Here is a 57,671-nt window from a genome sequence, read left to right as displayed (position 1 = left end):
AGGCTTATAAAAAGAAACAAGGAATATTATTTAGCTATAAATATAGTAAGAAATGTTGAGGAAGCCCCTCCTCCAATAAATTATATGGGTATCAGCAGAGGAATGGATAAAACAATAAATTATGCAGTAGTTGATAACAGAGGAAATATACTCTTAGAAGGTTATGAATCAGCATCAGCTTTTAGTAAGGATAAACTAAATATTATTGCTAACAGTCTGGTAAACATAGCAGGCAGGAATAGATGCCAGGTTATTGTAGAGAAGCTTACTGATAAAGGAGATAATTTATCATATAAAGATAAGCAGGGAAGGCAATATATACCAATAATGAATTGCAGTAATTATAATAGCTTGCATGATATAATTTCTAATAAATTAAAAGCTAATGGTATGAAGTCCCCTATAAGAGTTAGTGCAGTAAGGATTTTTAGTACTTGTCCGTATTGTAATCACAATTCTAAATCAAACAGATTTTCAAATAAAATATTATTATGCACTTCTTGCGGTAAAACTACAGAAGTAGAAAAAGCAGGGAGTATAAATTTGGCAAGAAAGCTGATTCACTATAGCAGTGAAAAGATATTAATAATAGTTAAAAAAACAAATAAGGGAATAGTTTTTGTAAATGAAGATATAGGGTTAAATTATTATCCGACTAATCCTTTTGACTGCCAGAAAGAATTTATGGGCGAAATTGATAGAATAATTACTAATTTTTATGAAAATGTAAATTTAGAAAAAGAAAATGAGAATTATAAAAAGAAATTAAGTTTAATTAAAAGATTAGAAGCTGACAAAAGTACTTTAAAGTTAGTAGAAGATAATTAAATAAATTGGGTGTTTTAGCTGCCGCACCCTGCCTAGCATCTAGTATAGGCTAAAACCTGCAGAGCAGGAATGCATTGCATTAAAGGCAGCTATCTATAATACTGTAAAATCCTTGTCTATGGTTATCATAGAGTTATAACTTGGGTGTATACTTTTCAATTCTTTGTCTATTTCTTTCTTTAACCTTTCCTCATCCTCAGACTTAAAACCTTTTGTATGTTCAACAACTAAATCAAATACGAGATTTTTATATAAACCATCACCAACAACTCTAAAGTCATGAATGGATTTTACCAAGGGAAAACTTTTTAAGACTTTCTCTAGTTCATGTCTGGCCTTATTAACCTCAATACTGTTAGTATTTATTGGATCCATATGAATAACTAAAAAAATTTTTAATTTATTCGAAAGCTCTTTCTCTGCTTTATCAATTACTTCATGTATTTTAACTATAGAAATATCACAGGGAACTTCGGCATGAATAGAAGCCATACATCTGCCAGGGCCATAGTTGTGTATAACTAGATCATGAACACCGCTGATATACTCATAGCTTAGAATACCTGATTTAATATTTTCTACAAGAGTCTGATCAGGAGCTTCTCCAAGCAGTGGATTTAGAGTTTCTTTTGTAAGAGAGAAGCCTGAATATAATATGAACAAAGCTACTAAAATACCTAAATAGCTGTCTAAAGGAAAGGATATCCACTTGGACAGCAAAAGAGATAAAGCAGTTACACTAGAAATAATTACATCAGCTAATGCATCAAAAGAAGAAGCTTTTAAAGCTCCTGAGTCTATAGAATTAGCTATAAATTTATTAAAACGGCTTAGCCAAAACTTAATCATTACAGATATAACGATTAGTACAAAGGGTACAAATGAAAAATTAATTTCAGCTGGATTAAAAATCCTATCAAAGGATTCTTTTACAAATTGAAAACCTACAAGCATAATGATGAATGAAACTGCCAGAGCTGATAAATACTCAATTCTTCCATGTCCAAAGGGATGCTCTTCGTCAGCAGGCTTATTTGCAAGCTTAAACCCAACTATAGTAATGATTGATGAAGCAGTGTCCGATAAATTATTAAAGGCGTCTGCAGTTATAGCTATGCTATGTGTTACAAGGCCAACTGAGAGTTTTACTGCAAAGAGCAGGAAGTTAGCGATTATGCCAATTGTTCCTGCCAGAAAACCATATTTAATTCTTACATTTTCTTCTTTTGTATCTTTGTAATTTCTAATAAATCGTGAAACTAAAAATTTAGACAGCATTGATATTTACCTCACTTATCATTAGTATATAATTTAAAGAATAGTGCTATAGATATATCATATAGCAGCAAAGTGTTAACTATTTTTATAAAAAAGTGGAAAATATATGTAGGTATTTGATATACTTTAATTAATGTCTTTAATTAATGTCTTTAATTATAATTAGCTTTAAATAAATACATTATGTATATAGAAAGGGGACTATAAATACATGTCAGAAGAATTAATACTAGCGCAGGAACTTATAGACTTTATATATGAAAGCCCATCTGCTTTTCATGCGGCATTAAATGTAAAGAACATACTTATTAAAGAGGGATTTACTGAGCTTAAGCAAGAGGATAAATGGAAGCTTGAGAAAGGTGGAAAGTACTTTGTTACCAAGAATGATTCAGCGGTATTCGCTTTTGTTTTAGGAAATGGAAACCTATCAGAAAAAGGTTTTAAACTTATCGGAGCACACACCGATTCACCAAGCTTCAGAATTAAGCCAAATCCAGAAATGACTTCTGAAAACACTTATGTAAAATTAAATACAGAAGTGTATGGAGGACCAATCTTAAATACTTGGCTTGACAGGCCTTTAGGAGTGGCTGGAAGAGTAACATTAGAGGGAGAAAGTCCTTTATATCCAGAAACTAAATTTGTAAATATAAATAAGCCAATTCTTATAATACCTAATTTAGCTATACATATGAATAGAGAAGTTAACAAAGGTGTAGAGCTGAATAGACAAAAAGATATGCTTCCAGTGATTTCGCTTGTAAATGAAGAAATGGAGAAGGGAAATTATCTTTTAAATGCAGTAGCTGCTGAAATTAAAGTAGAACCAAAAGATATACTTGATTTTGATTTGTTCTTATATGAATTTGAAAAAGGAAAAATAATTGGATTAAATGATGAGTTTATATCAAGTTCAAGACTTGATGACTTATCTATGGTTCATGCAGGAATAAAAGCTTTAATTAATGGCGGTGTTTCAGAAGCTACTAATGTGATGGCTTGCTTCGATAATGAAGAGGTAGGAAGCTCAACAAAACAAGGTGCAGATTCTGAGCTCCTTTCAAATTTATTAGAAAGAATAGTATTAGCATCAGGCGGAGACAGAGAAGATTTCTTTAGAGCAATTTCAAGAAGCTTTATGATATCAGCTGACTTAGCTCATGCAGTACATCCAAACAGTGGAGACAAGGCAGATCCAGTTAATAGGCCGGTAATAAATAAAGGACCGGTTATAAAGCTTGCGGCAAATCAAAGCTATACTACAGACAGTAATTCGGCTGCTGTTTACGAACAAATTTGTGAAAAAGCAGGAGTGCCGGTACAAAGATTTGTTAATCGTTCAGATGCTCCAGGAGGCTCAACTATAGGACCTATTTCTTCAACCCATCTTGCAATTCGTTCAGTAGATATGGGTACTCCAATACTTGCAATGCATTCAGTTAGAGAGCTTGGAGGAGTTAAGGATCATAATTATGTACTGAAGTCCTTTGAGGAGTTTTATAGAATCTAATGAAGAATGCGGGGCTGTCTAAAAACAGCTTAAACCTACTGCGTGCTCAAATGTTTCTACGCATTCAAATACCACGCTAGGTTTAGTTATTTTGAGATAGACTCATAAAAAAAGATTTTACTATTGTAAATTATAACGTGTTGTGATAGATTATAAGACAAGAGTGAATAATTCTTCATTCTTTATTGTTAATTTTAAATTTAATAGGCGCCTAGGGTAGAGGTGCTGTAACTAAGAGTAGTCATAAGAAGCGGGCACGCTGTGATTTATGATGAAAGGAGTTGCAGCCGAAGGAAAAAATATTTTGCAAGTATTTTTCCTGGCTTTGCATAGAATATATGTAAGGTTGTCATCAAAGATTTGGTGGAGAGCTACAAGGTTCACAAGTTGCAGTAAGATTGTATATTAATGCAGCAAAGGTGTTCCTTTGCTGCATTTGCTTTTTGCTGTTTTTTTATTTATGAAAATATATTACTACTGAAAAGGGGGCATAATTATGGCAATTGTTGTTCAAAAATATGGAGGAAGCTCCGTCGGAACAGTTGAAAAAATAAAGATGGTAGCACAAAGTATAATAAAAAGAAAAATGAATGGAGACAGCTTAGTGGTTGTAGTTTCTGCTATGGGAGACACTACAGATGATTTGATAGATTTAGCAAAGCAAGTAACAGGAAATCCTGACAAAAGGGAGCTGGACGCACTTCTTTCTACAGGGGAAATGATCTCATCTTCACTACTGGCTATGGCGCTGAAGGATTTAGGACATGATGCAGTAAGCTATACTGCATATCAAATTGGCATTAGAACAAGTGGACAGTATGGAAAGTCTCTTATTGATGATATTGATGAAAGTAAGATTAAAGAAAGTATTGATGAAGGTAAAATTGTAATTGCCGCCGGCTTTCAAGGTATAAATGAAGAGGGTGATATAACTACGCTTGGAAGAGGAGGCTCAGACACAACAGCCGTAGCAATTGCAGTTAAGCTAAAGGGGATATGTGAGATATATACTGATGTAGATGGAATATACAGCGTAGATCCAAGAAAATATGTAAAGGCTAAAAAGCTTAGTGAAATTGATTATGAGGAAATGCTGGAACTTGCAAGTTTAGGTGCTCAGGTTATGCACTCCAGATCTGTAGAGCTTGGTCAGAAATACGGAATACCAATATATGTTGGGTTAAGCAATAGTGATATAAAAGGGACAGTTATAAGGGAGGTAACAAATGTGAATATGGAAAGCAAGCCAGTAACAGGTCTGGCTACCAGTGATGAGGACATAGCAGTAACAATTCAAAATATATCAAACGATATTAATGTGCTTTCAAATCTTTTTGAAGCACTGGCAAGCAGAAGAATAAACATAGATATGATAAGTCAGACTTCTCCAGTAGATGAAAAAGTAAATATATCTTTTACAATACCTAAGGAAGATTTAAAGGAATGTCTTGGTATTGTAAAGAATTATGCTGACAAAAACAGCATAAACATAGATGAAGATATAACCAAATTTTCAATAGTAGGAATAGGAATGAAGACAACTTCTGGAGTTGCAGCAAAGATGTTTAAGCTTTTCAGCGGCAATAACATCTTAGTTAAAATGATAACTACTTCAGAGATAAGAATCACCTGTGCAATAAGACAGGCAGATAAGCTTAAGGCTATTAATTTGATAGCTGAAGAATTTAAACTATAAGTAAATTGCGAAATAAAATTTCCGTAGGCTGTGGTGTAAAGATCTTAGAGCCTAGTGCAGAAAATAATATTTTACTTTATGATAACTTTGAGTATGTTCTAAGGCTTGCAATGCCGAAAAGTTAAGAGCCTCTATAAATTTGCTTTGACTTCTTATTACTTTAATAACCACAGGCTTTAAAAAAACTTCACTAAACTTAAGATACTTTTAGCTTGCTCAGAGGAGAGGCTCTAAACTTTTCAGCATTGCTTCACCAAGAACATGGCAAAGTTATCAATCAAATTAAAATTATTATTTTCTACACCTGCTCTCGGTCTTTACATCCATCCTATGCATCTTATACGCAATTATAATTATATATTTATACGACTTACTCGACGATTGCTTCTATAATTAAAACTATTAATATTTGACACTGTTTAATAGCAGTGTTTATATGAGCATGTTCTTTGATATTATAGAAAGCAAATTTACTGCAAACCAGCATGATTGCAGTAAATATTTAAATATTTTTATAGGCGTATATATAAATATACGAATCATAAAATGATCATTACTTGCTTTTAACAAAGCCGAATATTTAAACTGATTAACTAGCGAACAACAAAATTGTTATAGGCTTGCATAAAAGTATGTAGGGCAGTGTAGAAAATAATATATAAGATTAATTGAGTACTTTGCTGATGTTCTTGGTTTTATGACTTCACGAACCTTAGAACAGTCGCAAAGTACTCACTAAGATTATATATTATTTTCAACGCAAAGCCATGCGGACTTTAAAGAAAAGCCTGCGGCTATTTTAGGTTGCAATTTTATTAGGAGGTGTATTATGGAGTTTTTTGGAACAACCGAGGTAAGAGACAATAATCTTTACATAGGTGGTGTTAACACTGTAGATCTAGCGAATGAATATTCTACTCCGCTTTATGTAATAGATGAAGCTTTTGTAAGGGAAAAGTGCAGAAGATATTTTAAGGCCTTTAAGCTTCAGGAGAGAAATAACAGAGTTGCTTATGCAGGAAAGGCATTTTTGACACTAGCTATGTGCCAGCTTATAAAAGCTGAGGGGTTATGCCTGGATGTTGTGTCAGGTGGTGAATTGTATACAGCTATTAAGAGCGGATTCCCGCTAGATAAAGTTTATTTCCACGGAAACAATAAAACTATCGAAGAAATAGATATGGGAATAAGAAGTGGAGTAGGAAAATTTGTAGTAGATAATTTTTATGAAATAGAAAAGATTAATGAAATAGCAGCTCTATATAATAAAACTCAGCAAATACTATTAAGAATAACTCCAGGAATTGAAGCACATACTCATGATTACATTAGAACAGGGCAGATAGATTCAAAATTTGGCTTTACAATTTTGAACAATAACACATTGGATGCTGTAAAAAAAGCTATTGAGCTGCCTAATATAGAATTAATCGGACTTCACTGTCATATTGGTTCTCAAATTTTTGATATAACTCCTTATGAAGATGCCATAGAAGTTATGATGAGCTTAATTGCAAGTATTAATGAAGAATTAGACTATGAAATAAAAGAATTAGATTTAGGCGGCGGTTTTGGAATACACTATAGAAAAGGTGATAACCCAAGAAGTATAGAAGAATTTTGCAGAGCGATAATAAATAAAGCTGATAAGACTTCTGAAGAATTAGGCATCAAATTGCCAAGTTTAACAATTGAGCCTGGAAGATCTATTATAGGGAAAGCGGGAACTACACTTTATACTGTAGGATCCATAAAAGAAATTCCTGAGGTAAGAAAATATGTGTCGGTGGATGGCGGTATGACTGATAATATAAGACCTGCACTCTATAAGGCCGAGTATGAATGCGTTATTGCTAATAGAGTAGAAGATATTAGTAAGGAAACTGTTACAATATCAGGAAAATGCTGCGAATCTGGAGATATACTTTTAAGTGATGTTCAGATTCCCAGAGTAGAGAGCGGTGATATTTTGGCAGTGCTGTCCACTGGTGCATATGGATACTCAATGTCCAGCAACTATAATAAGATTCCAAAAGCAGCAGTGGTGTTTGTAAGTGAAGGAAAATCTAAACTAATCTGCAAAAGACAAAGCTATGAGGAAGTTATAGCTAATGAGATATCCATGTAAGAATATAAAAATAATAAAGAATAATTTAATATTATACTATTTTTAGTCTGCTACTGAAAAATCCCGTGAGGGATTTTTTTGTTTGATTATACATTCAATATTAATAATATTTATTCCTCTCGGGCATACTAAATTATGCTATAAAAGATAAGGAGAGGATGGAATGTTCTATATATACACAGCAGCCTTAATTATTTTAGCCTTAATTATTTATAGGCTTTTAAATAACAGGAATGACGATGAACATAATTTAATGGAGGATGTTCCAACGATAAGCGTGAATAAAGAAGAACTTGAAAAACATGCTTACGAAATTTCTCAATATTACTCAAAGATTACAAGAAAGTCAGACTGCAGAAGAAAATTAATGAAAAGTTTAGATAGAAGTTATGATGAAATATTAAAGACTTATGAGTACATAGATAAAGAAGCAAAAAGTAAAAGAGAAGTGGCTCCAGCAGCAGAATGGATGCTTGATAACCTATATTTGATTGAAAAGGAATATAAGGATATAAAGCATAACATGCCAGTCTCCTACTATAAAGGTCTTCCTGTTATAAAAAAAGGAATATTAAAAGGTTATCCAAGGATTTATCATTTAGCTGTAGAGCTTGTATCACATACAGATGGTAGAGTTGAGGAAGATAGTGTTGAAACTTTTTTAAATGCTTATCAAAGCAATACAATGCTTACTATGGGAGAGCTATGGGCACTGCCTATTATGATTAGAATTGCATTAATTCAAAATATAAGCAAGATAGCCTGCAGTATTATGTTTGCACAAGAGGAAAAGAAACGGGCAGATGCAATAGCAGAAAAAATTCTTAATGAGGAAAATGATGATTTACTTGATGAAAAAGTAAAAGAATTACTTCAAATAAGCGAAAGACTTAATGTACATTTTGTGGAAAGGCTTTTAAAAGTTTTAAGAGATAATGGCGTTGATAATCAGAAAGCTTACAGTTGGATTGAAGAAAAATTAGAATTTCAGCAGACAACTGCTGAGAAAATGATAGCTGATGAACATCAAAAACAAACAGCTTTTCAGATTTCAATAGGAAATTCTATAACAAGCATAAGACAGATGGGAGCTCTTAACTGGAGAGAAGCTTTTGAAAAATTAAGCTATGTAGAAAGAATTTTAAGACAAGATCCAGAAAAGATATATGAGGCTATGGATTTTGAATCAAGAGATTATTACAGGCATAAGATAGAAAAGCTTGCAAAGCGCATTAATATAGAAGAGGCTATTGTTGCAAAAAAGGCATTAGAGTGTGCTGAAAATTGTTCTTCAGATATAGATTATGAAAAACACATAGGCTTTTACTTAATAGATGAAGGCGTAAAAAACTTAAAGTCTGCCCTCAACTACAGAGAAATAGGACATGGAAGTACAAAAAAAATTACAAAGAATAAAAATGATATTTTTTACATAGGTACAATAATATTAATCACAGTATTATTATGCATACTAGTTCTAAGTATTGTGAGGTTAGAAAACAATAATATATCAGGAACTATATATTTTATTTGTTTTTTAGCTGTATTAATACCTTGCAGCGAAATTGTTATATCTATATTTAACTGGAGTATTAATCATTTATCTGCTCCAAGGTTTATACCTAAGATGGAATATAGAGAAGGTATACCAGAAGAATACAGTACTGTTGTAGTTATTCCTACGATAATTAATAATGAAGAACGGGCACATGATTTAATTAGCGATATTGAGGTATATTACTTAGCTAACCAAGAAAAGAATCTTTACTATGCTCTTTTAGGAGACTTTAAAGACAGCAAGTCAGAGCATGAAGAAAATGACAATAAAATAGTAGAGGCAGCACTCTCGGATATAAAAGCCCTAAATGAAAAGTATTCAAAAGATAATAAAGATATTTTCTTTTTTTTAAACAGATACAGGCAATACAATGAGAAGGAAGGTCTATGGCTTGGCTGGGAGAGAAAACGCGGAAAGCTTATGGAGTTTAATTTCCTTTTAAGAGGAGATAAAAGTACCAGCTACAATATAATCAGCGGAGATATAAAAACACTTAAAAATGTAAAGTTTGTAATAACTTTAGATGCGGATACTGAATTGCCAAGAGATATCGCTAAAAAGCTTGTAGGAGCAATGGGGCATGTACTTAATAGACCTAGGATAGACTATAAAAATAAGCGAGTGCTTAGAGGATATGGATTAATGCAGCCAAGAGTAAGTGTAGGAAGTATAGCTGCAAATAAAACTATGTTTTCTAAGATTTTTTCAGGTGAGACTGGTATTGATATGTATACTACTGCAGTATCTGATGTTTATCAGGATTTGTTCTGTGAAGGTATCTTCACAGGCAAGGGCATCTATGATGTAGATACATTTAATTATATGCTTAAGGATGAAATACCAGAAAATACAGTTCTAAGTCATGACTTACTGGAGGGCTCATATGTAAGAACCGCTTTAGTAACAGATGTTGAACTTATAGATGGCTACCCTGCTTACTATAATTCAAGTTCTATGAGGCTCCACAGATGGGTAAGAGGAGATTGGCAGATAATTAAATGGATTACTAAAAAGTCCATTTTAAATTTAATCTCAAGGTGGAAGATTTTTGATAATTTAAGAAGAAGCTTACTAGCACCGTCACTTATAATATTGATAAGTTTGTCCTTTTGGATACTCCCGCGCAGTGATGAATGGATAATTATTGCTTTACTTGCTATAGTTTGCCCGATACTTTTTGATGTGTCTGAAGCTGTAGTATCTCCTATTAAGGGAATAAGCTTGTCAGGTAGAATAGGAAATGCAAAGCTTGCAATTGAACAGTTGTTTTTGATATTTTGTTTTCTCCCTTATCAAGCTTACTTGATGGTTGATGCAGTTTTTAGAACAATTTACAGATTAAGTATAAGTAAAAAGCATCTTTTGGAATGGCAGACAGCAGCAGATGTAGAGGCTGGGCTTGGAAAGAAGCTGAAGAACTTTATATTAACCATGTGGCCAGCAAGTATTATTGCTCTATTGATATTAATGTTAGCTTTTAATAATTCTCTAAACAGTGGGCTTTTAATGCTGCCTTCCTGCTTTATTTGGGGAGTTAGTCCGATATTAGCCTACTATATAAGCAAAGATATAAAACATAGAGCTTCTGAATTAAATTCTGAGCAGCAAAATATACTTAGAAGGTTAAGCAGAAAAACCTGGGCGTATTTTGACGATTTTGTTAACGAAGAAAATAACTATCTGGCACCAGATAACTATCAGGAGGATCCGCCCAATGGTGCAGCTCACAGGACCTCCCCTACTAATATGGGAATGAGCTTTACATCTGCTTTATCAGCCTTTGATCTTGGATATATTGGTATACTTGAAGCCGCAGAAAGAGTAGATAAGATACTAACAAGTATGGAGAATCTGACAAGATATAAAGGCCATTTTTATAATTGGTATGACACTATTACAAAAGAGCCGCTGTACCCAAGATATATTTCAACAGTTGACAGCGGTAATTTAGTGGGATACTTAATGCTTACTTCAGAAGGGTTGAATGAGTATATTAATAATCCTCTTATAAATAGAGAAAAATTTATTGGACTTTGTGATATTCTTGAGCTATGTAATGAAGAAATAGAAGATTCTGCTGACATTAAAGAGTTTTTTTCAAATACTATAAAGGATATTAAGGCATCTGACGTAAATGCAGCAGCCTTTAAAAGAATTCTTATGGATGTTTGGGGCAAGTTAATTGAAGTGGAAAAGATTAAAGGAATGCAGGGGTTGTATTGGATTTCTAAAGCCAAACATTCTGTTACAAAGTATTTAGGAGAACTTCAGAAGCTTTTGCCATGGTCTGATATTATTATTGAAAGTCCGGATAATATGAAAAGCTTGGCAGAAAAGCTTAATATGATAACAAACAGCATAAATATTAAGGAATTTAATAAAGAGTTAGATAAGATTTTCCGGGAAATAGAACTTAATCTTAATAGAAGCAGCAAGGAAAAAACTGAAACTGAATGGCTTGAACAGATTTCTATGCTTATTAATAATAGTAAGACTGAGATAGATAAAATTCTAAATAAGATAGATAATTTAAGAAACAGACTTGATGCTATGGCTCATTCTACAGATTTTTCAATGCTTTATGATAAAAAACGCCAGCTTTTTGCTATTGGTTATGATATAGAAAAAGACAGTCTTGGAAATTCTCATTATGACCTGCTGGCTTCGGAATCACGACAAGCAAGCTTTATTGCTATAGCAAAAGGTGATGTTGAGCAAAAACACTGGTTTAGGTTAAGCAGAGCAATGACCTTAATGGGTAAAAGCAAGGGATTAGTTTCTTGGAGCGGAACTATGTTTGAGTACTTTATGCCGCTGTTAATTATGAAAAATTATCCCGATACTTTGCTCGATGAAACTTACAGAGCTGTAATTGACGGTCAAAAGAGATATGCAAGAGACAGAAATGTACCATGGGGAATTTCTGAATCAGCATATAATACTTTTGACCCAGCTTTAAATTACCAGTATAAAGCCTTTGGTGTTCCTGGTATAGGACTCAAAAGAGGTCTTTCAAATGAACTTGTTATATCTCCTTATTCTACTGTCATGACGCTGCAGATTGACAGAGAGGGTGCTTTAAATAACATCAATAGATTAATAGATGAAGGTATGGAAGGAAAATATGGTTTTTATGAAGCTGTAGATTATACAAAGGAAAGACTTTCCAAAGGGAAAAAGAAGGCTGTTATAAAATGTTTCATGGTTCACCATGAAGGAATGAGTTTTATGGCTTTAAACAATGCACTAAATAAAAATATTTTACAGGAAAGATTTCATAGAATACCTATTGTTAAGGCTACGGAACTACTGCTTCAGGAAAGAGTACCCAAAAGAGTTGTATACGATAGAGAGCAAAAGTTTGAAGTTATTGATCTATCAAGTGAAAAACAAAACATGGCATCCAGGAGCTTCGATACAGCTAAAACAGAAATTCCAGAAGCACATTTGCTATCCAACGGAAGTTATTCAGTTATGATAACAAACAGCGGCAGCGGCTATGGGAAGCTTGAAGATATGACTGTATACAGGTGGAAAGAGGACGTTACCTTAGACAATACAGGCATGTTTTTTTATATTAAAAATTTAAATTCAAATGAGTACTGGAGTGCTGCTTATGAGCCGTGTAAATCAGAAGGAGAGGATTATAAGACTGTTTTTTCTCTTGATAAAGCTGAATTTAGAAGAAAAGATGGAAACTTAACAACAAATACAGAAGTAGCTGTATCGCATGAGGATAATGCAGAAGTAAGAAGGATATCTATTACAAATCGCAGTGAGCATGAACGAATCGTTGAAATAACAAGCTACTGCGAAGTCACTCTGGCACCTTATAATGCTGATATTGTTCATCCAGCTTTCAGTAATTTGTTTATTAAAACAGAATTTATAGATAATCCTGGCTGCATTATTGCAAATAGAAGACCAAGAGCAAAAGGACAGAAGAAGCCTCATTTAGTTCAAACTACTGCAGTATTGGGTGGGGAGACAATTGGAAGCTTGCAGTATGAAACAAGCAGAGCGAATTTTCTTGGAAGAGGGAGAGACACATCAAATCCTCTTGTAATGGAAAACGATGCACCTCTTAAAAATACTGTGGGAGCAGTTCTAGATCCAATTATAAGTATAAGACGAAGGATAAAAATAAAATCAGGAGAAACGATTAAAATAGCTTTCATAACAGCAGTAACTGATTCAAAAGAAGAGGCTATAGAAACAGCTAGAAAATATAGTGAGATGAGCAATGTAAACAGAGTATTTGAGATTGCTTGGACCCAAACTCAAGTTGAAATGAAGTATCTGAATATAAAATCTGCACAGGCAAATTTATATCAGCATATGTCTTCTAAAATATTGTTTTTAAATTCAAGTCTTAGAAAGAGAGAGGAACTAATTAAAAGTATAAAAAAGTCTCAGCCAGCTTTATGGTCTTATGGGATTTCAGGAGACCTGCCCATACTTTTACTAATAATAAGAGGCGAAAAAGATTTGGATTTAGTAAGACAATTGCTTAAGGCTCACGAATACTTAAACATTAAGGGGCTTAAAGTAGATTTTGTAATAATTAATCTCCAGAACACGCTGTACACTCAGCCGCTTCAAGATTCTATCAGAGATTTGATTTCATCAAGCCATGTGAGGGATAAGCAAAATAAGCCTGGAGGAGTATTTCTTCACAGTAAAGGAACTATGGCAGTAGAAGATGTTGAGTTTGTAACTTCTATAGCGAGACTTGTAATTGATGGAGATAGAGGAAGCTTAGTACAGCAGATTAAAGAAGAAGAATCGGCTGAAAGTAATTTAAAACCGCTTCAAAATACAGAAGAAAATTATACCTCTGCACAGGTTAATTTCTCACATTCTCATTTAGAGTATTTTAACGGTTATGGAGGTTTTGATACCGAAAAGGATAGGTATACAATAATATTAAAGGATTATATAAATACGCCTGCTCCGTGGATAAATGTAATTTCTAATAGAGAATTTGGATTTCATGTATCAGAAAGCGGAAACAGTTATACATGGTATAAAAACAGCAGAGAAAATAAGATTACTCCATGGTCTAATGATCCGGTGACTGATCCAACCTCAGAGGCTTTATATTTAAGGGATGAAACAACAGGAAAGCTTTGGAGTATTACACCTAAGCCTATTAGAGATGAAGGCCAGTATTTAGTTGAGCATGGCTTTGGTTATTCTAATTTTAAACATACAGCTTATGGAATAACAGGAGAAGCAACTTACTTTGTTCCAATTGACGAAAGTGTTAAACTGGGCATTATTAAGCTTAAAAATAACACTGAAAAAGAAAGAAAGCTTTCCATAACTTATTATGCACAGCTTGTACTCGGAGTTTATCCGCAACAGACTGCTCAGTATATATCAACTTATATAGATAAGAATAATAAATTTATTTATGCTCAAAATCCTTACAGTGAACACTTTGGAAAAGATTTTGCTTATTTAAAGCTTTCAGGCGGTGATGAAACTTCCTTCACAGGCGATAGAAAAGAATTTTTAGGAAGAGGAGGAAGGATAGAGTCTCCTGAAGCTTTAAAATACGAAGAATTTTCAAATAATATAGGTTCAGGATATGATCCATGCATGGTATGCAGTACTAAAGTTACTATAAAGGCAGGGGAAGAAGCTAATATTATAGTAATGCTTGGGCAAAAGGATAATTTTGAGTATATTGAGACAATTACAGAAAGCTTTAGCAATCTTGAAAGAGTAGAAGAAAAGCTAATTGAAGTAAAGAACTTCTGGAAGGATTTACTTCATAGAGTACAGGTTAAAACACCGGACAAAACTATGGATATTATGCTTAATGGCTGGCTTATGTATCAGACTTTATCATGCAGATATTGGTCCAGGACTGCCTTTTATCAATCAGGTGGTGCAATAGGTTTTAGAGATCAGCTTCAAGATGTAATGGCTATTGGATACTTAGAACCAAATTTTATTAGAGAGCATATAATTCATAGTGCTTCAAGACAATTTATTGAAGGAGATGTACAGCATTGGTGGCATCCTGTAGTTAACAGCGGAATAAGAACCCGTTTTTCAGATGATCTTTTGTGGCTGCCTTATGTAACTATTGATTATATTAAAAATACCGGAGACTACAGCATACTTGATGAAACTTCTTCTTATCTTATAGATGAACCTTTAAAAGAAGGAGAGGACGAAAGATATAAAATCACTCCTGCCTCCAGTGAAACAGGAACTATTTATGAGCACTGCATAAAGGCTATAGAGATATCATTAAGGTTTGGAAGTCACAATATACCTCTTATGGGAAGCGGAGACTGGAACGATGGAATGAGTACTGTAGGAAATAGGGGCAGAGGAGAAAGCATATGGCTAGGATGGTTTTTGTATAGCATATTAGATAACTTTAAAGATATATGCTTACACAAAAAAGATGAAAAGAGAGCAGAAAAATACAAAGATATGCAAGAATTTATAAGAGAAAATCTTGAAAAACATGCTTGGGACGGCGGATGGTACAGGAGAGCGTACTTTGATGATGGTACGCCTTTAGGCTCCTATGAAAATGACGAATGTCAAATTGACTCCTTATCTCAATCATGGGCTGTAATATCCGGTGCAGGAAAAAGATCTCGTATTGAAGAGGCTATGGAAGCACTTGAAAGGCATTTAATTAAAGAAGATAAAGGAATGGTGCTTCTGCTAACACCTGCTTTTAATAATTCTACACTTGAGCCTGGTTATATAAAAGGATATATTGCAGGAGTAAGAGAAAATGGAGGTCAGTATACTCATGCTGCAACCTGGGTAGCTCTTGCTATGGCAAAGCTTGGCTATGGACACAAGGCTTGGCGAAGCTACCACATGATAAATCCTATTAATCATGCAAAGTCTCATCTGGAAGCAGAAAGATATAAGGTAGAACCTTATGTAATGACGGCGGATGTTTATACTACTGAAGGCCATGAAGGAAGAGGAGGCTGGAGCTGGTACACCGGAGCTTCAGGATGGATGTATAGAGTTGGAATTGAAGGTATATTAGGCCTCAAGCAGGTTAGTGGGAAAGGCTTTACTATTGAACCAGCAGTTCCTAAGGAATGGAATGAGTATCAAATATACTATAAAAAAGATAATTGTATATATAATATTGAAGTAAAAAGAGGAGAGGGCAATAAGATTTACCTTGATGGAAAGCCTTTAGAAGCTAATATAGTACCTTACCTGGAATCTGGAGAGCATGTTGTTGAAGTTATAATTTAAGGCTTAGTTAAAAATTAAATTTTTGTAAAATTATAAAAAAGAGACGGTTTTAAACTGTCTCTTTTCTTATATGGTGGTATAATTTAGTAGTAAATACTTGGTCATATTTTTAAATAACTGCATTAAATATAAATGTAGTTAAATAAATGGATGGAGGGTTTGTTATGACAGAATTAAGACAAGTTTATAAGTGTGAAAAGTGCGGAAACATGGTAGAAGTGATTCATGCATCAGGCGGAACTTTAGTATGCTGTGGTCAGCCAATGACTTTAAAAACTGAAAATACTACTGAGGCAGCGGTTGAAAAACATATACCTGTAGTAGAAAAGTTTGAGAATGGTGTGTTAGTTAAGGTAGGTTCAGTAGAACATCCAATGCTTGAAACACATTATATTGAGTGGATTGAAGTTGTTACTTTAAATAATGTTTATAGAAAGTATTTAAAACCAGGAGAAAAGCCAGAAGCTTTCTTTAATATCCAAGAAGAAATTTTATCTGTTAGAGAATACTGCAATCTTCACGGCCTTTGGAAAGCTTAACACAAAACTATTAATATTTTTTCAAAAGATTGTCAATAATAATATTGACAATCTTTTTATTTGGGAATATTATAAAGAAAAGATATTATTAAGCCGCTATACCAGGAAGCAAGTAAGTTTAAAAACAGATTTAAAGAGAGCTGCAGACGGTGAAATTGCAGCAGTTATGCTTAAACTGAATGGGTCTTGGAAGGTTGGGGATGAACATAAGTAGTCCTTCACGTAAGCCTTACGTTACAAAGGCAGGATATCATTGTGTATCTTATAAATAAGGAAAAGCATTATGCTTTTTGAATTAGGTGGCACCGCGTATGTTACGCCCTAAGGCTTTATAAAAAAGCCTTAGGGCTTTTTTAATTTTTAATTCTTCATTAAAAGAGGGAGGTATTATTATGGAAGAAAAGAGAAAGGTTATATTCAGTGGAATACAACCATCAGGTCAGCTTACATTGGGAAATTACTTAGGAGCAATAAAAAACTGGGTAAAGCTTCAAGAAGAATATGATTGCTACTTTTGTGTAGTAGATTTGCATGCAATTACAGTAAGACAAGAACCAAAAGATTTAAGAGCAAGAACCTTAGAGGTTATGTCTATTTATATAGCAGCAGGAATAGTTCCTGAGAAAAACACTATATTTATTCAGTCACATGTACCTGCTCATTCTGAGGCAGCATGGCTTTTAAACTGCTATACCTATATGGGGGAATTAAGCAGGATGACGCAGTTTAAAGATAAATCACAAAGATATGGTGATTCTGTAAGTGCAGGGCTGCTTGATTACCCAGTGCTTATGGCAGCTGATATACTTCTTTACCAAACAGATTTAGTGCCTGTTGGGGTTGATCAAAAACAGCACTTGGAGTTAGCCAGAGATATAGCTCAGAGGTTTAACAATACTTACAGTGAAACTTTTGTAATTCCGGAAGGCTATATAGCGCAAAATGGAGCAAAAATAATGAGTCTGCAAGACCCCACCAAGAAAATGTCTAAATCCGATGATAATCCTAACAGCTATATATTGATTATGGATCCTCCAGAAGTTATCAGGAAGAAAGTATCTAGAGCTGTAACTGACAGTATTGGTGTTGTAAAGTACTCAGACGAGCAGCCAGGAGTTAAGAACTTAATGACTATATTAAGTACAATAACAGGTCAAACTACCGAACAAATCGAAGAGAAATACGAAGGTCAAGGGTATGCCCAGTTTAAAAAGGATGTAGCTGAAGCAATTGTAGCAGAGCTTGAACCAATTCAGAAAAAAGTAAAGGAGCTTGTTGCAGATAAAGCATATCTAGAAAGCATATACAAAGCTGGGGCAGAAAAAGCTAATTATGTTGCTAATAAGACCCTTAGAAAGATGCAAAAGAAGATAGGATTTATACCGGTGTCCAAGTAAAATAAAGTCTTTCAAAATCAATAAAGTTTTTCAATAAGCCGTAGGCTGCAGGGTATTTTTAACTCAGCAGCCTACGTTTTTTTATAGAAAAGTTTAAATGTAAAAATAGGAATTTATGCTATAATTATCTTAAAGGAATATTTGAGAAAATTAAGAAACTTTGAGGAGATAGCAAGATGACTAATGATTTCTATTGTGAACAAGTATTAAACGGAAGAACAGAGGTAAGAAAAGTATTTGAAACAGAAAATGTACTTGCCTATTATCATACCAAACCAGCCTATGAGAAGCATATAGTAGTTATTCCTAAGAAACATATATCTTCTCTGATTACAATTACGGAAGAAGAAAACGATTTATTGTTAGAAATACTTAGTGTTGTAAAGAAAGTTGCTGCAGATGTTGTATCAGAATGTGGTGCTTGTAGAGTAATAACAAATTTAGGACAGTATCAAGATTCTAAACATCTTCACTGGCACTTAATATATGGAAGTAAAAAATAAGTTTATTAATATTAAATTGAGGGGATAGGTGTGATAGATATGCTAAGTAATCATATATCCCTAGCACAGATGATGATTTATCTGTAGTTGCTCCTGCTACTGCTAATATAATCGGTATAAAATATTACTCATTTAATCTAACAGGATTAAAAGAAATAATAAAGTAATTGAGGAGATATAAATGGAAACTCGTAAAATAGAATTCGCTGCAAGGGCATTTATTCTGAATGATGGCAAGTTTTTGGCATTGCACATGACAATAGCAAAGCATAATCTCTATGAACTTCCAGGAGGAAGAATGGAGTTTGGTGAAACCGCAGAAGAAACTTTAATAAGAGAAGTAAAAGAAGAGACTAACTTTATTGTAGAACCAGTAAAACTATTAGATACATGGAACTTTATTGCAGAAGATTATCAGATAACGGGGGTTATATATCTTTGCAAAATAAAAGAGGGAAGTTTAAAGTTATCTGATGAACATGATAAGTATGAATGGCTAGAATTTAATGAGGAAAATCTTGATAAGATGCATGAGGTTTATAAGATAAGAATAAAAAACTGGGACATCAATAATATACAAGGTTTATAGGAAATATCTATGAACTTCCATCTGAATTATCAGCAAAAATACATGATTTTGCAAGAGAGGTATGTATAGCATTAAAGCAGGTATATAAGTGTGATGGCACATTAACAAGACAGCGTAGTGAGCATGCTGGAAACCAAGATGTTTGGCACTATCATATCCATGTATCTCCTTGAAATACGGGAGCATTAAGTTAATACTACAGTAAAGGAGCAAACAAATGTTAAAAGTAAATATATACGATATAGGTAATATTGAAGATTGCGAACTAAATTTGCAGTAAATGCAGTACGATATAAGGATAGATGGATATTTGTTAGACATAAAGATATGACAACCTGGGAAATACCGGGAGGCCATAGAGAAGAAGGAGAAAATATTAAAGATACTGCATACAGAGAATTATTTGAAGAGATTGGAGCAAAGGAATTTAGATTATATCCTGTATGTATTTATTCGGTAGATAGAGATGGAGAAGAAAGCTTTGGACAGCTTTTTTATGCTGAGGTGGAGGAATTAGGAGATGTGCTTATGTATTATATGGATGTATTAAACAGATTTAATATATCTGCTGAAGAGTTTTCTTCGATTTATTTAAAAAAGTTTGAAAGCAATATGAAGAGGGATTACAAAAAACAGTATGAAAAAATGATATAGAAATTTAAAAACAAGATTATTTTTTAACAACTTTATTTTGAATTTAACATTTTGTTCAGTAACCATTGAATATAATTTAACATTATTATATAATAACCATGTGAATAATGTTAAATCAACCAGCTGGTTTTCGAAAATATTATTTAGTAAATAGGAGAAACTATGAGAAAAGTAACAATGCAGGATTTAGCAGATGCTCTTAAAGTATCTAGGGTAACCGTTTGGAAAGTTTTCAATGATTATCCTGGAGTTTCAGAACCTTTGCGTAATGAAATTATAACAAAAGCACTCGAGATGGGTTATCTAAAATCAGAACAGCCTACATCAACAGAACAACAGGTTAATATTACAGAAAAAGATGACCCAATTACTGTTTCTGTTGTTGTATCTCGTCCGGATACTTCAATGTTCTGGATAAGTATTATTCATTGTATTGCTAAACAACTGGCAAAAGATAATATTAACTTAATGTACACATACCTTCCGTCCAAATATAATGATTCCTATACCTTGCCTGCGGTTTTATCTAACGGTACTGTACAAGGTATGATTGTACTTAATGTTTACGATATTCCTATTTTGCAGATGTTAAACAAATTAAGAATACCAAAAGTATTTTTGGATATTGTCACTTCTATTCCAGAGGACACACTAACCGGTGACTTATTACTATTAGAAGGGCATAATACTATTCGTAAAATAACAAATTCTATTATTGAAAAGGGACGTACAGAAATAGGATTTATTGGGCCAACGGATTATGCGCGAACAAATCAAGATAGATATGAAGGGTTTCTATCTGCTATGTCATCAAATAATCTGCCTGTTAATTCTAAATTATGTTTAACAGGAAATATTGGTATTGATACTTACCAAGAGGAAATTAACCAATTCTTAAGCGGATTACATAGTATGCCTCAAGCCTTCGTCTGCGTAAATGATTTTGTAGCAAACCTTGTACTTCAATATTTGAATGAACATAAAATTCAAGTACCTAAAGACGTGGCAATAACCGGATATGATGGAATTACAGAACATGGTGACTTGACCAATTATCTTACCACGGTACAAGTAGATCTGAACGCCTTGGGAAAACGTCTAGTAAGACAACTGCTTTATCGTATTAACGATCCGGATTCTCCGTATGAAATTATATATATATCTTTTGATGTTTCATTTGGAGATTCTACAAATTTTTAATATAAAATAAGCTCTTTGACGAGATAGGGTATATGCATAAATTAGTAAATTGTTAGTATAACGTAACTATTCAGGCCTTTACAAATTTAAAATCATTGTATGATGTTAATTTTAAAAATGCAATATATATGGCTGAGTAGTTACTTATTGGCAAATGTTAAAAATACCAGCAACGTTGTAATTAACATATCATATTATATACGCTTCACAAAATTTATGGATGAACCTATTTTCTTCTCTTTTTTATGTCATTGTCATTTTATTATCTACCTTTCTGTTATTTTTAAGATAATCCCCAAATATTTTTTTGTTATTGTGAATCTGTTTAACATATTTTTTAAAAAAGCATCCTTATACTAGAAAAAACATAGTATAAAGATGCTTTTTTGTTGCTAAATATGCAGATATATGTTGAAAAGAAGTTGAGCAAACGCTAAAATTAGTCAAACATGATAAAGCTCAGGTAACAAAAAGTTAAAAATATCCTTTGGTTAATAATCCATAATGTTAAAATGCATTCAAATAATAACTAAATAAAAATTAATTTTATATATAGAAGATAAATATTAATTTAAAATAATTAACATTGCAAATATTAAAATGTTAAAAAATATTGCAAAAAAGTTAAAAGGATGTTAAAATTGATACATAAATACAACTAAGCCAAGTGGGAAAGTTAAAATATTAAAATAGAGAAGAAAAATTACAATATGTATTTGGAGGTTTTGGAAAAATATGAGTAGAATTATTGGAAATCGATTACCTAGTATGCCATGGCAAGACAAGCCTGTAGGATGTAAAGACCCGGTTTGGAGATATAGTAATAATCCTATTATTGGGAGAAATGCAATACCTACATCTAATAGTGTGTTTAATAGTGCAGTAATACCTTTTGAGGATGGATATGCAGGGGTATTTCGCTGTGATAGTAAATCCATTAGTATGGATATATTTATTGGATTTAGTAAAGATGCAATACATTGGGAAATTAATGAAAAACCTATAAGCTTTATAGGAGAAGATTCAGAAATTACAAAAAGAGAATACCGTTATGACCCAAGAGTTTGCTATATTGAAGACAGATATTACATAACTTGGTGTAATGGTTATCATGGACCTACTATAGGAATAGCATATACATTTGATTTTAAAACTTTCTATCAGCTAGAGAATGCATTTTTACCCTACAATAGAAATGGTGTACTATTCCCAAGAAAAATTAATGGAAATTATATGATGCTAAGCAGACCAAGTGATACAGGACATACACCTTTTGGAGATATCTTTTGCAGCCAGAGCAAGGATTTGGAGTATTGGGGTCATCATAGACATGTTATGTCAACTTATAATGGAGACAAGTCAGCATGGCAGTCTACAAAAATCGGAGCTGGTCCTGTTCCAATTGAAACTGATGAAGGATGGCTGTTAATTTATCATGGTGTGCTACATACATGCAATGGTTTTGTATATCGTATGGGTTGTGCTATATTAGACATCGACAAGCCTTGGATTGTAAAGCATCGTTCAGCAGCATATATTTTAGCGCCACATGAGTATTATGAGTGTGTTGGAGATGTACCAAATGTAGTATTCCCATGTGCAACGCTTACAGACAGTGATACCGGAAGAATTGCTATTTATTATGGTTGTGCTGATACAGTAACTGGTTTAGCTTTTACAACGGTAGATGAATTAATTAAGTTTACAAAAGAGAATCCACTATAAAATATTTTGATTGTAATTTTATTAAAGGAGGTTAAAGATCTAAATGACCTTTAACGAGCAGCCTAGCAATGGCAATGAGCTAGTCAGGCTGCCACGTGTTCCGACTGAAAGGAGGTTAAAGTCCTAAATGGACTTTAACGGGCAGGCTAGCGAGTGGAAACGAGCGAGTTCAGACTGCCCCGTGCTCCGACTAAAAGGAGGTTAAAGTCCTAAATGGACTTTAACGGGCAGACTAGCGAGTGGAAACGAGCGAGTTCAGACTGCCCCGTGCTCCGACTAAAAGGAGGAGACTATGATGCAAAATTGGTTTGAGGATGCAAAGCTTGGAATTTTCATCCATTATGGAATATATGCAGTAAAAGGTATTGCGGAATCTTGGTCATTTTTCAATGGAAGAATTTCCTATGAAGAATATATGGAACAATTAGAAGGTTTTACAGCCAGCAAGTTCGATGCAGGCAGCTGGGCAGAACTAATTGAAAAGGCAGGAGCAAAATACGCAGTATTAACTTCTAAGCATCACGATGGAGTTGCCTTATTTGACACAAAGTACAGTGATTTAAGTGTAATGAAGAAAACTCCAGCTAAGAAAGATATTATAAAAGAATTTAATAATGCGCTTGAAAAAAGAGGCATACATATAGGAGTTTATTATTCTCTTATCGATTGGTCTCACCCAGATTATCCATCTGTATATGCAAATGGAGAAATACCAGAAGACTTAAGCAAGGTCAATAGGTTTTCTAATCCAACAGATGGGGTTCAAGATGAAGATAAGTGGAAACGCTTCTTAGAATTCAATAATCATCAATTGTCAGAACTATTAACTAATTATGGCAAAGTGGATTTATTGTGGTTTGACGGTGACTGGGAGAGAAGTGCAAAGCAGTGGAATTTGCCTTCATTTAAGGAATATCTGCAAAGCTTTAACAAAGATATCATTATAAATTCAAGATTACAAGGGTATGGAGATTATAAAACTCCTGAACAAGGAATTCCTATTACAAGACCAGAAGGGCCATGGGAGTTTTGTACAACAATAAATGATTCCTGGGGATATGTACCTCATGATAATCACTACAAAACACTAAAGCAAATTATTCGTATGTTTGTAGATTGCATCAGCATGGGAGGTAATATGCTTTTAGATGTAGGACCTATGGAAGATGGAACAATACCTGAGCAGCAACAGGATATTCTCATTGGTTTAGGTAATTGGATTCGTCAGAATGAAGAGGCAATCCATGGTACAAGGGAAGGTATTATGCAGAGGTATTGGGCAGGCGGCAGTACACTATCAAAGGATAAGAAGACCTTATATCTATTTGTACATGATACACCTCAGGAAAGTCTTTGCTTAAAAGGTTTATCCACACCTATTAAGCGTATAAGTGTATTACATACAAGCAAAGAACTAAAACATGAAGTTCATGGAGGTGTTCCTTGGTTTAATATACCAGGTACTACATGGATATATATTTCACCAGAAGATGCTAATGAACACATAACGGTTATTAAGGTGGAGCTAGAAGACGAAATAGATATGTATGGTGGAGCTGGAGCCGTTGTTACACATAATTAATTAAATAACCAAAACTCACTAAGTATGATGGAATAAGATAAAATTTGGGGGTGAGTAATCATGCTTTTAACAGAAAGACAACGGGAGAAAATTGAAAAGCGGTTTGAGGAAATCAGAACTCTGGCAGCACATAGAGAAAATCCTCTTTTTCAGGTATTGGACTCTTGTAACGAAGAAGAACAAATCTGTTTGAAGTTCTTGTATGCCTATATGCCGCTTAGCGATTTGGCAAATTATGATGGAAAATTGTTTTTGAAATTTGTAAGACATGCTCTTAAAGTCAGAAAACTTGTTCCCTGGGGAGAGTCAATTGACGGTTTGACTTTTCTAAACTATGTTCTCCAATACAGAATTAATAATGAGAATATAGAGTTCTATAGTGAAGAATTTTTTAACGAAATTTATCCAAGAATCAAGGGAAAGGGTATGTATGAAGCAGCTATAGAGGTAAATTACTGGTGCCTTGAAAAAGCAACCTATCAAAGTACGGACATTAGAACATTGTCGCCTTTTTCAATTATACGAAATGCATATGGCAGGTGCGGAGAAGAATCTGTTCTTACCATTGCTGCACTCCGAAGTGTTTTTATACCTGCAAGGCAGTGTTATACACCACGATGGGCTCATTGTGATGATAATCATGCCTGGGTGGAAGTCTTGATTGACGGCAAGTGGAATTATCTTGGAGCCTGTGAACCTGAAATCAGGTTGAATACAGGATGGTTTGAACTTCCTGCGTCAAGAGGAATGCTGATGCACAGCCGCGTGTTCTCAGATATGACTGAAAATGAACTGATAACCAGTCGGACAGGACATCTTACAGAAGTGAATCTGACGCCACATTATGCAGAAACAAGAGAACTGGTAGTAAAGGTGGTAGGCAAGGAAGGCAGACCGCTAAAAGATATTGACGTGAAATTTGAAATTATCAACTTTGCAGAATTTTTTCCATTGGCACATTTAAAAACCAACAGTGATGGTGTTGCAAAGTTTATCACTGGTTTAGGGGACATAGTGGTGTTTGCACATAGTGAAAACGAATACTGCTACCAAAAGGTAGATGTACGAAAGACTACAAAGGTAGAATTAGTGCTTGGAGAAAATACTTTTGAAACAGAACCAGCTCTGATAGAAATGGTGCCACCTGTTGGTGGAATCAAAGATAAGCCTTTAACTAAGGAACAGGAAGCAGAACAAAAAAAGAGAGGCAGCAGAGCAGAAGAAAAGAGAAAAGCTTATGAAGCAACGCTTTACAATACAGTAAGTGCAAAGGAATATGCAAAGAAGTATTTGGAAAGCAGTAATAAGATTGAGACATTTTTAATTAATACAAGAGGAAACTATGATCAAATTATTGCATTTTTAGAAGATGATGAAACAAATAAGTATTTTTCTTATAAAATAGATTTACTAGAGAGCCTGCAGAAAAAAGATCTTTCAGATATCACGAAAGAGATTTTGAAAGAGCATTTAACTGAGGCAATGCCTTTTGCAGATGAGTTTGAAAGGGAGATATTTGTAAATTATATACTGTGCCCACGCATCTCTAATGAAATGATTTTTAATTATAGAAGATATATTGCAAAAAGTCTTACGGATAAGCAAATAATCGAATTTAGAGATGAACCAGAGAAAGTAGAGAATTATATAAGGGAAAAGATTCAGCTTAATAATGAATTAGAATATTCTAACTTAAGTGCTTCGCCGGTGGGGGCGTTGGAACTTGGAGTAGGTAATGAATTGACAATGAAAATTGCCTTTGTAGCTGTCTTAAGAACCTTAGGGATTCCTGCTAGGATAGAGAAGACAGATGGTTCTTTGGAGTTCTATAAGAATGGAACTTGGAATATTGCTTCTGAATCTTTGCGAGATTTAGAATTCAGAGATGCAAGACTAGTTCTTTTAAAAAAGAATGCAGACAATTTTGTTTATCATAAAAATTATTCAGTAGCTATATTGGAAAATGGAGCATATAAAAGTTTAGACTTTGAAGATATACAATGGCAGTCTGATACTATATCTTATAATGTGAAGCCTGGGAAGTATCGAGTGATGACTGCAAATAGACTACCTGATGGTACCATAGATAGCTGTTTATACTTTACCGAGATAGAGAGCGGCTGCGAAAAAGCTATTACTCTTTCTTTGCAGGAAAAAGACACAAAAAAGATGCGGGTACCACTTGAAGATAGAAAACTAGTGCAGCTTAATGGTGAAACTATACATTTATCACAGCTTCTAAAAGAAAAAAATATTGTAGCCTGGTTAGATGTAGGAGCAGAGCCTACGGAACACCTTCTAAATGAAATGATTGAAGCTAGTGATGATTTTAATAAAAAAGTAGAAAATATAGTTTTTGTTTTAAGTGATAAAGAGGAGTTAAATGACCCTACGTTACAAAAGACATTAGAAAAAATCCCTCATATTAAGCAATACCTACAGCAGGAAGAAGCTGCCTCTTTGGCGGACATCTATGATGGATTTTCGATTGGAACTAAGGGAATGCCATTGGTTCTAGTAGTAGAAAAGGATCTAGTCGCAGTTTTCGCTATGTCTGGATACCATGTAGGTATAGGCGAATTGCTACTTGAAAATTTGTTAAAGAAATGAGGAGAAGATGCGTATGAGTATGCAAGAAGTAAGGCAATTAAATGTAAAGCCAAAAAAAAGTTCTAATTTTATAAAAAATTTTAAACGAGACTATGTTCTCTGGCTGTTTGTTCTCCCTGGAATAGTTATAACCTTTATTTTCAGCTATATTCCTCTTTACGGAGTACAGATTGCTTTCAGAAACTATAATGCGAAGTTAGGTTTCTTTGGTAGTCATTGGGTAGGATTGGAGTATTTTAAAAGATATTTTGAGTCACCATATTTTTTCCAAACAATTTGGAATACCTTCTCAGTTAGTATCTACTCATTGATTGCTGGATTTCCAATTCCAATCATACTTGCTTTGTTATTGAATTCCTTCCGTCATAAGAGATACAGAAAAGTAATACAGAGTGTAACCTATGCACCAAACTTTATTTCTACGGTGGTTATGTGCGGTATGTTGTTACTGTTCCTATCTCCAAGTGTGGGAGTAGTTAATCATATTATACAAATCTTTGGCTTTAAACCTATTAACTTTATGGCCGATAAGAGTTATTGGAGACACATATATGTATGGTCAGGTGTATGGCAGAGCATGGGATGGGGTTCAGTTATATATTTTGCAGCTCTTTCCTCAGTAAGCCCGGAATTACATGAGGCAGCAGTTATGGATGGAGCTAGTAAATTTCAAATTGTGCGTCATATCGATTTTCCAAGTATTATCCCTACGGCTACTATTCTACTGATACTAAGCTGCGGCAGTATTTTGTCAGTTGGCTTCGAGAAGGTATTTTTGCTTCAGAATGACTTAAACTTAGGCGTATCTCAGGTTATATCAACTTATGTATACAAAGTAGGTCTTGTAGATAATAATGTTTCCTATTCTTCAGCAATTGGCTTGTTCAATTCAGCAATAAATGCGGTTTTATTGATAGCTGTAAACAAGATAGCTGATAAGCTTTCAGGAATTAGTATATGGTAAGGAGGTTAAAGTCCTAAATGGACTTTAACGGGCAACCTAGCGAATGGTAATGAGCGAGTTCAGGTTGCACCGAACTAAAGTCCTAAATGGACTTTAACGAGCAATTTTCGAGCGGAAGCGAGAGTCTTTAATTGCTCAGTGCTTCTGACTAAAAGGGGGAATGACGATGAAAAGAGGTAAACGCTCAGGACACGACAAAATTTATGATGCAGTTGTTTTTATAATTCTTACTGCAATCTTCATAATTGTAGCATATCCACTTTACTTTATTGTGATATCTTCAATTAGTGATCCAAAGGCAGTAGCTGGGGGTAATGTTACTTTATTTCCGGTAGGAATTAATTTTAAGGGTTATGAAGAGGTGTTCAAGAATAAGCAGGTAATAACAGGGTTCTTAAATTCCATTTTTTATACCGCAGTTGGTACTTTTCTTAGTCTGGCTTTGACACTGCCTACAGCATATGCACTTTCAAGGGATAAGTTTCAAGGCAAGAAATTCGTAATGTTTTTTTATATGGTTACTATGTTTTTAAGCGGTGGTATGATTCCGACATATTTGGTTATAAAAAATATGCATATGCTGGATACCATGTGGTCACTAATAGTTCCAGGGGCATTGAGCGTGTTCAATATGATTGTAGCAAGAACCTTTTTCAAGATGAATATTTCAGAAGAATTGTATGATGCAGCAGCAATAGATGGCTGTGGACATGGCAGGTTCTTCTTCAGCATTGCCTTACCTGTTTCAGGTTCTATTGTTGCAATAATGGTATTGTATTATGGAGTAGGTATTTGGAACTCTTATTTCTCAGCATTACTCTACATGAAGTCAGAGAGCAAGTTCCCTTTGCAGCTGGTTTTACGTTCTATCCTTGTACAGAATCAACAGCAGTTAGCACAGACTTTAACTTCAGTGGAGCAACAGGCTGAATTTGAGAAAAGACGTCAAGTAATGGAGCTAATGAAATACTCATTAATTATTATATCAAGTATTCCAGTATTAGTTCTGTACCCATTTGTTCAAAAACACTTTGTTAAGGGAGTCATGATTGGCTCTGTAAAGGGTTAATATAGCGTTATAGCTTAAAAACAAAGTTTACTTTTGTAACATTCTTTTGGGAAGGCCAGCTTTACAAATACATATCTTATAAGTTAAGCCGGCTTCTCTATACTTAAGGCCATTCAGTCTGCTATGGGTATAAAGCCCATTAATAAGACTTTGGTATAAATAAATAATATAATGGAGGGGTTTCTATGAAAAGAAAGAAGTTACTTTTATCATTAGTTGCAGTTACAATGACCATCATGACACTTGCAACAGGCTGCGCGAAAAAAAGTGCAGAAAGTGCATCAGGAAGTTCAATGAAAAGCATCGGGGATATGCATGAAAAGGGGTTGCCTATAGTTGATGCAGGAAAATATTCATTTTCTCTATTTGCAGATGACTCCAGTAAAACAGGAAAATATTATATGATGCCTGTATTAGAGAAGCAGACAGGTATCAAGGTGAACCTTCAAACATTTCCTTTTGAAATTGCAAAGGAAAAATTAAGCCTGGCTTTAAGTTCAGGTGACTATGCTGATGTTATCGCCGGATGGACTTTAAGTGACACAGATATTTTGAAGTATGGCGTTGATATGAAAACCTTTATTCCTTTAGAAGATTACTTTAAGAAATATTGTCCTAATATAGAGAAAATACTTGATTTACCTGGTGTTAGAGATGCTATGACAGCACCAGACGGACACATTTATTCAATTCCTTATGCTTTGGAAGCACCACAGGTTGACTTCAGTCCATATATTAATACAAAATGGTTAAAGAAACTTGGACTTCAAATGCCTAAGACAACAGAGGATTTACGTAATGTATTAAAGGCCTTCAAAACTGCAGGTTTAATACCATTCTCTGCTGACCCAAATAATAAGCATCTTAACTATTTAGCTGGCTGGTTTGGTATGTCTATGGATGATCTTGGATTTACCATGGCTGATGATAAGCTGACTTTTGGAGCTAATACTGCTCAATATAAAAACAGCATAAAGTATTTAAACAGTTTATATAAAGAAGGACTTATAGATCCAGAGATATTTACTCAAGACCTGAACCAATGGAAGGCAAAGGGTGCCCAGGACAAGTATGGTGTAGTTATAGCTTATGGTAGTGGAGATTTTATGCCATATGCAGCTGGATCAAAGCCTGATTGGGAACCTCTTCCAGTACTAACTAGTGGAGATGGCAGCACTCCAGTATGGCTAAGAAGTTCTTATGGAACATCTGTACTTAAGAACCAGGTAGTTATTACCGATAAAGCTAAGAATCCAGCCGCAATCTGCAGATGGTGGGACAATGCATTTGAATTGGAAAATTCACTTCAGACTAACCGTGGACCTCTAGGTAAAACTCTTATAAAGGAAGGTGACGGCTACCGTTCACTTGACGCAACTAAGGTATTATCTAAAGAAGAACAGGATGAATATAGCTGGCCAAATCTATGGATTCAGTCTTTGCCTCATTACATTCCAGCTGGTTTTAAGGTGAAAGAGGATAATCCTGCATTTGATGAAAAGGGAGGTACTGATAAAGCTTATCAATCAGCTTTAACAAAGAAGCCAATTCCTGAATACTGGGTTTCTGTAAAGGATTCTGCCAAGTTCTCTGATGAACAAACAGCTATTAAAGATTATATTAAGCAAAAGAGTGCACAATGGATTTCTGGACAAGCAGATGTTGACAAAGAGTGGGATTCATATGTAAAGCAGCTTGACACTTTAGGACTTCAAGATTATATTAAGACACGTTTAGATGCAATAAAACAGAAATAAAATACTAATAATACTAAAAAATGAAAAATGGGGCACGGTTTAGATCTTGCTCCATTTTTTTATAGCTTTGACAGCTGAAAGTTATTTTTTCAAATGATTATGTAAAGGGGGAAGAAAGATGTCAGAAGTAAAAGAAATACAAATTGCAGAAGATAACAATTTAGAGAAAAAAGATATTCAAGAACAAATGCAAGAAGATGAAGTTGTACAGGAGGGAGTACATAATTACAGCGGTAAAGACAGCTATGTAGTGCCTAAAGACCCAAAGGTATTACAAAAGCTAGAGTGGTTTCAGGATCAGAAGCTGGCACTTATGATGCATTGGGGGCCATATTCCCAGTTGGGAGTCGTGGAATCCTGGGCACTTAGTGATGCAGATGCTAATTGGTCAAGAAATGGCATCGATTGGGAAGTTACCGGAGAAGAATTTAAAAAGCAGTATTTTGATTTGAATAAAACATTTAACCCAGTAAGATTTGAGCCTGAAAAATGGGCGGAAATTGCATCAGAAGCTGGTATACGATATCTTGTTTTTACAACAAAGCATCATGATGGTTTCTGCATGTGGGATACTAAACATTCCGATTATAAGATTACCGCGCCAGATTGTCCTTACCATAATAATCACCATGCTGATATATGCGCAAATTTATTCGAGGCTTTTCGAAAAAAGGGTATTGGAATTGCAACCTACTTCTCAAAAGCAGATTGGCATATAGACAGTTACTGGAGTGATAAGTATGAAAGAGGAAGTTATCAGCATAGAGGTCCAGCATATAATCCTATAGAAAATCCAAAAGAGTGGGAACGCTTTGTTAATTTTACTCATAACCAAATTCATGAACTGGGATCTCAGTATGGACAGATTGATATAATGTGGTTTGATGCCGGTTGGGTATGCAAGGAGAATAATCAGGATATCCGTCTTGGAGAAATAATAGAAAAAATAAGAAAGTTTCAGCCGGGTATGCTCTGTGCAGATAGAACTGTAGGCGGTGCTTATGAAAATTATGTAACACCTGAGCAATGTGTTCCGGATGAACCATTAGGAATTCCATGGGAGAGCTGTATTACTCTTGGAACATCCTTTTCTTTTGCATATGAAGATAAATACAAATCACCAAGAGAAGTTATAGCATTACTTATAGATATTGTTGCAAAGGGCGGAAATCTTGCAATCAATGTAGGACCACAGCCAGACGGCAGACTTCCACAGGGAGCGATAAGATCACTTAAAGGAATGGGTGAATGGTTAAAGATATACGGAGATGCAATATACGGCACTAGAGTATGTGCTCCATATAAGAAGGATGGAATTGCCTTTACTCAAAAAGAAGGTACAGTATATGCAATTCAAATATTCAACGATGAAGCTGATGTGGTATCGTCAGAAGTATGGATTCCTTATGAAGGAAAAGTATCAGAAATTACTATGCTTGATAGTAAAGAAGCAGTTCCTTTCGAGAAGAAAGATAAAGGATACTTATTACATGCACCACAAGTTGTCGGAGAAGCTGCGCCTATTGCCAGAGTCTTTTGCTTAAAAGATAAGAAAAATTAATTAGAGAATATAGAGCAAGGATGGTTATTTATGAAGAATATTGCATGCTTTGATATAGGTGGAACTTTTATAAAATATGGTGTTGTGAACGAAACAGGAAAAATATTATATAAAGGTAAATTTGAATCACCAAAGACAGATTGTAAGAATACAATTCCAAGGGATTTAATCAAAAAAATTAAAGAGATGCAAGAGAAATATGAAATACATGCTGTGGGAATAAGCACCCCCGGTAACGTAGATAGCAAAAATGGAGAGATTATCTTTGCGTCTGATAACCTGCCTGGTTATACAGGAGCAAAACTTAGTGAAAGTATAAAAAATGAAACAAATCTTGACTGCTATGTTGAGAATGATGTTAATGCAGCAGCATTAGGTGAATTATGGCTGGGTGCAGGCAGAGGAAAAGATACCTTTGTATGTATAGCATTAGGTACCGGCATAGGCGGAGCTATTATAATAAACAATAAGATATACAAAGGAATTGGACAAGGCGCTGGAGAAATAGGCCATACAACAATAGATATTCATGGAGAGAAATGTGCCTGTGGAGGAACCGGATGCTATGAAAGATACGGGTCAACTTCTGCGCTGATAAGAAATTATGCAGCACTTGCCAATATAAATGTATCAGAAATAAATGGAGAAGAGATTATAGATAGGGTAAAAAAGGGAGAAAGTTTAGCTGTAAAAGTCTATGAGAAATTTATCAATAATGTTGCCATAGGTATTGTAAACCTAGTACATTTGCTAGACCCTGGTATCGTAATAATCGGTGGTGGCATTTCAGCCCAAGGCAAACCTTTCTTCGATAAAATAAGTAGCAGATTTAAAGAGATGGTTATGCCTTCCTACAGTAACTACACTAAAATTGTTCAAGCGGAACTTCGAAATGATGCCGGAATAATTGGTGCAGCTTACAATGCATTAAACAATGAGAATGTATAGCATTAAATTATAGTATTTAATTTTAAAAATAATAAAATGATATCTAATTCGTAATATTTTTCATTACGGATTTGAGATAAATATGTAGTGTATAGCAGCAATGCTGCTGATAGGAGGATTATATGTATTTGATTCCTGCACCAAAAGAATTGACATTTCATGAAAAAAATTTTTATATAAGCAGAAGCACAGAGATTGTATTAGATTATTCCTGTAATTTTAACGATTATGAATCTGCAAAATTATTAAAAAGCGAGATAAAAAAGTCTACTAATATCGATATTAAGATAAATAAGGCAATTAAAAAAACGGACAAGTCTATCTTCTTAAGAAAAGAGACTGGTGATAGAGAAGGTTATACCATTGAAATAAGTGAAAACTCTGTGGTTGTAACCGGCAATGATGATGCAGGTTTATTTTATGGCATTCAGACCCTGCGCCAAATAATAAGGCAAGAGGGAGTAGTACTTCCGGCTTTATTAATAAAAGATGCTCCTTATTTTAAAAATAGAGGTTTCTACCATGATGTTACCCGAGGAAAAGTACCTACTTTGGAAACTTTAAAGGAACTGGTAGATAGGCTATCCTTCTATAAAATTAATCAGCTTCAGCTTTATGTTGAGCACACCTATGCTTTTAAAAATTTCAGTGAAGTATGGACCGGAAAAGATCCGCTTACTACTGAAGAGATAATGGAGCTGGACAAATACTGTAAAGATAAAAATGTAGAGCTTGTTCCTTCAATAGCAACCTTTGGACATCTTTATGAGGTTTTAATGACCAAAACCTACAATCATCTATGTGAACTGGAAAACTATAAGGGAGAACCTTATTCCTGGCACGAGAGAAATGCACATCATACTTTAGATGTTTCACAGGAAGAAAGCATAGAATTTGTAAAGAGTATGCTTGAAGAATTTATACCTCTTTTCAGCTCGGAAAAGTTTAATATATGCTGTGATGAAACCTTTGATATAGGAAAAGGGAAAAGTGCTAAATTGGCAGAGAGCCAAGGTGTTGAAAGACTGTATGTAGATTTCTTAAAAAAGATAATGGAATATGTTAAGACCTATGATAAGCAGATAATGTTCTGGGGGGATATAATTGTAAAAAGTCCTGAATACTTGAAAGAAATATCTAAGGATGTAGTTTGTCTTAACTGGGCTTATCACTATACTGTAACGGAAGATGATACAAAAACTTTAGCTAAAGCCGGTGTAAAGCAATATGTATGCCCGGGAGTAGGCGGCTGGAATAGAATCATGAATTCTATGGATAGTGCCTTTATCAATATAAACAAAATGATAAGTTATGGAAAAAAATATGGTGCTGTAGGTGTGTTAAATACAGACTGGGGCGATTATGGGCATGTTAATTTATTTGGTAATTCCATGCCGGGAATGATCTATGGAGCGGCTTTATCTTGGAATCCTGAAGATAATAGTGAACTCAGCTATATGGATGAAGCCATATCTACCCTAGAGTTTGGCAAGGATGCTAAAAATATTGCAGCACTACTTAGAGAGCTTTCTAAGAAAGAAACCGACCAATGGAAATATATAGTTTTCTTTGCGGAACACAAAATAATAAAAAATGAAAATATAGAAAGAGGCTTTAAGGAATTAGACAGAGTAAGTGAAGCAGCAATGACAGAATGGTATCATGAAGCAAGAAGACTTGAAGCAGAAATATTAAAAGAGGGAAGCAAGGCATACAGTAATCGAAGCATTGATATAGAAGAATTTATTGTTTCTGCAAGAGGTGTAGCTTTAGTAAATGCTGCTTGTATTTGTATAAAAAAATATGAGTTTAAGCATGAAGAAATAGTTGAAGTTAAGGAGCGCAGCAGTCTTGCAGTGGAGCTGGAGTATTGGCTGGCAGATTTCAGCGGCCTATGGCGTAAGAGAAATAAGGAAAGTGAGCTCTATAGAATTAGAGATATGATTAAATATCTATGCAATTATATTAGGGATATTAAATAACAAATCCTTGATATGTACATGAGATATATTGGCAGGGAGGAAGTATTTAATGCTTGTTGATAAGAAAATAATAGCCAAGCTAGAGAGTATAGAAAATAGATATTCAAAATTGAGATATGAAACAGTAGCTGAAGTGCCAGCGCAAATGTGGAGTACCTATGAACACTTTACTAAAGAGCCAACATCTCAGGAAGGTGCAGTTTGGCGTGCTGGTGAAATAGGTACTAAGTGGGGTAATAACTGGCAGACAACTTGGTTTAGAGGAGAAGTTACTTTACCGCAAGTATGTGCAGGAAAAAAGGTTTTTATTCAGGCAAAGACCAATGGCGACTCATTATTTATTGTAGATGGTAAATATAAAGGAGTATTTGATGTCAATCATTCATCAGTGATGATGACGGCTGGTGGAGAGGCTGGAAAGACATATAGGCTAGCCTTTGAATCCTATACTGGACATCATATTCCAGGCTGTGGTGCCGATGAAAATGACAAGGCTCCTGAGCCGGACTGCAAGACTTTTGAAGGTATATTTGTGGTTCTTGAAAGAGAAGATGTAAGTAACTTTGTTTTTGATTTGAGAGTTCTAAGACAACTGGCCAATGTCCTTGATGAAAATAGTCTGAGAAAAAACAAGATAATAAGACAGCTTGCAAAGGTTTATGAATTAGTATATGCAATGCCTTCAGAGGTTCCTGAAGAGAATTGGAGAGCTAAGCTTTCACAAGCAAGAGAACTCATGCATCCATTACTTAAGGATAAGAATGGTTCAACTATGCCTAGTTTTGGAATCGTAGGGCACTCTCACCTGGATACTGCATGGTTATGGCCTATTGCTGAAACCTGGAGAAAATCTGCCCGTACTTTCTCGTCGGTACTAAATCTTATGGATCAATATCCTGAGTTAAATTTTATACAGAGTACACCTTACTATGCCTCAGTATTGAGAGAGAGATATCCGGAAATATATGAGGGTATTAAAGATAAAGTTAAGGATGGTAGATGGGAACCTAATGGAGCAATGTGGGTAGAGCCGGATTGCAATATACCCTCAGGTGAATCCTTTGTAAGACAGCTGTTAGTAGGACAAAATGCAACAAAAGAGATGTTTGGGTATACATCCGATACTCTGTGGCTGCCAGATGTATTTGGCTACTCAGCAGCACTGCCGCAAATATTACGAGGCAGTAACGTAAAATACTTCTGCACCACAAAATTGTCTTGGAATGATACTAATAGATTCCCTTATGATACTTTTGTTTGGAAAGGCATTGATGGATCTTCTGTAATATCACATTTTAATACCATACACTGCTGGCCGGATCCCGAAACCTTGACCAAGCAATGGATGGATGTTCAACATAAGGATATCCAGGATCGCAGGCTTACTGCCATTGGCTATGGTGATGGCGGCGGCGGTCCAATGGCTGAAATGGTTGAGGTTTCAAGACGTGTAAAAGACCTTGAAGGATGTCCTAAAGCAGAATTTTCATCAGTAAGTAATTTTATGCAGGGTATAGAGAATGAATTAAAGGATTTGCCTCAGTGGTGCGGAGAGCTTTACCTGGAACTTCATAGAGGAACTCTAACTTCCATAGCAGAAGTTAAAAGAGGCAACAGAAAGACAGAGATAGCTTACAGAAATGCAGAATTTTTAAGTACCTTAGCGGCTATTAACGGAGCCAGCTATCCAAAGGAAAAGCTGTTAAACATGTGGAAAAAACTGCTTACAAACCAATTCCATGATATTTTACCAGGATCTTCTATCGCAAGAGTAAATGACGAGGCTATTGTCGCCTTTAAAGAATGCCTGGAAGAAGCAGGACAAGTTACTGACAAGGCAATAGAGGCTTTTGTAAAGTCAAGCAGTGACAGTAAATATATAATGGCAGTTAATAGCCTTAGCTGGAATAAAACAAGACAATTTATTTTGGATAATGCTGATTTTGGATATATTCCAGATGTAGATTATGTACAGTCTCAGTGGATAAAGGATATAGATAATAATGATAAATTAGTAGTTTCCGGACTGAACGTTGATGCATTAGGTTATAAAGTTGTACCAATGATTAAAAAAGACTGTATAAATAAATCGGCTTTTTCCGTAGATGAAAACATTGTTGAGACGCCATTTGCGGTTGTAACCTTTGATTCCATTGGCAGAATAAGCTCCTTTAAGGATAAGGCTACAGGAAGAGAAATTGTAAAAGCCGGGGGAGCACTAAATACCTTCTGGCTGGGTGAAGATATACCAAGTTACTGGGATAACTGGGATATAGATAGAGACCAGAGATTGAAAATGGAAGTTCAGAAAGGCTTTACAGGCAGAGAAATAGTATCAGATGGAGCTTTAGAGCTGAGATTGAGAAGCAGCTACCGCATAGGTGAAGGTTCATCTATTATACAGGATATGGTACTGCATGCAGACTCACCACAGGTGGATTTTGAAACTAAAATTGTATGGTCTGAAAAGCATAGGTTATTAAAGGCAGGTTTTGAGCTGGATGTCTTTGCTGAAAATGCAAAACATGAAATCCAATATGGATATGTGGAACGAGCAACCCATGAAAATCTATCCCAGGATAGAGCAAGATTTGAATCCTGTGCTCACAAGTGGTCGGATATATCAGAAGCTGATTTTGGTGTAGCTTTATTAAATGATTGTAAATACGGTGTCAGCACCCATGGCAGTGACATAAGATTAAGTCTTATGAAATCAGGTTTAAGACCAGATCCAAGAGGCGATGAAGGTATTCACTATGTAACTTATTCACTAGTACCTCATAATTGCGGATTCTCTGTAGATTCTGTAATTAAACCAGCCTATGAACTGAATGTCCCTGTTGTTTGTGCAAAGGTTGATAAAAGAACAGAGGATTTTAACGGATTACTAAATATCGATGCTTCTAATATCATTGTAGAAGCAGTAAAATGGGCTGAAAATGGACAAGGATTTGTAGTTCGTTTCTATGATGCTGCTAAAACAGGTAAGAATATTAGAATTAATTTTAATGTGACCGTAGAAGAAGTAGTAGAGACTAACTTATTAGAAGAAGAAACTAAAAAGTGTCATATTGATGGTAATAGTATTTCTATGTACGTTAAGCCGTTTGAAATTAAGACCATACTATGTAAATTATGCAAGGAGGTTAAAGGTCTAAATGACCTTTAACGGGTGGTTTGCTAGAGGGAGCGAGCGTGCTAAGTTGCACCGTGGTCGAAGGCAAAGTCCTAAATGGACTTTTACGGGTAACTTGTGAGCGGAAGCGAACATCTTAAGTTACCCTGTGCCCGAAGGGAAACGAGCGTCTTAAACCACCCCGTGCTTCGACTAAAAGGAGGAAAATCATGACAGTACCCAATAGTATTAGTAATTATCATATCATTGCCTATTTAAGTGATGGAGCTGATTGGGAAGAAAAGGACATAAAGGCTGATAAGATAACCTGTATAAATTATGCCTTTGGAGTGATTTCAGATGGATTATTGAATGGAAGACATCTAAAAAAGCTTCATATATTAAATAATGTAAAAGAAAAACATCCTCACTTAAGGACTGTGCTCTCAATAGGGGGCTGGGGAGCCGATGGCTTTTCAGATGCAGTTTTAACAGAAGAAAGCAGAAAAAATTTTATGAACAGCATTATTGATTTTATTGTGTCAAATAACTTCGATGGAGTAGATATTGATTGGGAATATCCCTGCAATGATCAGGCTGGAATTAAAGCAAGAAAAGAGGACAGAGAAAATTTTACTAAATATCTTAAGGAATTAAGAGAAAGCTTAAATGAACAAGGGAAAAAAGATGGAAAACAATATATTTTGACTATTGCCCTTGGAGCAGGACAGAAGTATGTGGACAGCATTGAAATGGCTAAAGTACACACATATCTTGATTATATCAATGTTATGACCTATGACATGAGAGGAAGCTTTACAAATATAACAGGGCATCATGCAAATCTGTATTCTTCTAAAGAAGAACCGGATGGAATAAGTGGTGATAAATCGGTAAATATTCTTCTTCAAGCAGGGGTGCCTTCTAAAAAAATAATTTTAGGAGCAGCCTTTTACTCAAGAATTTGGGAAGGAGTTAAACAGTCAGGAACAGGATTTAATGTGGAAGCTGAAAAAACGGGCTGTAAAACCTGTAATTACACGAATTTAGTAAATGATTATATCAATAAAAATGGATATAAGAGTTATTGGGATGATCATTCAAAAGCTCCATATTTGTTTGACGGTAAAAATTTTGTATCCTATGAAGATGAACGTTCTCTTAAATACAAATCTGAGTATGTGGTATCTAAAGATATTGGTGGAATAATGTTCTGGGAATATCCATTGGACAAAACCTTTAAGCTGCTTGATAGTATATATTCTGTTTTAGGATGCAATAGGAAATAATAAAATTAATAGTTGAAGTTAAATATAGGGAAACATACGAAAACTTTGCTTATACATGGCTTAAGATGCCGAACCTTGAATAGTTTTTCAAGTGGTATAAGCTAATAGTTGAAGATGTTTCCCTATAGCATAAGGAAGGAGATATTATTGATGAATGCTATAAAGGAAATAGCTGAAGTAAGGCCTTCAAGCAATCAGCTGGCCTGGCAGCAAATGGAGTTTTACGCTTTTATACATTTTTCAGTAAATACATTCACTGATAAAGAGTGGGGAACCGGAGCTGAAAGCCCGGCAAATTTTAACCCTACTGAATTTAATGCAGACCAATGGGTAGAAGTTTGTAAGTTAGCAGGCATGAGCGGTTTGATATTAACCTGTAAGCATCATGATGGCTTCTGCTTGTGGCCAAGCTTATATACAGAGCATTCGGTAAAGAATTCTCCATGGAGAGATGGAAAGGGAGACATTGTAAGAGAGGTTTCTGAAGCCTGCAAAAAGGGAAAAATAAAATTTGGAATCTATTTATCTCCGTGGGATAGACATGAAAAAACTTACGGAGACTCAAATGTATATAATGAATACTTTAAAAGACAATTAAGTGAATTATTAAGTAATTATGGCGATATTTTTGCAGTTTGGTTTGATGGTGCTTGTGGAGAAGGACCCAATGGTAAAGTGCAGGTTTATGATTGGGAAGGATACTATGAAATTATAAGGAGGCTTCAGCCAAAAGCTATGATCTCTGTTTGTGGGCCAGATGTGAGATGGTGCGGAAATGAAGCAGGCCATTGTCGTAAATCTGAATGGAGTGTGGTTCCGGCAGAACTTCTAAATGTAGAGAAGATACAGGATGAATCTCAAAAGATAGATGATAGGGAGTTTTCAAAAAGAATAAGCTCAAGTGATGATGATTTAGGCAGCAGAGAAGTAATTAAAGGATGTGAAAAACTTGTATGGTATCCGACTGAAGTAAATACGTCTATAAGACCCGGATGGTTTTATCACGCTGCTGAGGATAACCACTTAAAGCGCATTGATGAATTGTTAAAAATCTATTATGGATCCGTTGGCGGCAATGCTAATTTTCTTCTTAATATACCGCCGGATAGACGTGGATTGATACATGAAAATGATGCTGCTTTATTAAAAAGGTTCGGAAACACAATTGAAAAAATATTTCAAACTAATCTTTCTAAAGGTGCCGCCGCTGCTGCATCTGAAGTCATGGACAAGGAACACGATGTTAATAATATTTTTAATAAAGATACAGATAAATACTGGTGCACAAAAGAAGGAACAGAGGAAGCAGTTATTGAAATAGATTTAAAGGAGATTAAATGCTTTGACAGGATCTCCTTGATGGAATATATAAATATAGGACAAAGAATTGAAGCTTTCCGGTTAGAGTATATGGAAGATGATACTTGGAAGCAGTTTTATGAAGGTACTACTATAGGATATAAACGAATTTGCTGCTTTGGGAAGATTAATGCACAACATATTAGATTAAATATAATAAGCTCAAGATGGTATCCTACAATTTCTTATATAGGTGTTTATTAAGGATATTAGTTTATATTACATTGAACAATATAAAGGAGAGGCTTATGCCTGAATTTGAAATACTCAATAATAATTTTGTATATAACGGTCAACCTCTTAGGGTATTGTCAGGAGCAATTCATTACTTTAGGGTTGTACCAGAATATTGGAGAGATAGATTATTAAAATTAAAGGCCTGTGGACTTAATACTGTAGAAACATATGTAGCCTGGAACATTCATGAGCCTAAAAAAGGACATTTTAATTTTGAAGGTATGGCTGATATAGTAGGATTTATTAATATTGCCCAGGAATTAGGATTGCATGTAATAGTGCGTCCCGGACCTTTTATATGCGCTGAATGGGAATTTGGCGGACTTCCAGCCTGGCTATTAAAGGGAGAGAATATAAAATTAAGATGTTATAACAAGTCATTTCTTGAGAGGGTAGATATGTTTTTTAACATACTATTTGAGAAGCTTGTTCCGCTACTATGCACAAATGGTGGTCCCATAATTGCGATACAAGTGGAAAATGAGTATGGGAGTTATGGCAATGATAATAAATATCTCGAATATTTGAAGTGCGGGATTTTAAATAGAGGTGTAGATGTACTGCTATTTACTTCTGATGGTCCAACTGACTTGATGCTTCAATCAGGTACCTTGCCGGGAGTTTTAAAAACTGTGAATTTTGGGTCAGATTCAAAAGGTGCTTTGGAGAAACTGAGACAATATGAAAAAGATGGTCCAGCAATGTGTATGGAATATTGGAATGGATGGTTTGACCATTGGGGTGAGGAACATCACAAAAGAGATGAGAAAGATGCAGCCAGAGAACTTGATAGTATGCTGCAACTTGGTTTTTCTGTGAACATTTATATGTTTCATGGCGGTACGAATTTTGGCTTTTACAATGGCGCTAATTTTCAGGAGTATTATGCACCAACGGTTACAAGCTATGATTATGATTCACCCCTAAGTGAAGATGGGGATATGACACCCAAGTATCATGCTTACAAAGATGTAATATCAAAGTACATAGATATAGGAAAAGTAAAACTTCTGCCTCCTATAGGAAAAATAGATTATGGAGAGGTAAAATTTCTAGAAAAACAAGGATTATTTGAAAGCTTAACAAGTTTATCAGAGGGATTTAATTCATCGTACCCAATGCCAATGGAACAACTAGATCAGAATTATGGATTTATACTGTACAGAACAAAGGTTAAAGGACCGCGGCTGCAATGCGAGGTTGATATTAAAGAAGTAAGAGATAGGGCAATGATTTTTGTAAATCAAAAACTAGTTGATATTGTATATAGAGCAGATGAGGCACGGGTATTGAAGGTGGATTTTAAGGATGAAGAGGATATTTTGGATATATTGATAGAGAATATGGGAAGGGTTAATTACGGACGGCATATTCTCGATAGAAAGGGTATTACTGATAGTGTAAGATTGGATTATCAATTTCAATATGTTTGGGATATATTCACTTTGCCATTAGACAACATTAAAAATATAAATTATAAAAATCAATATAATGAAGGGGAACCTGCTTTTTACAGAGGATACTTTGAAGTTGATTGTATTAAAGATACATATCTTGATACAAAAGGGTGGCAGAAGGGAGTAGCTTTTATTAATGGATTTAATATAGGACGTTATTGGGATATAGGTCCGCAAAGAACTCTATATATACCTGCTCCTCTGCTTAAAAAAGGCAGAAATGAAATTGTGTTGTTTGAACTGCAAGGTACCGCGGAGCCAAAAATTAATTTAATTGATAGGCATATATTAACATTAGATTAAGTAAGTTGAGTTAACGCTTTTATAATTAGAGGTGATTGCTTTGGAAAAGTATAAAGATGCTGGTTTCAGTATAAATGATAGAGTTGAAGATCTTTTATCGAGAATGACTTTGAAAGAAAAGATTGGGCAATTGAATCAGAAAATGTTTGGCTGGAATGCTTATAAAAAGACACAGCATGGATATGAAGTTTCAGAAGACTTTAAGAAAGAAGTTCGATTTGGAGATGGATTAGGAGCATTATATGGACTTTTCCGTGCAGATCCATGGTCTAAAGTAAATTTTGAAAATGGAATACCTATAGATAGCAATGCTAAGGTTTCCAATATGCTGCAAAAATATGTAATAGAAAATACGAGGCTTGGGATTCCAATATTTATTTCAGAAGAATGTCCACATGGCCATCAAGCTCTTGATGGAACCATGTTTCCCACCAATATAGGAATAGGAGCCACATGGAACCCTAAGCTTTATGAAAAGGTATTTTCACAAGTCGCCGCAGAAATCAGGTCAAGAGGAGGAAACCTTGCTCTGGTTTCAACTTTGGACATACTACAGGATCCAAGATGGGGACGATCAGAAGAGTGTTATGGTGAAGATCCTTTCTTAGCTTCAAGGTTTTCAGAAGCTGCGGTAAAAGGTCTTCAGGGAAAAGATGGTGATGAATTAAAAGGGGATAGCAAGGTAGTTGCTGTTGTTAAGCATTTATGTGCGCAAGGTGCTAGTATTGGCGGCCATAATGGCAAGGGTGCTCCAATTGGGGAGAGGGAAGTAAGAGAAATCCATCTTCCGGCCATGAGGACCGCAGTTAAAGCAGGTGCTCTTGGGTGCATGGCGGCCTATAATGAAATAGATGGCATCTTCTGTCATGCAAATGAAAAGTTATTGACGAAAATATTAAGGCAGGAGTGGGGCTTTAGTGGAATAGTAATGTCTGACGGCTGTGCCGTAGATAATCTTGTAAAGATTGCCAGAAGCTATGAAGGTGCTGCTGCAATAGCCTTAAAGGCTGGAGTTGACTTGAATCTATGGAATACTGCTTTTACAAAATTAGAAGAAGCAGTGGCAGAAGGCATGTTAGAAGAAAAGTTTATAGACAGAGCTGTAAGAAGGGTGTTAAGGCTGAAATTTATATTAGGGTTATTTGATAATCCATATATAGATGAAGCTAAGGCGTCCCATGTTGTAAATAGTAAAGCTTCAAGGGAATTAAACCTGCAAATAGCCAGAGAATCTATAGTGCTATTGAAAAACAAGGAAGGAATACTGCCTTTAAGAAAGGATTTGAAAAAAGTAGCAGTAATAGGTCCAAATGCAGATATACTTTACAACCAACTAGGCGATTACACTGCTCCGCAAAAAGAAGGTACAGGCAGTACAGTTTTGCAGGGAATCAATCAATTAATAGGAAGAGAAACCACAGTCACTTATACAAGAGGCTGCAGAATCCGGGATACATCAAGAGATGGATTTAAAGAAGCAATTGAGAATGCTAAAGATTCAGATGCTGTAGTACTGGTTTTAGGAGGCAGCAGTTCAAGAAATTTTGACACAAGGTTCGACAGCAATGGTGCAGCCATACTAAGCGACAGTGTAACTGAAATGGACTGCGGAGAGGGAGTAGATGTGGCAGATTTGGAGCTTGGAGGAGTGCAGCTGGAATTAGCAAAAGAAATTATGTTAACAGGTAAACCAGTAATAGTGGTATTAATTCAAGGACGTCCCTACGCTATACCTTGGATTGCAGAAAATTGCGATGCGGTTATGTGTGCTTGGTATCCTGGAAAAGAAGGGGGAAGAGCAGTTGCTGATGTAATCTTTGGTGATATTAATCCAAGTGGAAAGCTTTCTGTCTCAATGCCAAAGTCTACAGCGCAGCTTCCGGTGTATTATAATTATAAAGATACAAGCGATTATTTAGATATTACTGCAAAACCACTTTATAGCTTTGGCTTTGGGTTAAGTTATACAACTTTTGATATAAGTAATTTAAAAGTTGTAAATAAGTTAATTTCCTTACAGCAGTTAAGGGATAATGTAAAGATATATGTTAGTGTAGATGTAAAAAATTCTGGCAATATTTCTGGTTCAGAAGTAGTACAACTTTATATACAAGACTTAGAGTCAAGCATAAATCGGCGTGTGAAAGAATTAAAGGGTTTTAAAAAAGTATGGCTTGAGCCCGGTGAAAGTAAAACAGTTATATTAGAGCTCGGACAAGAAGAACTTTCTATATGGAACACAGAAATGAACTTTGTAATAGAACCTGGGAACGTAAAAATAATGATTGGTAATAGTTCCGAGACTGTTCTGGAAGATATAATTAAGATTACAATATAAAAAGAATAGCGAGTAAAATGAAAAAGTAAATGAATTATCAATAATTTAATGACGAAAGGAGGTTGAAGTCCTAAATGGACTTCAACGGGCAACCTAGCGAATGGCAATGAGCGAGTTCGGGTTGCCCCGAACTGAAGTCCTAAATGGACTTCAACGGGTAACTTGTGAGCGGAAGCGAACATCTTAAGTTACCCAGTGCTTCGAGTGAAAGGAGAATTTAATATGATGAATTATCTAAAGGGTACACCGGAAGAGGATCTGGAGTTTAAGCCAAGGAGCTATGTTTGTAGGAGAACTTTTATAAAGCCTGAAATCGATGGAAGGCTTGACAAACCATTCTGGAAAGATGCCCCATGGAGTGATGAGTTTGAGGATATTGAATGGAATAGTAAACGTCCTAAACCATATCATAGAACCCGTATGAAGATGCTGTGGGATGATGAATTCCTATATATAGGTGCCTACCTGGAAGAGGATAAGTTGTGGGGTACATTGACTGAAAGAGATAGTGTCATCTTCAATGATAATGATTTTGAAATTTTTATAGATCCAGATGGGGACACTCATGCGTATTACGAGTTCGAGGTAAATGCACTTAACACAGTATGGGATTTGCTGCTCATTAAACCTTATCGTGATGCAAATAGTGGTCCATGTGCTGTAAATGGATGGGATATATCGGGAATGAAAACTGCCGTGCATATAGACGGTGTCATAAACGACCCGTCTGCTGCTCCAGGTAACAAGGGTTGGAGTGTAGAGGTAGCTATGCCATGGAAAATATTAAAGGAGTGTGCAGCTGGTGGGAAGAAGCCTGAAGTCCATGATTACTGGAGAATCAATTTTTCACGTGTTGAATGGCGCACTGAGATAAAGAATGGTAAGTATTCAAAGGTTATAAATCCTGAAACAGGCAGGTCTTATCCTGAAGATAACTGGATATGGTCTCCAATTGGACTTGTTAATATGCATTACCCTGAATTATGGGGATTTATATATTTTACAGATTGCGAGAATGATGTTTTTGTAATTCCGGAAGATGAAAAACTAAAGTGGGAGCTTAGAAAGATATACTACATGGAGAAGAACTATTACAGCCAGCACGGAAGATATTGCACGGACTATAGTGAACTCTGCGGCGGGGAAGCTTCGATTATAAATCCAGTTATTGAGGCAACAAGCAGCATGTACGAGGCATATGTTAGGACAACTGACGGCAAGGGTCGCATAGTAATAAGGCAGGATGGTAGTTGCAGAATAGAAAGGTGATTGAAGATGCTACCATCATAAAAGGCTCTGCCTCAAGGTGTTTAAATCCTTGAGGCAGAGGGGAACGTAAATAGATTTGTGTAAATTCAAATCTACTTACGTTCTTTTTTTATGCGTGCATCCAGCAAAGCTGGACCATACTTACTGGTGAAAGTCTAGTCAAAGTAATTGCCAAGAAGCCTTGTAGACAATCACCATGCGTAGTAGAAATACTGGGTGTGAAGCGTGAGAGTAAAGTAACCCGAAAGGGTGCGAGCGAGAATATAGGTCGTAACATAAAGTGAATTCTGCCGTATCGTTAAAAAGGACTGCGAAAGCAGGCAAAGAGGAGGTCGAGCCTTGGAATTATGGGCGAAGACCATGGAAGATGGGGAGAACTTGGAAGGCACCATCGAAGAATCCTTCGATATACGGGAAACGACATGTATTTATAGTATGGTTCGGAACTGGAGAGACCTTCCTCTGCACAGCGATAGCTGTAAACTGAAAGCATATAAGCTGAAAGCGAAGTTGTTATTTCAGCAGAGAAGGAGTCGGAGGAGTTCAGAGTACCAATAATTATGCAGACAACAAAACTGTATATAGGGAAGGAACTCTACTTTATTCAAGTTTTCAAAGGAGATAAGAGTGAGTGAATGCGAAAGCTAACAACACCATAGACAAAGTTCGAGAACTTCAGAGAAAACTATATCTAAGTGACTAGACTAATAAGAAACGAAAGTTTCATGCACTATATGACAAGATATATAGGGCAGACATTTTATTAAAGGCATGGAAACAAGTTAAAGCTAACAAGGGAACTGGTGGAATAGAAGAAATCTACATAGAAGATGTTCTTAAATATGGAGAAATGAAATTTCTCAAAGAAATACATCAAGAGTTAGTGGAAAACAGCTATAATCCAAAACCAGTAGAAAGAGTATATATTCCTAAGAAAGACGGTAAGAAAAGACCCCTTGGAATACCAATAATTAAGGATAGAATAATTCAAACAGCTACCAAAATAGTTATTGAACCTATATTTGAGGCAGACTTTAAGGATTCTTCTTTCGGCTTCAGACCAAAGAGAAATCAACATCAAGCCTTAGAGGTTATAAGAAAGAAATGTAGCAATAAAGGCTGGTGGGTACTTGACGCTGATATTAAAGGATATTTTGATAATATAAACCATGACAAATTAATGATTTTAGTGGAACAGAGGATATTAGACAGAAGAATACTAAAGCTCATAAGGAAATGGCTCAAAGTAGGTGTTGTGGGAAATAATGAATATAGAGAAAGTGAAATCGGTTCGCCGCAAGGCTCCTCTATAAGTCCGCTACTTTCGAATATATACTTAAACTATTTAGATTTGGTATGGGATAAATACTATAAACACCTTGGAACACTTGTAAGATTTGCTGATGATTTTATTATTATCTCAAAAACTAAGAAAGAAATATACCATGAGTATAATGCAGTAAAGAAAATCTTTGAGAGGCTAGAACTTGAATTGCATCCTGACAAGATAAGATTTGTGAACATGTGGGATGGCATAGAAGGATTTGACTTTTTAGGATTTCATCATAGGCGTAGCCTTGTAGAGAGTGGTAAAGGGCAAAGATTTAACACTACAATACAAGTCCTAACCCAAAAGGCTATGAAAAGTATGAGAGACAAAATAAGAAAAGTTCTTAATAATAGAGCAACCTTAAAGATGGATATGTATGACTTAGTGCAGACAGTAAACAAGAAAGTAGTGGGTTTAAAGAACTACTACAACTTAAAATATGTAGGTAACCAGTTAAATAAAATAGACTGGTATATCATACAGAAGTTTACAATTTGGTATAACAATAAGAAACAAAGGAAAACTCGACATAGAGGTTTGAGAGAGGTAATGAATATCCTTAATGAAATGGGATTAAAGAAACTTTCTTCTTAAAGGTTATAATGCATTAGAAAGAAGAATATCGGAAAGCCGTGTGCGGGAAAATCGCATGCACGGTTTGATGAGGGGAAGAAGAAAATAAATTTTCCTTCAACTTACTCTACAAGTACGCATGGTTTACCGTGTACTAGATAAGAGCCGTTAGGCGTTGGTAGACAAGGAATAGAAGGTTATAAAAGAATTGAAAATAGAAAAGAAATAGACCCATTCTTACCCCTTTTTCCTTGCTCCTTAACCATGCCAATTGAATAACTTTATTTACCTGAAACTGTGCTTATGTGGACAATAATTGGAAATTATGTGGATAAGTTAAAGAAAAGATTGAAAAACATTATTTTCTTTGGATGATTTTTGGAACGAAGGAATGCGGGTTTGAAGGACGTCAGTGGAAAGAGATTATTTGACTGGGGAAAGGGATAATTTGACGTATACATCCTGTGTCAAAGTAAAGTTATCTAATTTAAAACCAAATAATTCTCATAATAAGCCGTACAGTAAATGAAGATTCATATAGAAATTAACTGTATGGCTTATTTTATTTAGCTGAAGCTGTATTTATATATTTGACCATAATATAAGTAAACTGGTGTATAATGAAATATATGGATACAGGTCTGGGTTTGAAAATATGACCTTTAAAACCTAAAGTTAATATTCTATGGAAAAGAATGATTTATAAAAAAGCTTTTTCTTTAGCTAGTATGGAGGAATAGAGAATGACTAATGATTTTTATTGTGAACAAGTTTTAAGTGGAAACATAGAAGTAAACAAAGCTTTTGAAACAGAAAATGTACTTGCCTACTATCATACAAAACCAGCCTATGAAAAGCATATTGTAGTTATTCCAAAGAAATACATATCTTCGTTAATTACAATTTCGGAAGAAGAAAATGCTTTGTTATTAGAGTTACTTAGCGTTGTAAAGAAAGTTGCAGCAGATATTGTATCTGAGCATGGGGCATGTAGAGTAATAACAAACTTAGGAGACTATCAGGATTCAAAACATCTGCATTGGCATTTGGTTTTTGGAAATCGCAGATAACAATAATCGAAAAGTATTGGAGGAATTTCTATGAAGAAAGGTAATATAGAATTTGCGTCAAAGGGATTTATATTAAAGGATGGTAAATATTTAGCAATGCATAAAAGTATTGCTAAACATAATTTTTATGAACTTCCAGGGGGAAGAATGGAGTTTGGTGAAACAGCAGAAGAAACTTTAGTAAGAGAAGTGAAAGAAGAGACTAACTTTATTATAGAACCAGTAAGTTTGCTGGATACATGGAACTTTATTGCTGAAGATTATCAGATAGCCGGAGTTATTTATCTATGCAAAATAAAAGAGCGTAGTTTAACATTATCAGAGGAACATGACAGATATGAGTGGCTTGATTTTAACGAAGAAAATCTTGACAAAATGCATGAGGTTTATAAAATAAGAATGGAAAAGTGGGATATTAATAAGCTTAAAGCTTTATAGAAATGGAGGTTATTTTTTGTTTACATTTCTTAATTTCGATTATTTAACGGATGGAGAAATAGATTTAGTTATAGAAGAAAAGTCTGAGGCTTATGAGCCTAAAGGATACTTACCAGCTTATAAATATGGTATTAAACTGCATAATGACAGTAGATCAATAGGGAGAATAGATATAAGAATTGGTCATAATAGAAACACATACTATGGTGGAAATATAGGGTATGAAATTGATGAAGCCTATAGAGGTAATCACTATGCCGCAAAAGCCTGTATGCTAGCAAAACAGGTTGCTCAAGCACACGGGATGGACAGGCTGCTTATAACTAATGATCCAAGTAATCTTCCTTCAAGAAAAACTTGTGAGTATATTGGTGCTAAGCTACTTGAGATAGTTGATTTGCCTGAAGATAATGAAATGTATCAACGAGGGGATAGGCAGAAGTGCAGATATGAGTGGGTTATCAATGTTTAAGAAAGTTAGGGGATAATAATGTATAACGCAAAAGCAATAAGTGATTTTTATGATAAATATGGAATGAGAGAGTGGGAGAGACTCAATTTAACAGCGTATGATAGAATAAACTTTTATCTACATATGCATTTTTTACAGGATTTTATTGGAGAAGGTAAAAATGTACTGGATGCCGGATGTGGAGCTGGAAGATTTAGCATTGAAATAGCTAAAAGCGGCAGTAATGTTACTCTTTTAGATATTTCCAAGGAACAATTAAAAATAGCAAAAATCAAACTTGAAGAAAACAACTTGTTATCAAAGACTGACGGCTTTATTAATGGAGACTTGCGAGATTTATCAATGCTTGAAGATAACATATTTGATACTGTAGTCTGCTATGGAGCGCCTTTAAATTATCTTATGGAAAATAGAGAAAAAGCAGTTGAAGAACTTATCAGAGTTACTAAGCCTGGTGGAACTGTTTTAATAAGCGTTAATAGTAAATGGGGAGTTATTAGAAGTCAATTAGGAAGAGAGGATTTTGATTACACTTCTTTCTTTGGAAAACCTGACTATTGGTACATAAATGAAGTTGTTGATAGTGGAGATCTTCCGCAGCATGAAATGGTAAGCCATCCTCCGAGACATTTTTTTGAGACTGAAGAACTTGAAAATTTGTTAATAAAAAGTGGACTGAATAATGTAATTTTAGGTGGAAGTCCATGTATTACAAGTGCTTTTAGAAAAGCGGCAGAAGCAATAGAAAAGAATGAAACAGCATGGAGAACAATACTAGATCTTGAAGAAAAGGCATACTGCAAGAGAACTATGGCTGATAATGGTGAATTTTTATTGGCTAGGGGAACTAAATTAAATAGGGGTTTAAAAGGGTGAGAGGTATGATAAAAACAATTAATAAGATTGAGGAAGTAATAGATTTTGCATGGGAATTAAGTCAAAATGATTTATATGCTAGTTATCATAGAATAAAATCAATGGAAAAGCTTAGAGAAGACTTTGAAAGAGCTCTCGTTAGGGATAATGAAAGCATAATAGCCTGCTATCAGGAAAATGTGTTATGTGGAGTATGTATTTACTTTTGGCAATGTGATGAAAAATATGTACAAACAACACAATTTTTGATAAGAGGAGATTATGACGAAACCGCAGAAGAATTGATTGATCATATTGGCAAGCAGCTTCCTGGTTTTGAATTATATATAGGTGTACCTTTTAGTAATAAAGCTGCAAATCAATATTTTAAGAAAAACAATTTTGAATGTATCGAATCCAGCATTGACACAAGACTGTATAATTTAAAAATACAAATGAATGAAAAACATGAACAGGTAGAAGAAATTACTAATAGTAATTATGAAGAATATGCTATATTTCATGATAAATATGCTATTTCTTTAGAAATGTATTATAATAGCGAAAATTTGAAAAAGGATATAGAGAAATTTAAAATACTTGTTTTTAAACAAGATGGAGCTATTCGTGCAAGCATATTTACAAAGAAGGTCAGAAATATGGGTGAAATTTTTGGATTATTTGTTGATGAACAATATAAAAATAATGGTATTGAAGACATTTTAATTAATGAAATGCTAATGCAATTATATAATAAATTTGGTTCACTAGATGAAGTAGCATATTTTATCGATGAAGATTCTCCAGACGAGTTAAATTCAGCTCTAGCTGCAGGCTTTCAGATTAATGATAAATATAGATGCTATAAATGTATACTCTAATTGATTAAAAAAGTAAAAGTGAAGGTGAAACAAAACCTTCACTTTTAACATGCTTCATTTTCTTCTAAAATAAATTTATCTATAACATGAGCTACACCGTGCTCTTCGTTAGTAAGCGTAATGTAATCAGCAGCTTCTTTAACTTCAGGAAAAGCATTTCCCATAGCTACTCCAAGACCAGCAAATTTAATCATATGGAGGTCATTTCCCGCATCCCCTATGCATATAACTTCTTCTCTCTTAATGCCAAGCTTTTCAGCAAGCAATTCTACACCATAACCTTTATTAACTTTCTTATCGAGAAATTCTAAAAAGTATGGAGCACTTCTAAGTACAGAATATTTTTTGTAAACCTCTTTAGGAAGTTTTGATATTACTTCTGTAAGGTATTCGGGCTCATCAATAAACATTATTTTAACTATAGTAGTATTCTCATCTAAGTTATTGAAATCTACAAATTCTAAAGGAATATCATTTATATCAGCTTCAACTTGGCTGTATTTGCTCCATTTAGGTGTTATACAGGTGTGCTCAGTTAAAGCATGTATATTAACTTTTAATTCTTGACTCAACTTATAAAGATAATCAACATCCTCAAGGCTCATTAGAGTTTGGGCTACAATATCTTTTGTTTTTGTATTTTGAACTAATGCTCCATTATAAGCAATTGCATAGTCATCATCATTTAGAAGCTCTAATTCCTCTAAATATCTTTTTACACCATCAATAGGTCTTCCAGTTGCTAATACAACCTTAACACCTTTATTTTTTGCTCTCTGTATTGCTCTATAAGTTTCCTTTGAAATAGTTTTATCTTCACGAAGCAGAGTACCATCCATATCAAGTGCTATAAGTTTGTACATTATTTCTCTCCTTTAACATATAATGCACTAAAGTTCTTATATTCATGATGTCACAAAATATCCAACCTTCAAGGATTTTTGGGACATTATGAATGTATTAGAACTTTTGCATTGTATATAGTAATAAAAAATAGTTCATTATTATTATAGCATCTAGGACAAAAAAATAAATGGAAGCATATAGCATGTAAATGTATACAACTATATAATTGTTGAAATAAAATTTATAAACTGATATAATTTTGTGTGGTTTAAGAAAAAAATATAATATGGTTATTTTTTATTGTGAATTAATATTTAAGGAGATATTCCGATGTAGATAAATATCTAGAGCTTAGAATAAATTAAAAAGGAGAGAAAATAGTGGTGGATTTAATTAATGAAATAGAGAAAAGAAGAACCTTTGCTATAATATCACACCCAGATGCTGGTAAGACTACTCTTACCGAAAAGCTTCTTTTATACGGGGGTGCCATAAGACTTGCAGGTTCTGTAAAAGCAAGAAAAGCATCAAAACATGCAGTTTCAGACTGGATGGAAATAGAAAAACAAAGAGGTATTTCTGTTACTTCTTCTGTAATGCAGTTTAATTATGATGGATATTGTATAAATATCCTTGATACTCCAGGTCACCAAGACTTTAGTGAGGATACTTATAGAACTCTTATGGCAGCGGATAGTGCGGTAATGGTTATCGATGGTGCAAAGGGTGTAGAAGAGCAAACTAAAAAGCTATTCCACGTATGCAGTCTTAGAGGTATACCGATATTTACCTTTATAAATAAGATGGATAGAGAAACTAAGGATCCTTTCGAGCTTTTAGAGGATATTGAAAATGAGCTTGGAATAAAATCTTATCCCATGAATTGGCCTATAGGTACTGGAGCAGAATTTAAAGGTGTTTATGACAGAGAAAAAAATGTGATTCAAGCTTTTGACGGCGGTAATCACGGACAGACACAGGTTGAGTCTGTTGAAGGTAATATAGAGGATAAGGTATTTAATGATTTGCTGGGTGAAGGTCTTCACAATAAGCTAATAGAAGATATTGAACTTTTGGATATAGCTGGGGATGAGTTTAGCCCAGAAAAAGTTAGAAATGGAGAGCTTACTCCGGTTTTCTTTGGAAGTGCGTTAACAAATTTTGGAGTTGAGCCTTTTTTACAATATTTTTTAAATTTAACTACTTCACCAATTGCAAGACAGTCAGATCAAGGGGAAATAGATGTATTTCAGCCTGAATTTTCAGCCTTTGTTTTTAAGATCCAGGCAAATATGAATCCTGCACACAGAGATAGAATTGCTTTTATGAGAATCTGCTCAGGTGAATTTAAAAAAGGTATGGAAGTGTATCATGTTCAAGGCGGAAATAAAATAAAACTTGCACAGCCGCAGCAGTTTTTAGCTCAAGAAAGAGAAATTATTGATGAGGCTTATGCAGGAGATATTATTGGAGTATTTGATCCGGGTATATTCAGCATTGGAGATACCTTATGTGAGAACTCTAAAAAGTTTAAGTTTGAAGGTATTCCTACCTTTGCACCTGAATACTTCGCTAGAGTAAGAACTGTTGATACTATGAAAAGAAAGCAGTTTATTAAAGGAATTACTCAAATAGCTCAAGAAGGAGCAATCCAAGTATTTAAAGAGCTTTATATAGGAATTGAAGAGATTATTGTTGGTGTTGTAGGTGTACTTCAATTTGAAGTATTAGAATACAGACTAAAGCATGAGTATAGCGTAGATATAAAAATGGATAGATTAGCCTTTAGATTTATAAGATGGATTGAAAATACCGATATCGATGTAGAGAACTTAAATTTAACAAGTGATACAAAAAGAGTTAAGGACTTTAAGGATAGAAATCTTTTAATATTCCAAAGTGATTGGGCTATAAGCTGGGCACTTGAACATAATAAGGGGTTAGTACTGTCTGATATCGCAAAAAATAACGACTAAACAAAAACCATATAAAACGGAGCAGGAAGTTATACCTATTCCGTTTTATATGGTTTTATCTTTTAAAGCTGAATATTTCTGTATCTGGATTATTGTCATATAATATAAGGTCTTTAATTATTTGTGCTCCATAAGCAGAAAGTGCTTCGCCATTGCCGCCGATGCCTAAGTTAAAATAACAGTTAGGCAGAGAATCATATGCACCTATATAAGGAAGGCTGTCTTTTGTTTCTGGATAGGAGCATTTCCAAAAATATTCTGCCTCAATATTTTTAATGTTAGGCAGCAGATTATTTAGAGCAGTAATAATGTTAGAAGCGGTTAGATCTTGTTCATTATCAGTACCATGAACCTGTGCCAGTATTCTATTTTCATCTAAAATACGAATATTATAGGATAAGCCATTATATTTGTTGCAGATACATTTTTCCTCTAAACCGTCGAATTTAGATAATTTGTTGGTAACAATGGTTGAAGAAGGCTTTAGGTTTACTATTTTATCTTTAATCAGTGTCAATGCAGACTGACCTGCAGTGAATACAATTTTTTTACAGGTTATATGATAAGTATCTGTATTAACCCGCATCTGTTCAGGCGCATAGTCAAAGCTTGAAAGAGAGGTGTTTTCATAAATGCGGACTCCTTTAGAAGAGGCACCTTTCAAGACTGCATGACAAAATTTAAAAGGGTCAAATAGAGCATGATTATTTTTGAGTTTTTCAAAGCCGCAGTCTTTATGGATATTTGAGAGTATATTTTCTATGTCATCAATAGATTTTAAGCAAAGCTTATATGCTCTTTCTGCTTGTTTTTCACTCATAAGAGAAGCAAGAACAGAAAGAGATTTATCAACGTAGGCCTTTAAAATTCCGGAGCTTAGCAGAGTACTTCCGTGACCGATTCTATTTTTTTCTATAAGTACTGTGTTTAATTTATATTGTGAAAGATAATAAGCAGTTAAAGAGCCGGAAATTCCGCCTCCTACAACAACTACGTCACAGTCAATGTTTGAAGTTAATTTAGGATAAGTTTTATAATTTTCATCTATATTATTCCAATAGGTTTTTTCTTGCATAGTGTTCATTTAATAAACTCCTTTCAAAACATAAATATCCAAGTTCATTTTATGGAACTTGGATATATATACAATGCAAAAGCTCTAATACATTCATGATCTCCCAAAAATCTTTGAAGATTAGATATTTTGAGACATCATGAATGTAAGAACTTTATTGCATTATATAGTTACCACAGGCGAAATGCTTACATAGTCTTTTTTCGGCCAAAAAGAGCATCTACTATAAATACAACAGCTGCCACAATAAGAAGCAGGTTGATTAAACCTCCGCCTATTCTAAATATAAGACCAATTAACCAAAATAAAACTACGAATCCGCCTATCCAACGTAAAATAGTCATAATACAACCTCCTTTTATTTGAGTAAAATTAGTATTTGCAATAAATAATGTAATTATAACTAATAATATATTTTAATTGTATCCATACACTTTAAAAATGATTTGATGCTGGGTATAATGTAATAGGGAACAGCGCTGGAATATTTTTATTGATGGAGGGTTTTAAATTGGAAAAGAGAGAACATGCTATTAAAAGCAGTAGAGTATTAGATATTGTACAAGTAGGCTTAATGACAGCTATTGTATATGTGGCAACATACATTGTTCATGTAAAAACCTTTATGGGTGTAATGCATGCAGGAGACAGTATGGTATTTTTAGCCGCCATGCTGCTTGGAAGAAAAAAAGCTGCTTTGGCTTCAGCTATTGGAATGTGCTTGTTTGATTTGACAAATGGGTATGTAAATTGGGCACCATTTACCTTTGTAATAAAAGGAGCAATGGCATATATTACAGCAGTTATTGCTTATAGAGGAAACTATAATGGAGAAAAGCTTTGGAATAATATTATGGCTTTTATAATAGCGGGAATTTGGATGATTGGAGCCTACTTTATAGGAGGAGCAATAATATTAACTTTTTTAGAGCCGGAAAAGCAAGCTTTTGTTCAAAGCTTAATAATTTCAGCAAAGGATATACCAACAAATATTGCACAGGTGATAATAGGAATAGTTATTGCAGTTCCGCTTCTTGGAGCACTTCGTAAATCTGGAATAAAAAATGTAATTTAAGAATAAATAAATATAAAAATGGGCAGGCGGCTGTCTCAAAACAGCTTAAACCTATCGCGTGGTATTTGAATTCTAGGAAGCTTTCACTTCGCAGATAAGACTAATAATTAAAAAATTTATAAATCCTAAATCCTATAAACTCTCTTCGTTCAAACAATATAGGATTCTTAACGGCTTTATAAATTTTTTAATTAAAGTCTTATTACTGCTTACTCAAATGCTTCTACATATTCAAATACCACGCTAAGTTTAGCTGTTTTGAGACAGACAGACAGTCATGATGGCTTCATCGCCACAATAAATGAAAATGGAATGATTGAGTAATAGTGTAGTGGTATAATAAATTAGCCGGTAAAGGTCGTAAAGGGCTTGGAACTTTTA

General features: G+C 34.6%; 38 protein-coding genes, 1 riboswitch and 1 other annotated feature (1 of these 40 running past the window's edge). Of the genes, 34 read left to right on the top strand and 4 right to left on the bottom strand.

The window, feature by feature from the left end; all coding sequences use genetic code 11:
• Positions 1–828: the 3' portion of a transposase gene (locus JK636_RS10440; RefSeq protein ID WP_202748865.1), read on the top strand. Its footprint begins 630 nt before the window's first position; the window shows 828 of its 1,458 coding nt (coding positions 631–1,458); the start codon falls outside the window, past its left edge; its stop codon occupies positions 826–828.
• A 93-nt stretch (positions 829–921) separates the two neighbouring features.
• Here the strand turns inward: JK636_RS10440 and JK636_RS10435 are convergent, their stop codons facing one another.
• Positions 922–2,106: a cation diffusion facilitator family transporter gene (locus tag JK636_RS10435; protein WP_202748863.1), complete on the bottom strand. Its 1,185-nt coding sequence runs from the start codon at positions 2,104–2,106 to the stop codon at positions 922–924.
• Positions 2,107–2,317: 211 nt separating this feature from the next.
• Here JK636_RS10435 and JK636_RS10430 point away from each other — a divergent pair, with 211 nt between their 5' ends.
• From JK636_RS10430 to JK636_RS10280, 31 genes are all read left to right on the top strand, one after another.
• The gene (locus tag JK636_RS10430) at positions 2,318–3,619 is read left to right on the top strand and encodes a M18 family aminopeptidase (protein WP_202748861.1); all 1,302 of its coding nucleotides are present in this window, start codon (positions 2,318–2,320) and stop codon (positions 3,617–3,619) included.
• A 209-nt stretch (positions 3,620–3,828) separates the two neighbouring features.
• Positions 3,829–4,001, top strand: a riboswitch (Lysine riboswitch).
• A gap of 114 nt (positions 4,002–4,115) precedes the next feature.
• On the top strand, positions 4,116–5,315 hold the full coding sequence (locus tag JK636_RS10425; RefSeq protein WP_202748860.1) for an aspartate kinase: 1,200 nt from the start codon (positions 4,116–4,118) through the stop codon (positions 5,313–5,315).
• An 829-nt stretch (positions 5,316–6,144) separates the two neighbouring features.
• A complete protein-coding gene (gene lysA / locus JK636_RS10420; protein ID WP_202748859.1) occupies positions 6,145–7,443 on the top strand; it encodes a diaminopimelate decarboxylase in 1,299 nt (432 codons plus the stop codon).
• A 163-nt stretch (positions 7,444–7,606) separates the two neighbouring features.
• Positions 7,607–16,252, top strand: a complete 8,646-nt coding sequence (locus JK636_RS10415; RefSeq protein ID WP_202748858.1) for a glycoside hydrolase family 94 protein — start codon at positions 7,607–7,609, stop codon at positions 16,250–16,252.
• A 164-nt stretch (positions 16,253–16,416) separates the two neighbouring features.
• On the top strand, positions 16,417–16,791 hold the full coding sequence (locus JK636_RS10410; protein ID WP_202748857.1) for a desulfoferrodoxin: 375 nt from the start codon (positions 16,417–16,419) through the stop codon (positions 16,789–16,791).
• Positions 16,792–16,878: 87 nt separating this feature from the next.
• Positions 16,879–17,118, top strand: a binding site (T-box leader).
• 65 nt (positions 17,119–17,183) lie between these two features.
• Entirely contained in the window at positions 17,184–18,188 is a 1,005-nt protein-coding gene (gene trpS / locus JK636_RS10405; RefSeq protein ID WP_202748856.1) for a tryptophan--tRNA ligase, read from the top strand.
• A gap of 176 nt (positions 18,189–18,364) precedes the next feature.
• Entirely contained in the window at positions 18,365–18,691 is a 327-nt protein-coding gene (locus tag JK636_RS10400) for an HIT domain-containing protein (protein ID WP_202748855.1), read from the top strand.
• Positions 18,692–18,872: 181 nt separating this feature from the next.
• Complete coding sequence (locus JK636_RS10395; protein ID WP_202748854.1) at positions 18,873–19,280, top strand: NUDIX hydrolase; 408 nt, start codon at positions 18,873–18,875, stop codon at positions 19,278–19,280.
• Between the two features lie 258 nt (positions 19,281–19,538).
• Positions 19,539–19,934 (top strand): NUDIX hydrolase, encoded by a 396-nt coding sequence (locus JK636_RS10390; protein WP_243428196.1) that lies wholly within the window; start codon positions 19,539–19,541, stop codon positions 19,932–19,934.
• Between the two features lie 162 nt (positions 19,935–20,096).
• Positions 20,097–21,134 (top strand): LacI family DNA-binding transcriptional regulator, encoded by a 1,038-nt coding sequence (locus JK636_RS10385; RefSeq protein ID WP_202748852.1) that lies wholly within the window; start codon positions 20,097–20,099, stop codon positions 21,132–21,134.
• A gap of 735 nt (positions 21,135–21,869) precedes the next feature.
• Entirely contained in the window at positions 21,870–22,859 is a 990-nt protein-coding gene (locus tag JK636_RS10380; protein WP_202748850.1) for a glycoside hydrolase family 130 protein, read from the top strand.
• Positions 22,860–23,151: 292 nt separating this feature from the next.
• Positions 23,152–24,441: an alpha-L-fucosidase gene (locus JK636_RS10375; RefSeq protein ID WP_202748848.1), complete on the top strand. Its 1,290-nt coding sequence runs from the start codon at positions 23,152–23,154 to the stop codon at positions 24,439–24,441.
• Between the two features lie 60 nt (positions 24,442–24,501).
• On the top strand, positions 24,502–27,051 hold the full coding sequence (locus tag JK636_RS10370; protein WP_202748846.1) for a transglutaminase-like domain-containing protein: 2,550 nt from the start codon (positions 24,502–24,504) through the stop codon (positions 27,049–27,051).
• A gap of 13 nt (positions 27,052–27,064) precedes the next feature.
• Positions 27,065–28,015, top strand: coding sequence for an ABC transporter permease (locus JK636_RS10365; RefSeq protein WP_243428195.1), 951 nt, complete (start codon positions 27,065–27,067; stop codon positions 28,013–28,015).
• A 166-nt stretch (positions 28,016–28,181) separates the two neighbouring features.
• Positions 28,182–29,084: a carbohydrate ABC transporter permease gene (locus JK636_RS10360; protein WP_243428194.1), complete on the top strand. Its 903-nt coding sequence runs from the start codon at positions 28,182–28,184 to the stop codon at positions 29,082–29,084.
• A 185-nt stretch (positions 29,085–29,269) separates the two neighbouring features.
• Entirely contained in the window at positions 29,270–30,841 is a 1,572-nt protein-coding gene (locus JK636_RS10355) for an extracellular solute-binding protein (protein ID WP_202748842.1), read from the top strand.
• A gap of 118 nt (positions 30,842–30,959) precedes the next feature.
• Entirely contained in the window at positions 30,960–32,402 is a 1,443-nt protein-coding gene (locus JK636_RS10350) for an alpha-L-fucosidase (RefSeq protein WP_243428193.1), read from the top strand.
• Between the two features lie 30 nt (positions 32,403–32,432).
• Complete coding sequence (locus tag JK636_RS10345) at positions 32,433–33,350, top strand: ROK family protein (RefSeq protein ID WP_202748840.1); 918 nt, start codon at positions 32,433–32,435, stop codon at positions 33,348–33,350.
• A 122-nt stretch (positions 33,351–33,472) separates the two neighbouring features.
• Positions 33,473–35,332 carry a glycoside hydrolase family 20 zincin-like fold domain-containing protein gene (locus JK636_RS10340; protein ID WP_202748838.1) on the top strand — a complete coding sequence of 620 codons (1,860 nt, stop codon included), beginning with the start codon at positions 33,473–33,475 and terminating at the stop codon, positions 35,330–35,332.
• A gap of 49 nt (positions 35,333–35,381) precedes the next feature.
• Positions 35,382–38,501, top strand: a complete 3,120-nt coding sequence (locus JK636_RS10335; RefSeq protein WP_202748836.1) for an alpha-mannosidase — start codon at positions 35,382–35,384, stop codon at positions 38,499–38,501.
• A 176-nt stretch (positions 38,502–38,677) separates the two neighbouring features.
• Positions 38,678–39,736, top strand: a complete 1,059-nt coding sequence (locus JK636_RS10330) for a glycoside hydrolase family 18 protein (RefSeq protein ID WP_202748835.1) — start codon at positions 38,678–38,680, stop codon at positions 39,734–39,736.
• 150 nt (positions 39,737–39,886) lie between these two features.
• Positions 39,887–41,299, top strand: a complete 1,413-nt coding sequence (locus tag JK636_RS10325) for an alpha-L-fucosidase (RefSeq protein WP_202748834.1) — start codon at positions 39,887–39,889, stop codon at positions 41,297–41,299.
• A 44-nt stretch (positions 41,300–41,343) separates the two neighbouring features.
• The gene (locus tag JK636_RS10320; protein WP_202748833.1) at positions 41,344–43,092 is read left to right on the top strand and encodes a glycoside hydrolase family 35 protein; all 1,749 of its coding nucleotides are present in this window, start codon (positions 41,344–41,346) and stop codon (positions 43,090–43,092) included.
• A 31-nt stretch (positions 43,093–43,123) separates the two neighbouring features.
• Entirely contained in the window at positions 43,124–45,430 is a 2,307-nt protein-coding gene (locus JK636_RS10315) for a glycoside hydrolase family 3 N-terminal domain-containing protein (RefSeq protein ID WP_420839270.1), read from the top strand.
• 222 nt (positions 45,431–45,652) lie between these two features.
• The gene (locus JK636_RS10310) at positions 45,653–46,699 is read left to right on the top strand and encodes a carbohydrate-binding family 9-like protein (RefSeq protein WP_243428191.1); all 1,047 of its coding nucleotides are present in this window, start codon (positions 45,653–45,655) and stop codon (positions 46,697–46,699) included.
• Between the two features lie 742 nt (positions 46,700–47,441).
• A complete protein-coding gene (ltrA, locus tag JK636_RS10305; RefSeq protein ID WP_338025765.1) occupies positions 47,442–48,623 on the top strand; it encodes a group II intron reverse transcriptase/maturase in 1,182 nt (393 codons plus the stop codon).
• A 722-nt stretch (positions 48,624–49,345) separates the two neighbouring features.
• Entirely contained in the window at positions 49,346–49,672 is a 327-nt protein-coding gene (locus JK636_RS10300; RefSeq protein ID WP_202748832.1) for an HIT family protein, read from the top strand.
• Positions 49,673–49,702: 30 nt separating this feature from the next.
• Entirely contained in the window at positions 49,703–50,110 is a 408-nt protein-coding gene (locus JK636_RS10295; protein ID WP_202748831.1) for an NUDIX hydrolase, read from the top strand.
• A 16-nt stretch (positions 50,111–50,126) separates the two neighbouring features.
• Positions 50,127–50,582, top strand: coding sequence for a GNAT family N-acetyltransferase (locus JK636_RS10290; RefSeq protein WP_202748830.1), 456 nt, complete (start codon positions 50,127–50,129; stop codon positions 50,580–50,582).
• Positions 50,583–50,600: 18 nt separating this feature from the next.
• On the top strand, positions 50,601–51,458 hold the full coding sequence (locus tag JK636_RS10285) for a class I SAM-dependent methyltransferase (protein WP_202748829.1): 858 nt from the start codon (positions 50,601–50,603) through the stop codon (positions 51,456–51,458).
• A 5-nt stretch (positions 51,459–51,463) separates the two neighbouring features.
• A complete protein-coding gene (locus JK636_RS10280; protein ID WP_202748828.1) occupies positions 51,464–52,318 on the top strand; it encodes a hypothetical protein in 855 nt (284 codons plus the stop codon).
• Between the two features lie 44 nt (positions 52,319–52,362).
• Here JK636_RS10280 and yidA read toward each other — a convergent pair whose 3' ends face one another.
• Entirely contained in the window at positions 52,363–53,181 is an 819-nt protein-coding gene (yidA, locus tag JK636_RS10275; RefSeq protein ID WP_202748826.1) for a sugar-phosphatase, read from the bottom strand.
• 363 nt (positions 53,182–53,544) lie between these two features.
• Here yidA and JK636_RS10270 point away from each other — a divergent pair, with 363 nt between their 5' ends.
• The gene (locus JK636_RS10270; RefSeq protein ID WP_202748825.1) at positions 53,545–55,140 is read left to right on the top strand and encodes a peptide chain release factor 3; all 1,596 of its coding nucleotides are present in this window, start codon (positions 53,545–53,547) and stop codon (positions 55,138–55,140) included.
• 55 nt (positions 55,141–55,195) lie between these two features.
• Here the strand turns inward: JK636_RS10270 and JK636_RS10265 are convergent, their stop codons facing one another.
• Together JK636_RS10265 and JK636_RS10260 are read right to left on the bottom strand one after the other, a co-directional pair.
• On the bottom strand, positions 55,196–56,224 hold the full coding sequence (locus JK636_RS10265) for an NAD(P)/FAD-dependent oxidoreductase (protein WP_202748824.1): 1,029 nt from the start codon (positions 56,222–56,224) through the stop codon (positions 55,196–55,198).
• A 179-nt stretch (positions 56,225–56,403) separates the two neighbouring features.
• A complete protein-coding gene (locus JK636_RS10260) occupies positions 56,404–56,559 on the bottom strand; it encodes a DUF5670 family protein (RefSeq protein ID WP_202748823.1) in 156 nt (51 codons plus the stop codon).
• A 152-nt stretch (positions 56,560–56,711) separates the two neighbouring features.
• Here JK636_RS10260 and JK636_RS10255 point away from each other — a divergent pair, with 152 nt between their 5' ends.
• Positions 56,712–57,290, top strand: a complete 579-nt coding sequence (locus JK636_RS10255; protein ID WP_202748822.1) for an ECF transporter S component — start codon at positions 56,712–56,714, stop codon at positions 57,288–57,290.
• Positions 57,291–57,671: the final 381 nt, after the last annotated feature.

Source organism: Clostridium rhizosphaerae (genome assembly GCF_016765585.1).
Classification (GTDB): Bacteria; Bacillota; Clostridia; order Clostridiales; family Clostridiaceae; genus Clostridium_AT; species Clostridium_AT rhizosphaerae.
Note: the sequence above shows the minus strand (reverse complement) of the source record. Positions and strands in the feature narration are given on the sequence as shown.

What these genes read in the sequence shown, in the direction of transcription:
- trpS (WP_202748856.1), top strand. Translation starts at nt 17,184, where the DNA reads ATGGAAGAAAAGAGAAAGGTTATATTCAGTGGAATACAACCATCAGGT.
- JK636_RS10415 (WP_202748858.1), top strand. Translation starts at nt 7,607, where the DNA reads ATGTTCTATATATACACAGCAGCCTTAATTATTTTAGCCTTAATTATT.
- JK636_RS10345 (WP_202748840.1), top strand. Translation starts at nt 32,433, where the DNA reads ATGAAGAATATTGCATGCTTTGATATAGGTGGAACTTTTATAAAATAT.
- JK636_RS10385 (WP_202748852.1), top strand. Translation starts at nt 20,097, where the DNA reads ATGAGAAAAGTAACAATGCAGGATTTAGCAGATGCTCTTAAAGTATCT.
- JK636_RS10285 (WP_202748829.1), top strand. Translation starts at nt 50,601, where the DNA reads ATGTATAACGCAAAAGCAATAAGTGATTTTTATGATAAATATGGAATG.
- JK636_RS10260 (WP_202748823.1), bottom strand. Translation starts at nt 56,559, where the DNA reads ATGACTATTTTACGTTGGATAGGCGGATTCGTAGTTTTATTTTGGTTA.
- JK636_RS10400 (WP_202748855.1), top strand. Translation starts at nt 18,365, where the DNA reads ATGACTAATGATTTCTATTGTGAACAAGTATTAAACGGAAGAACAGAG.
- JK636_RS10335 (WP_202748836.1), top strand. Translation starts at nt 35,382, where the DNA reads ATGCTTGTTGATAAGAAAATAATAGCCAAGCTAGAGAGTATAGAAAAT.
- JK636_RS10425 (WP_202748860.1), top strand. Translation starts at nt 4,116, where the DNA reads ATGGCAATTGTTGTTCAAAAATATGGAGGAAGCTCCGTCGGAACAGTT.
- JK636_RS10340 (WP_202748838.1), top strand. Translation starts at nt 33,473, where the DNA reads ATGTATTTGATTCCTGCACCAAAAGAATTGACATTTCATGAAAAAAAT.
- JK636_RS10375 (WP_202748848.1), top strand. Translation starts at nt 23,152, where the DNA reads ATGATGCAAAATTGGTTTGAGGATGCAAAGCTTGGAATTTTCATCCAT.
- JK636_RS10360 (WP_243428194.1), top strand. Translation starts at nt 28,182, where the DNA reads ATGAAAAGAGGTAAACGCTCAGGACACGACAAAATTTATGATGCAGTT.
- JK636_RS10295 (WP_202748831.1), top strand. Translation starts at nt 49,703, where the DNA reads ATGAAGAAAGGTAATATAGAATTTGCGTCAAAGGGATTTATATTAAAG.
- JK636_RS10320 (WP_202748833.1), top strand. Translation starts at nt 41,344, where the DNA reads ATGCCTGAATTTGAAATACTCAATAATAATTTTGTATATAACGGTCAA.
- JK636_RS10355 (WP_202748842.1), top strand. Translation starts at nt 29,270, where the DNA reads ATGAAAAGAAAGAAGTTACTTTTATCATTAGTTGCAGTTACAATGACC.
- JK636_RS10300 (WP_202748832.1), top strand. Translation starts at nt 49,346, where the DNA reads ATGACTAATGATTTTTATTGTGAACAAGTTTTAAGTGGAAACATAGAA.
- JK636_RS10380 (WP_202748850.1), top strand. Translation starts at nt 21,870, where the DNA reads ATGAGTAGAATTATTGGAAATCGATTACCTAGTATGCCATGGCAAGAC.
- JK636_RS10430 (WP_202748861.1), top strand. Translation starts at nt 2,318, where the DNA reads ATGTCAGAAGAATTAATACTAGCGCAGGAACTTATAGACTTTATATAT.
- JK636_RS10265 (WP_202748824.1), bottom strand. Translation starts at nt 56,224, where the DNA reads ATGAACACTATGCAAGAAAAAACCTATTGGAATAATATAGATGAAAAT.
- JK636_RS10325 (WP_202748834.1), top strand. Translation starts at nt 39,887, where the DNA reads ATGAATGCTATAAAGGAAATAGCTGAAGTAAGGCCTTCAAGCAATCAG.
- JK636_RS10330 (WP_202748835.1), top strand. Translation starts at nt 38,678, where the DNA reads ATGACAGTACCCAATAGTATTAGTAATTATCATATCATTGCCTATTTA.
- JK636_RS10435 (WP_202748863.1), bottom strand. Translation starts at nt 2,106, where the DNA reads ATGCTGTCTAAATTTTTAGTTTCACGATTTATTAGAAATTACAAAGAT.
- JK636_RS10280 (WP_202748828.1), top strand. Translation starts at nt 51,464, where the DNA reads ATGATAAAAACAATTAATAAGATTGAGGAAGTAATAGATTTTGCATGG.
- JK636_RS10410 (WP_202748857.1), top strand. Translation starts at nt 16,417, where the DNA reads ATGACAGAATTAAGACAAGTTTATAAGTGTGAAAAGTGCGGAAACATG.
- JK636_RS10370 (WP_202748846.1), top strand. Translation starts at nt 24,502, where the DNA reads ATGCTTTTAACAGAAAGACAACGGGAGAAAATTGAAAAGCGGTTTGAG.
- JK636_RS10350 (WP_243428193.1), top strand. Translation starts at nt 30,960, where the DNA reads ATGTCAGAAGTAAAAGAAATACAAATTGCAGAAGATAACAATTTAGAG.
- JK636_RS10310 (WP_243428191.1), top strand. Translation starts at nt 45,653, where the DNA reads ATGATGAATTATCTAAAGGGTACACCGGAAGAGGATCTGGAGTTTAAG.
- lysA (WP_202748859.1), top strand. Translation starts at nt 6,145, where the DNA reads ATGGAGTTTTTTGGAACAACCGAGGTAAGAGACAATAATCTTTACATA.
- yidA (WP_202748826.1), bottom strand. Translation starts at nt 53,181, where the DNA reads ATGTACAAACTTATAGCACTTGATATGGATGGTACTCTGCTTCGTGAA.
- JK636_RS10365 (WP_243428195.1), top strand. Translation starts at nt 27,065, where the DNA reads ATGAGTATGCAAGAAGTAAGGCAATTAAATGTAAAGCCAAAAAAAAGT.
- JK636_RS10395 (WP_202748854.1), top strand. Translation starts at nt 18,873, where the DNA reads ATGGAAACTCGTAAAATAGAATTCGCTGCAAGGGCATTTATTCTGAAT.
- JK636_RS10255 (WP_202748822.1), top strand. Translation starts at nt 56,712, where the DNA reads ATGGAGGGTTTTAAATTGGAAAAGAGAGAACATGCTATTAAAAGCAGT.